Source organism: Magnetococcales bacterium, assembly GCA_015231925.1.
Taxonomy (GTDB): Bacteria; Pseudomonadota; Magnetococcia; order Magnetococcales; family JADGAQ01; genus JADGAQ01.
This window is the reverse complement of record JADGAQ010000004.1, coordinates 11,546-56,979: the sequence shown is the minus strand read 5'-3', so window position 1 is coordinate 56,979 and position 45,434 is coordinate 11,546. Positions and strand designations below refer to the sequence as shown.

General features: G+C 57.5%; 54 protein-coding genes. 1 reads left to right on the top strand and 53 read right to left on the bottom strand.

The features are described 5' to 3' along the window. Positions 1–116 precede the first annotated feature (116 nt). The 51 genes from HQL56_01230 to HQL56_00980 form a co-directional block, all read right to left on the bottom strand. Positions 117–1,082, bottom strand: a complete 966-nt coding sequence (locus HQL56_01230; protein ID MBF0308138.1) for a hypothetical protein — start codon at positions 1,080–1,082, stop codon at positions 117–119. Between the two features lie 648 nt (positions 1,083–1,730). Further along, positions 1,731–2,000 carry a hypothetical protein gene (locus HQL56_01225; protein MBF0308137.1) on the bottom strand — a complete coding sequence of 90 codons (270 nt, stop codon included), beginning with the start codon at positions 1,998–2,000 and terminating at the stop codon, positions 1,731–1,733. A 116-nt stretch (positions 2,001–2,116) separates the two neighbouring features. Continuing rightward, positions 2,117–2,842 carry a hypothetical protein gene (locus HQL56_01220; protein MBF0308136.1) on the bottom strand — a complete coding sequence of 242 codons (726 nt, stop codon included), beginning with the start codon at positions 2,840–2,842 and terminating at the stop codon, positions 2,117–2,119. Positions 2,843–3,014: 172 nt separating this feature from the next. Then, positions 3,015–3,377 carry a hypothetical protein gene (locus tag HQL56_01215; GenBank protein ID MBF0308135.1) on the bottom strand — a complete coding sequence of 121 codons (363 nt, stop codon included), beginning with the start codon at positions 3,375–3,377 and terminating at the stop codon, positions 3,015–3,017. Between the two features lie 621 nt (positions 3,378–3,998). Continuing rightward, the gene (locus tag HQL56_01210; GenBank protein ID MBF0308134.1) at positions 3,999–5,450 is read right to left on the bottom strand and encodes a hypothetical protein; all 1,452 of its coding nucleotides are present in this window, start codon (positions 5,448–5,450) and stop codon (positions 3,999–4,001) included. Beyond that, positions 5,447–5,824 carry a hypothetical protein gene (locus HQL56_01205; protein ID MBF0308133.1) on the bottom strand — a complete coding sequence of 126 codons (378 nt, stop codon included), beginning with the start codon at positions 5,822–5,824 and terminating at the stop codon, positions 5,447–5,449. Before HQL56_01205 ends, HQL56_01210 begins: the two co-directional genes overlap by 4 nt. A 6-nt stretch (positions 5,825–5,830) precedes the next feature. Further along, positions 5,831–7,969, bottom strand: a complete 2,139-nt coding sequence (locus HQL56_01200) for a hypothetical protein (protein ID MBF0308132.1) — start codon at positions 7,967–7,969, stop codon at positions 5,831–5,833. After that, positions 7,962–8,471: a hypothetical protein gene (locus HQL56_01195; GenBank protein ID MBF0308131.1), complete on the bottom strand. Its 510-nt coding sequence runs from the start codon at positions 8,469–8,471 to the stop codon at positions 7,962–7,964. Before HQL56_01195 ends, HQL56_01200 begins: the two co-directional genes overlap by 8 nt. Continuing rightward, a complete protein-coding gene (locus HQL56_01190; protein MBF0308130.1) occupies positions 8,468–8,827 on the bottom strand; it encodes a hypothetical protein in 360 nt (119 codons plus the stop codon). The genes HQL56_01195 and HQL56_01190 overlap by 4 nt, the downstream gene beginning before the upstream one ends. Positions 8,828–8,829: 2 nt before the next feature. Beyond that, a complete protein-coding gene (locus HQL56_01185; protein ID MBF0308129.1) occupies positions 8,830–11,538 on the bottom strand; it encodes a phage tail tape measure protein in 2,709 nt (902 codons plus the stop codon). Beyond that, on the bottom strand, positions 11,531–11,680 hold the full coding sequence (locus HQL56_01180; protein MBF0308128.1) for a hypothetical protein: 150 nt from the start codon (positions 11,678–11,680) through the stop codon (positions 11,531–11,533). The genes HQL56_01185 and HQL56_01180 overlap by 8 nt, the downstream gene beginning before the upstream one ends. Before the next feature lie 35 nt (positions 11,681–11,715). Beyond that, positions 11,716–12,171, bottom strand: coding sequence for a hypothetical protein (locus HQL56_01175; protein MBF0308127.1), 456 nt, complete (start codon positions 12,169–12,171; stop codon positions 11,716–11,718). A gap of 4 nt (positions 12,172–12,175) precedes the next feature. Further along, on the bottom strand, positions 12,176–13,204 hold the full coding sequence (locus HQL56_01170) for a hypothetical protein (GenBank protein MBF0308126.1): 1,029 nt from the start codon (positions 13,202–13,204) through the stop codon (positions 12,176–12,178). A gap of 14 nt (positions 13,205–13,218) precedes the next feature. Further along, a complete protein-coding gene (locus HQL56_01165) occupies positions 13,219–13,683 on the bottom strand; it encodes a hypothetical protein (GenBank protein MBF0308125.1) in 465 nt (154 codons plus the stop codon). Between the two features lies 1 nt (position 13,684). After that, on the bottom strand, positions 13,685–13,987 hold the full coding sequence (locus HQL56_01160; protein ID MBF0308124.1) for a hypothetical protein: 303 nt from the start codon (positions 13,985–13,987) through the stop codon (positions 13,685–13,687). 11 nt (positions 13,988–13,998) lie between these two features. Beyond that, complete coding sequence (locus HQL56_01155; GenBank protein MBF0308123.1) at positions 13,999–14,982, bottom strand: hypothetical protein; 984 nt, start codon at positions 14,980–14,982, stop codon at positions 13,999–14,001. 65 nt (positions 14,983–15,047) lie between these two features. Next, on the bottom strand, positions 15,048–15,998 hold the full coding sequence (locus HQL56_01150; protein ID MBF0308122.1) for a DUF2190 family protein: 951 nt from the start codon (positions 15,996–15,998) through the stop codon (positions 15,048–15,050). 5 nt (positions 15,999–16,003) lie between these two features. Beyond that, on the bottom strand, positions 16,004–17,131 hold the full coding sequence (locus HQL56_01145) for a Clp protease ClpP (GenBank protein ID MBF0308121.1): 1,128 nt from the start codon (positions 17,129–17,131) through the stop codon (positions 16,004–16,006). Continuing rightward, entirely contained in the window at positions 17,124–18,644 is a 1,521-nt protein-coding gene (locus HQL56_01140; protein ID MBF0308120.1) for a phage portal protein, read from the bottom strand. The genes HQL56_01145 and HQL56_01140 overlap by 8 nt, the downstream gene beginning before the upstream one ends. A 3-nt stretch (positions 18,645–18,647) precedes the next feature. Further along, complete coding sequence (locus HQL56_01135; protein ID MBF0308119.1) at positions 18,648–18,863, bottom strand: hypothetical protein; 216 nt, start codon at positions 18,861–18,863, stop codon at positions 18,648–18,650. After that, positions 18,863–20,749, bottom strand: coding sequence for a phage terminase large subunit family protein (locus HQL56_01130; protein MBF0308118.1), 1,887 nt, complete (start codon positions 20,747–20,749; stop codon positions 18,863–18,865). Before HQL56_01130 ends, HQL56_01135 begins: the two co-directional genes overlap by 1 nt. Before the next feature lie 18 nt (positions 20,750–20,767). Continuing rightward, positions 20,768–21,667 (bottom strand): phosphoadenosine phosphosulfate reductase family protein, encoded by a 900-nt coding sequence (locus tag HQL56_01125; protein ID MBF0308117.1) that lies wholly within the window; start codon positions 21,665–21,667, stop codon positions 20,768–20,770. A 2-nt stretch (positions 21,668–21,669) separates the two neighbouring features. After that, a complete protein-coding gene (locus HQL56_01120) occupies positions 21,670–22,251 on the bottom strand; it encodes a ParB N-terminal domain-containing protein (protein MBF0308116.1) in 582 nt (193 codons plus the stop codon). Continuing rightward, positions 22,241–22,738: a hypothetical protein gene (locus HQL56_01115; GenBank protein ID MBF0308115.1), complete on the bottom strand. Its 498-nt coding sequence runs from the start codon at positions 22,736–22,738 to the stop codon at positions 22,241–22,243. Before HQL56_01115 ends, HQL56_01120 begins: the two co-directional genes overlap by 11 nt. Positions 22,739–22,957: 219 nt before the next feature. Continuing rightward, positions 22,958–23,731, bottom strand: coding sequence for a hypothetical protein (locus HQL56_01110; protein MBF0308114.1), 774 nt, complete (start codon positions 23,729–23,731; stop codon positions 22,958–22,960). Further along, complete coding sequence (locus tag HQL56_01105) at positions 23,732–23,941, bottom strand: hypothetical protein (GenBank protein MBF0308113.1); 210 nt, start codon at positions 23,939–23,941, stop codon at positions 23,732–23,734. A 1-nt stretch (position 23,942) separates the two neighbouring features. Further along, complete coding sequence (locus HQL56_01100) at positions 23,943–24,416, bottom strand: DUF882 domain-containing protein (GenBank protein MBF0308112.1); 474 nt, start codon at positions 24,414–24,416, stop codon at positions 23,943–23,945. 350 nt (positions 24,417–24,766) lie between these two features. Then, the gene (locus HQL56_01095) at positions 24,767–25,255 is read right to left on the bottom strand and encodes a hypothetical protein (GenBank protein MBF0308111.1); all 489 of its coding nucleotides are present in this window, start codon (positions 25,253–25,255) and stop codon (positions 24,767–24,769) included. After that, positions 25,252–25,710 (bottom strand): hypothetical protein, encoded by a 459-nt coding sequence (locus HQL56_01090; protein MBF0308110.1) that lies wholly within the window; start codon positions 25,708–25,710, stop codon positions 25,252–25,254. The genes HQL56_01095 and HQL56_01090 overlap by 4 nt, the downstream gene beginning before the upstream one ends. After that, complete coding sequence (locus HQL56_01085; GenBank protein ID MBF0308109.1) at positions 25,707–27,041, bottom strand: DEAD/DEAH box helicase; 1,335 nt, start codon at positions 27,039–27,041, stop codon at positions 25,707–25,709. The genes HQL56_01090 and HQL56_01085 overlap by 4 nt, the downstream gene beginning before the upstream one ends. Before the next feature lie 33 nt (positions 27,042–27,074). Further along, positions 27,075–27,404: a hypothetical protein gene (locus HQL56_01080; protein MBF0308108.1), complete on the bottom strand. Its 330-nt coding sequence runs from the start codon at positions 27,402–27,404 to the stop codon at positions 27,075–27,077. Next, complete coding sequence (locus HQL56_01075) at positions 27,394–27,744, bottom strand: hypothetical protein (GenBank protein ID MBF0308107.1); 351 nt, start codon at positions 27,742–27,744, stop codon at positions 27,394–27,396. The genes HQL56_01080 and HQL56_01075 overlap by 11 nt, the downstream gene beginning before the upstream one ends. Continuing rightward, entirely contained in the window at positions 27,728–29,533 is a 1,806-nt protein-coding gene (locus tag HQL56_01070) for a toprim domain-containing protein (protein ID MBF0308106.1), read from the bottom strand. The genes HQL56_01075 and HQL56_01070 overlap by 17 nt, the downstream gene beginning before the upstream one ends. A gap of 3 nt (positions 29,534–29,536) precedes the next feature. Continuing rightward, entirely contained in the window at positions 29,537–30,289 is a 753-nt protein-coding gene (locus HQL56_01065) for a hypothetical protein (protein MBF0308105.1), read from the bottom strand. Between the two features lie 206 nt (positions 30,290–30,495). Then, entirely contained in the window at positions 30,496–31,098 is a 603-nt protein-coding gene (locus tag HQL56_01060) for a hypothetical protein (GenBank protein ID MBF0308104.1), read from the bottom strand. Positions 31,099–31,287: 189 nt separating this feature from the next. Next, entirely contained in the window at positions 31,288–32,058 is a 771-nt protein-coding gene (locus HQL56_01055; GenBank protein ID MBF0308103.1) for a radical SAM protein, read from the bottom strand. A 116-nt stretch (positions 32,059–32,174) separates the two neighbouring features. Then, positions 32,175–33,701 carry a DNA cytosine methyltransferase gene (locus HQL56_01050; protein MBF0308102.1) on the bottom strand — a complete coding sequence of 509 codons (1,527 nt, stop codon included), beginning with the start codon at positions 33,699–33,701 and terminating at the stop codon, positions 32,175–32,177. Further along, positions 33,698–34,507, bottom strand: coding sequence for a DUF3560 domain-containing protein (locus tag HQL56_01045; GenBank protein ID MBF0308101.1), 810 nt, complete (start codon positions 34,505–34,507; stop codon positions 33,698–33,700). Before HQL56_01045 ends, HQL56_01050 begins: the two co-directional genes overlap by 4 nt. Beyond that, positions 34,504–34,707 carry a hypothetical protein gene (locus HQL56_01040; protein ID MBF0308100.1) on the bottom strand — a complete coding sequence of 68 codons (204 nt, stop codon included), beginning with the start codon at positions 34,705–34,707 and terminating at the stop codon, positions 34,504–34,506. Before HQL56_01040 ends, HQL56_01045 begins: the two co-directional genes overlap by 4 nt. Positions 34,708–34,951: 244 nt before the next feature. Beyond that, a complete protein-coding gene (locus HQL56_01035) occupies positions 34,952–35,242 on the bottom strand; it encodes a hypothetical protein (GenBank protein ID MBF0308099.1) in 291 nt (96 codons plus the stop codon). 2 nt (positions 35,243–35,244) lie between these two features. Then, positions 35,245–35,634 (bottom strand): hypothetical protein, encoded by a 390-nt coding sequence (locus HQL56_01030; GenBank protein MBF0308098.1) that lies wholly within the window; start codon positions 35,632–35,634, stop codon positions 35,245–35,247. A gap of 1 nt (position 35,635) precedes the next feature. Next, a complete protein-coding gene (locus HQL56_01025) occupies positions 35,636–37,639 on the bottom strand; it encodes a hypothetical protein (protein ID MBF0308097.1) in 2,004 nt (667 codons plus the stop codon). A 12-nt stretch (positions 37,640–37,651) separates the two neighbouring features. Next, positions 37,652–38,950, bottom strand: a complete 1,299-nt coding sequence (locus HQL56_01020; protein MBF0308096.1) for an AAA family ATPase — start codon at positions 38,948–38,950, stop codon at positions 37,652–37,654. 3 nt (positions 38,951–38,953) lie between these two features. Then, positions 38,954–40,009 carry a PD-(D/E)XK nuclease-like domain-containing protein gene (locus HQL56_01015; GenBank protein ID MBF0308095.1) on the bottom strand — a complete coding sequence of 352 codons (1,056 nt, stop codon included), beginning with the start codon at positions 40,007–40,009 and terminating at the stop codon, positions 38,954–38,956. Positions 40,010–40,087: 78 nt separating this feature from the next. Next, positions 40,088–40,681: a hypothetical protein gene (locus tag HQL56_01010; GenBank protein ID MBF0308094.1), complete on the bottom strand. Its 594-nt coding sequence runs from the start codon at positions 40,679–40,681 to the stop codon at positions 40,088–40,090. A gap of 5 nt (positions 40,682–40,686) precedes the next feature. Next, entirely contained in the window at positions 40,687–40,947 is a 261-nt protein-coding gene (locus HQL56_01005; GenBank protein MBF0308093.1) for a hypothetical protein, read from the bottom strand. A gap of 106 nt (positions 40,948–41,053) precedes the next feature. Next, positions 41,054–41,224 carry a hypothetical protein gene (locus tag HQL56_01000; GenBank protein MBF0308092.1) on the bottom strand — a complete coding sequence of 57 codons (171 nt, stop codon included), beginning with the start codon at positions 41,222–41,224 and terminating at the stop codon, positions 41,054–41,056. Between the two features lie 614 nt (positions 41,225–41,838). Further along, a complete protein-coding gene (locus tag HQL56_00995; GenBank protein ID MBF0308091.1) occupies positions 41,839–42,117 on the bottom strand; it encodes a hypothetical protein in 279 nt (92 codons plus the stop codon). A 6-nt stretch (positions 42,118–42,123) separates the two neighbouring features. After that, a complete protein-coding gene (locus HQL56_00990) occupies positions 42,124–42,414 on the bottom strand; it encodes a helix-turn-helix domain-containing protein (protein ID MBF0308090.1) in 291 nt (96 codons plus the stop codon). A gap of 1 nt (position 42,415) precedes the next feature. Further along, complete coding sequence (locus HQL56_00985; protein MBF0308089.1) at positions 42,416–42,688, bottom strand: hypothetical protein; 273 nt, start codon at positions 42,686–42,688, stop codon at positions 42,416–42,418. Between the two features lie 13 nt (positions 42,689–42,701). Beyond that, positions 42,702–42,893, bottom strand: a complete 192-nt coding sequence (locus tag HQL56_00980; GenBank protein ID MBF0308088.1) for a helix-turn-helix domain-containing protein — start codon at positions 42,891–42,893, stop codon at positions 42,702–42,704. Positions 42,894–43,022: 129 nt separating this feature from the next. Here HQL56_00980 and HQL56_00975 point away from each other — a divergent pair, with 129 nt between their 5' ends. Further along, the gene (locus tag HQL56_00975; protein MBF0308087.1) at positions 43,023–43,688 is read left to right on the top strand and encodes a helix-turn-helix transcriptional regulator; all 666 of its coding nucleotides are present in this window, start codon (positions 43,023–43,025) and stop codon (positions 43,686–43,688) included. A 14-nt stretch (positions 43,689–43,702) separates the two neighbouring features. On the opposite strand, the gene HQL56_00970 is transcribed toward HQL56_00975, so the two are convergent. Both HQL56_00970 and HQL56_00965 read right to left on the bottom strand, forming a co-directional pair. Next, a complete protein-coding gene (locus tag HQL56_00970) occupies positions 43,703–44,242 on the bottom strand; it encodes a hypothetical protein (GenBank protein ID MBF0308086.1) in 540 nt (179 codons plus the stop codon). After that, positions 44,232–45,233, bottom strand: coding sequence for a sel1 repeat family protein (locus tag HQL56_00965; protein MBF0308085.1), 1,002 nt, complete (start codon positions 45,231–45,233; stop codon positions 44,232–44,234). Before HQL56_00965 ends, HQL56_00970 begins: the two co-directional genes overlap by 11 nt. Positions 45,234–45,434: the final 201 nt, after the last annotated feature.

Here is a 45,434-nt window from a genome sequence, read left to right as displayed (position 1 = left end):
CCCTTTTTTATTTCGGGGTTATGCGGGGTCTATTTTGGGCAAAAAAATAGCCCCGGAAAATCGGGGCTATGGGGGAGCGGAAATTTGCCAAATTTTTGCATTTGGGATGGTGCCACCTATTCCACCCCCACCATAATCAGCCAAAGCCACTTCAAAACCGCCCGGCGCGGTCCATCCTTTGGGCCTGTCCAGTATGTGTGCCAATGCGCCCGACGGACATGCGGTCGAGGTGCAGCGCGACCCTCGTGAGACTCTTTGTCCGTCTCATCGCGGGCCTTCCTGACCAGCTCCCCGGTTTTTTCGCCGACATCCCAAACCCTGACCTTTTCAGCCTCGAAAAGACGCCATCCCTTTTTGGTCTTCCGTGGTGCCGGTCTGCCAGGTTTTGACCCCGGTTGAAGACTGTCGTCAATCTCCGGCTCCTCGGAGCATAAGTACAGCACCAGAGACACCAGAGGCGTGATTGCGTCGGACAGCCCTTTGATATCCATCTTTTTGAAAGTCAATCCAACGCCGGCTGCTGCGGCAAGCCCACCTGCCGTATCGGCCATCATCTCAATCGCCGAAAAAACCGTCCAGTTGCCCAAATGCAGAGCGATAGGGAAAAGGGCATCGCTCGACAGATGCAACAACAGACGCAATTCTGCCCGGTCTGAATTGGTGTCCCATTCCAGATGCACCCAAAAACCTTGCAGTGCCCTCCCCAGCCAAGATAAATCAGGGGTCTCCAGATACAGCGACCACTCCGGAAGTCTGTAGATGACCTCTGCCGGGATCTCCCTGGTCAGCTCCGTCTTGATCAGGGCCTGATAGACCTCCGGATCAAACCGATAAACCCCCTTCGTCACCCGCCACCCGGCCATCGCGGCTATCATGGCCGACTCGACGACCTCGACCGGCGTGATCTTATCCCTCATCGTTTTGGTAATTTCGGCGGTGCCCGCCATCGGGCAAAAGCACCACATCGGCCAGGAGGGCAACCCTTTTTGGCCCTGGTCAGCCCGCATGCGGTCGATGATGCCCCATACACCAGGATAGGCGCGGGAGACATCCTCAAGATGTTGCTGTGGGGTCATCGTCATTTTTCACACTCCAAAAAATATAAAAATAGAAAAAGCCCTCATTTCTGAAGGCTTTTGATCCCCTATGAGCGGGGCGATGACGGATTTTTGCGGCTAATGGGGGGATTTTAACCCCATCAGAAGACACCGTCAAGCAGCGTCTTCGTATTGATCTGCCAGTGCTGACCATGTCGGGGCCTGGCTGGGGTAGACTCCCGCCCCCCAGGATGTCTCTCCAACGTGGGGGGTTTCCCATGGGGAATCGGGTACTTCCGACTCCATGGAGACCAACCAGGGTTCCCAGGCCCTGGATAGGCGCGTGACGAGGCACCCGTCACGGAAGGAGCGACGCCTGCCGTCAAATCTGACGGCAACGGTATCCTGGTCGATGACCAGGTGGTACCAAGACCCGCCACAGGTCTGGTACCGGTACTCACTCCCCCTCCGGAGGAACCAAGTCCCCTCCGGAAAGCCGGGGATTACCCGGCTATTCCACCCATCCCAAAGTCTGGATGGGTTGCTACTGGTGGCTGGACCTTGGGCCAGCCAGTTGCGGCGGAAGTCCGCCAAGATGGCTTTCGCCAGGTCGTGCTGGCGGGGGATAACGAATTCGACCTTCATTCTTTCCTCCTATTTTTTGCGGGGCTTTCGCCCCGCTAAAAAAGATTATCAATCTTGGCCGGAGAACATGGCCGCCATAGCGGCCCTATCGGTTGCGGTGGCCATCGAGTTTTGCAACTCGATGGCGAAGTTGTAAGCCTCCCAGGAGGCAGCGCGGGCTTTCGGGGAGTCCCAGTTATTTTCCCACTCTTCCCTGCCGGGACGCCACTGCGAGGCCTGCCCAAATTGGCGGCAGGCTTCCAGAAGCAGGCAGGATGCCCGGATCAAGCTATCTGCCAGGTCAGTGGTGGTCTTGGTGGCTTCGGTGGTGTTTTCCATTTTCTTCACTCCATCCCCTGAATTCCCCGAGGAGCGGGTGGGCTCGATCGCCCTTGTTGAATACAAATATAGCCGATTGTGACATGTCACGCAATGGAAAAAGTGACATGTCACGATTATTTTTTCCGAGGGGGAAGCAAATCCTCCAGGGGGATGTCGTCCTTCTTGGCCAGCTCCTCCAGGAGCCGCCTATTTTCTGCGGCTGCGATCTTATCAGTTGCCATCGCCATCCCATCCCCATGGCAGCGCAGGGCGGAATCGATTACCGTGCGCAGGCGGGTCATTTCGGAAGCCCTGCACCGGGACTTCCCGGCGCGGAGCATCGCTCCCAAGACATCCTGAGATGCGTGCTGGTCCATCCCCTGAACCAGGCGGCCAGGGGACCACAAGGACAGCATCGCCGCCCAGTCCCCGATGGCGGTGACCGCCTGAATGGTCTCGATGGCCAACGGTTCGACGCCGTTCGCCGCCACCCCTTGCGCGGCGGCTTTGGCCTGCTCGACCAGGGCTTCAGGGACGGCAATCTGCAAATATACCATCCCTTCTTCCTTCATCCGCTCCCGCCGAGCGACCTGGCGGGAAGCGTCCGGGGTTTTCCCCAGCGCCACTGCCCACGCGGCAGCGACTCGGGACTGGTCAACGGACCGGACCACTCCGGCGTTGACCTGGGAGAGGACTCCGGTCTGGTCAAACCGGACCAGCACCCCCTTTTCCCCTTCGGGGCGGGTGACGATCCCGATGACGGTCGCCCGCTCCGGGATCTGGTTGGGATGGCACAAAAAGTGCCACTGGTCAGTAACTTCAACCGCCCATTTGCGGCTGCGGTTGGGGTGATTTGTCATTTCTCGTTCTCCTCGCCCTTATTATGTTTTCGCTGCCCTATAACGAAACATGGAGTGCCTGCACCTTTAGCCCGAGGTGTAGGCACGCTCCGCCATCTCTTCCCCGCCGGCCAATCCGGCAGGGTCTAATCCACTCCCCAGGTGGCCCAAGCCGGGCCACCGTGACAGGGGACTATTCGTCTTCCGGATCCGTTTTGCCCGTCGCCGCCAAATAGGCGGCATAGGCCTCACTAGCCGAACAACCCCACTTGGGGTGTTTCCACTCCCCACCGCGGTAGACCATGAGGGCGCCGCCGTTGCGCTCCCACTCCCAATCCCGGAATTGCTTGCGGAGCTTTTTGGACTCCTTTTTCCCTATGCGCCCGTCCCACCCGGCGTCGGTCTCTCCTGATTCCAGCGCGGCGATGGCTTCGCCAGCATCTTTGGGGGTCATGTCGTAGGCATATCCATCCACGAACAGGAACAGTCCTCCACCGTTGTCGCCCCAGAGGGTGAACTTGGTGGTGGTCTTGGTGGCTTCGGTGGTGTTTTCCATTTTCTTCACTCCATCCCCTGATCCCCCGAGGAGCGGGTGGGCTCGATCGCCCTTGTTGAATACAAATTTAGCAAATCGTGACATGTCACGCAATGGAAAAAGTGACATGTCACGATTATTTTTTGAGAGGAAAAGGGGGTCTGGCGTGAAAGGGAAATTGCCTATAATGAGAAGTATTTCAGAAAGAGGGGAGTTGGGATAAGGGAAAGGGGACGGAAGAAAGACACATCTCCCGGATGACGCACGGGAGAAGTCTTCAGGTTGAGTAATGTCGACGAGGAGGTTAGGTTGGCGAGGGAATGTGTGGTCTCGATGGCGGCGTAGCATTGCCCTACGCTGGAACTGGGTTTTCATCCAGCGGTGGCGGAAGTGGGTCAGGCACCTCCGTCCATCTGGCTTGCTCGTCCTCGGTCAGGAGTAGCGTGGCGTCGAAGATCTCCCCATCATACCCGTCCGAGTGCCGAGGCACCTTGCCCAAGATGACAAGATGCCCGCTGTCGGCCTGCACCACCTCGGTGCATCGGAGGGTTGAGCCGTGCGGGTAGCCCATGGCCGCATCGATTCGGGCTGCCAGGGCAGAGGCTGCTTCTTCCTGGCTGAAAAGAACTCCTTGCATCGGCATCACCTCGCGTTAAAAAGCCTTTTGGTGTATTCGTGATACAGGTCAACTTGAGCTTCCGTGATGGTGTTCGCCGCTATGACAAGCTCATATATCATAACTTCGCCACCGCCCATGTTGAAAAATATCATTCCGATATTGTCAGCGTAATCCGTCCCCCAGCTGGCGTTCCAAACCATCTTTTCCGCGCCGCATTGCACAATGAAGCCCAGCGCCCCGGTCTTGAACGTCGTGCGGAGAAAAGTAGGCTCCGCCGGAAGCGGGGCGTGCAGAGTATTCAGTGCAGCGGAAGCCATATACGAACGGGCGGTATTTTTCGTGATGCCAAAGACGGTACGTCCCCAACTTGACCCTGACAAAATGAACATTTCCGTGTCAGCAGTCGTCGTCCTTTGGACGGCAGCCATTATAGTCCGGCTGCCCATCTGCACTGTCGTCCCTGCCTTCGGCGTCATGTACGCATAGACGCCCGCTGTGGTGTAGGAGTTGACAGGACGAAGGCCACTCTTGCCGTAGAAGCGCACCGTCCCCGAGCCATACAGCCCGAGTGACGGTTGGCGAACCGCATTTGTCTGCTCAAATGCGTGCCCATTGCCGGAGATATCGCGCCATTCGGCCACGGCGTCAGACCCATTCAGCGTCATGGACGACGGGTCCGTCACCGAAAGCAGCAGACTCGGAGATAGGTCCAAGGGGTGGAATTGTAACTGGCCGTCCAGGAACCACGAGTTCGGCGTCCCAGCAGAAATCAGACGGGCGACTGCTGCCGTGCCCTGGTCGGTCAGCCGGACAAGGGAATTCAGAGACGTGATAGTGTCGGAGCCCTCTTTGACCACCTTGACCATCCCGGTGCCGCCCTGGATCAGGACACACCAGAAGCCGGTCGCAAGGGCAGCCGTAGACTGCTGGGGCAACGTCACCGTAATCGGTGAAGCATTGGCCAGGACCACCACGGATGCGTGATCCGCTGCGGTCAACGTGTAGGCGGTCCCGGATTGGGCGTTGACCGTGATGGCTGCCATCTTGGCTGACGTGACAGCGGCAGCTGCCAGCATGGCGGACGTGACGCCACCAGAAGCGACAGCCACGGTGACGGCGTTCCCCGCCCCGCCATCCGTCACCGTGATGCCGCTCCCTTGCGTGAGGACACGCTCGTTCGACAAAGCATCAGACAGCCCCAGGGTGACGTAGGACGCTGTGACATCGGCATCTTGTCCTGGTGCCCCATCCGCACCATTCGCACCTGCTGCACCATCAGCCCCAGCCGGAATGGTGAAATTCAGCACGGCGACGGTCGGCGTGCCCACATTTTCCACCAGGGCATCCGTTCCCGGTGCGCCGGTGGAGACCGTGCCAACCTCGACCGTTGCGCCCTGGCCAGGGATGCCGACGGTGACGATCTGCCCGGTCTCGTTCGTTGTGACCAGGTTTGTTTCCGTCCGGATGACCGTCATCGGGTGACCCCCTTATCCAGCGTGATGACGCCTTTTGCCACCCGGTGTTTTGACCCGTCAGACAGAGTCACCACCAGGTCGTAGACGGCGTCGTCAAAATCCATTGCCGCTGTCTGCGTGTCGGTGATGGTCACGGTGATGGTCGCAGCGGCACCCCCCAGGGCGATACCGCCATTCACCCCCGTATCCAGCGTCAGAAGGGGCGTCGCGTCTTCCACCGTGGTCCGGATCTGCATCGATGCCGTGGCCCCGGTCAGGTCGACCTTGTTCGCACTCGCCTTGGCGGTATGGTACCAGGTCAGCACGATTACCCGGTCTGCGCCCTGTTCCATGGTGATGTTGATGATGTTGGCTTTTGCGGGTAGGTTTTCCATGTCGCCTCAGGTGTAGACGAAATATTCGTATTCGGTGGTATCCGGAAAAGCCGGAGAAACAGACGGTAAAAGCTCGCCGCAACCATCGCTTCCGGTCCAATACCTTCTTTTTTCGGCAGTGGCGATAGTGTCCCATGGAAGAGAGACAAGACCATCGCCAGGAGAAAAGCTGGTACTGGTAGAGGCTGTGGTGGTGCCGCATGGATTGGCCGGGAAGCTGATGGCGTTTGTTTGGCCATCGTTTCCATAAATTCTGCGAGTTCCTGGAACGTCTTCAATTTTTCCAAATGGGAAAAGATGAACAGAGCTTGTTCCGTTCTGTAGATCATACTTCTCGGATATCGTAGTACAGACTCCATTAATCTCACGATGTACAGACAATTCCTCTTTCGTTATCTGTTGGGCAATTTGTGTTTCGTATGTGACCTTACTTAGACTTTCTCCGCTAAATGTAAATCTATCGTATTTGGCATGTATAGTTATAATATCCTGCCCCCACAAACCACGCATGCCGTTTGGATCCTGATATCTCTGATGATTTATATGTAATATTGATTTAAATAGTGAGACACAATGCGCGATATTCGTTCCACCATCCGATACCTGCCCAAGAGAAACAGTCATCGATTGAGGCGGGTAACGTTTTATCAAGGTAATATCAGCATTAGACACTCCCGCTGTTGGTGCGCTTGCGCATTTGTTCTCAACGTCCTGCCATTCACCCCCGGCAACAATCGGATAGGTAAGCGTACGCTCTGCAGAATACATCACTGGAGTAGTGTCAAACTTGACGCAATACATGGTGGTGTCCGACGCATACCAGGCTAAATTGCCACGGATTGACCAAAAATTGTCCGCAGCCGGAAGACTCAATACAAGCTCATAAGCAATCGTTGCTTCCGTAAATGAGGTGATTCTGTAAAGCCCGCCCCGACAGAAGCAATATGTATTCGTCCCGAAGCCGGCCACCCCCAGAATATCGGAAGGCATGGAGTAAACCGCCCGACCTTGGTAGTAGAAATGCTTTGAAGCTCCGGTCCTGCTATAGGCGCTTTCAGATGGCCCCTTGTAAGTGATCTTGTGTGACCTTCCGGCAATAGTGATTGAGAAGGCGATAAGATAGCCACCCTCAAAGCGCGTTACCGGCTCCTTTTTTATGTTTGGAATCCAAATTTGGAAACCTGGAAATATCTGAGTATAATGGCCATCATCATAAATACCGTATGTGACGCCGCTGCCTTTTTCTCTGGCGAAATAGATATATTTCTTCTGAATTATTTTTCCTATCACCTTTGGATATGAGCGTGATTGATCTGTGTAGCCTACAACGCAATAATCGCCTACAGCAAAAGCTGCCGAATCCTCCGTCCCCCGGTAGTCCACCAGCACGTTGGCCAGGGTCCGGTCTTCCGGGGCATCGATCAGAAACGCCTGATTGGTGGTCCGGCAGTAGACCACGTCATCGTCCAGCTTGACCCGCATATGGTCCTGGTCGTTGATGGTCTCCACCGTCCCCCGGCGAAAGGTCGGATTGAATTTTGCCCAACCTGGAAAAATGGCCTCCCGCAAGAACCAGGCGACTGCGCTCTGCGAGGCGATTGACGGCTGATAGATCCCGTCAGAGGCCTGCCATGTCGGGGTGCCGGAGTATCCCGGTCGGATCAATACCAGGGTGTTGGTGTCCCCCGGTCGCGCCCCCTGGGGAATTTCGATGGTCCCCACGAAGGTGTTGATGGGAAGGGTGTCCGTGAAGTCGCAGCAGGTGCAGCTCCGGGTGGGCAGCGTGCGGTCGAAGCCCTGCAGATACTTCAACCGCGACTGCGCCGAGGCCTTGTTGAGCTTGAGCTGCTCCGTCTTGGAAGCCGCCGCCGAGTAGTTGGCCTCCAGCGTGACCAGCTCCTTGATGGCCTCCCGAATGGCCTCCTGATTCCCGGATTGCAGCGCGGTCTGTTTCAGGGCGATGCCGAGGTGATAGGCCACCCGCAGCACAGCCTCCTCGTTGGTCGCCTCGGTGATGCCGTAATCCAGGGCCACGATCCGATCTTGCAGGTAGGCGATATCCGCATCCAACCGGGTGAAGTCCATCTGGATCTCCACCTGGTACAATCCGCCGCCGCTGTTCGACAAAATCTTGCCCTTACCCATTGGCGGACTGTTGCACCTCCATGGTCAGCGATTCCGGGGATGCGGTGATGACCACCTCGTCGGCCACGAAGGAGTTACCTCCCCAGGTCACCGTGTCGCCGGGGTCGACCGTGGGGTCGTAGAGGCAGGTCAGATTTATGATGCCGTTTTCGGAACGCCACACCGATACCCCGGAAAGGGCCTTGGTCGTCGGACTGCTGTTGGTGGACTGCGAGTTGCCGGATATGGTGACCGACTTGGAATCCGCCCCTCTGGAATCGGACACCCGTTCCAGCGTCACCCGGCACAGCTCCGTGGCGCCGTCCATGATCCACAGCTCCGGGTCTTCCGCCCCCAGAGCGGCAAGAATGGCGTCGGCAAAATCGCTACCTTTGCTCGTGGCCTGAACGTAAGATGGGGTGCCGGAACGCTTCCGGATTTGGAAGTTGGTCAACCGGGCGGAAAGATCGGTCTCGGTCCATACGGCATCGATGGTCGCCCCGATCCAGCAGGAGAAGCTCATGCCGACACCTTCTCCGAGGTCAAGAAGGTGAGCGACACACCTCCCGAAATACCTGCCTTCAGGGTCTCGATTGCCCCCAGGAAAGCACCATCACGCGACATCAACAGCACCACGTCATAGCTTTTGACGAGATGCTGGATGCCTGCCACAATGGCCTGAGTCGGGTTGGAGATGGTCAACGAAAAGTCCTGGTCTTCCGCCACGAAGCCCTGGTCGAGCAGGTAGACCCCGCCATCGAGCGTCTTGGTTTTGTTGACCCGGCGGGAGAGGCTGCCCGTATCGGCGTCCTCTGCCATGAAAACAACCGATCCGTCCGGATCCGCTTCCGTCGCTGCCAGCGCCACCATGAATCCCATCGTCAAATCCCCAGGAGCTGTTGCACGCCCTGGCCATTGGCCTCGATTTGGGCGCGGACCAGAATGGTGTTCATCAGCTGACGCAGATCGGCCTCCATACCGTCTCCTTTGACGATGATGGTGGCTTTCCCTTCCTGCAGCATCTTGGCCTTCATGTTCAGCATTTTAACCTGGGCGTCCACGAGAGCGTTTTGCCGCATGGCTGCTTCGTTTTGGATGCGGAGATTGTTCAGGATTGCCAGCTGGAGCATGTTCACCGCAGCCGGGTTCGTAGCGTTGTTCAGTTCTCCGGCCATGGTGGCGATGGCGTCACCCACTCCGGTGATGGTGTTCCCCAGGCTTTCAAAAGCCGCGCTGGCCACCTGGGCGTCAGCCTCGATCTTGGCGACATCAACCTCTGCCTTTGCCTTGATCGTGACCTCCCGTTCCCGAGCGGCAATCTCCTCCAGCTTCAGATAGCCTTCCATCAGGGTTTTGAGGTTGGCCTTCAGATCCTCTGAGCTTTTCTTGAGATCCTGAGCTGTTCCTTTTCCGGACTTTCCAAGCTCTTCCGTGGAGCTGGCGGCTTTTCTGGCCACCTCGCCGAAGCCCAGGTAGGTGCGGCTGACCTCTTGTCCGGTCTCGTCAAGAACGGCAATCCAGTTCTCGCCAGCATGGGAGGCTTCTCCGAGCTTTTTGACCGCCTGTGCCGACTGGTCCACCTTTTTGGCCGTGTCCTCTCCCTGTTCCCCCAGAAACGCCATCAGCCCGGCAAAAGAGGTGATCGTCCCGGCGGCAGCCCCGGTTTTGTCAGCGGCTGACTTGGCCGAAACCCCAACTGCTTCCATGGCGTCACGAGTGATCTCGGATGCAGATTTCGTGGCTTTGCCCACCCTGTCAAACGCCGCCTGCAACTCTCCGACATCAGTCGCTGACTCTGCCGTTGCCGCCTTGATATAGGATCGCGCCTCGCCAATGTCCTGCTGGATCCGGTCATTGAACATCCCGAAGGTCAGGACATTGGTCAGTCCGTCGTACATGATGCGGGCCTTGTTGAGCAACAGCACCGTGCCGTCAACAATCAAATCCAACATGTTTTTGACGACCGCCATACTGCCCGCGAAGGCATCCCATGCCCCCTGACCATCCCGGACAACGCCACCAAGCGTGGTCATGACGGCTGTCGCTCCAAGGCCGAAATCGATAATCTGGGACATGAAGGAAGAAACCGTCCCGGCGGTTTTTGCAAACTGCGCATCGGACTGAACGAAACCCTCGATTGCGCCGCCGATCAGTTTGGAAATTTGGGAAAATCCATCCACGAACCCGGCCACATACTCCGTGAGGATGGCGATTCCGTTCACCGCCTTCTGAATCGCCCGCTCCAGCCCCTCCACGGATGTCAGATCCAGCTTGCCGAAGATCAGTTCGAATTGATGCCCCGCTGCCGCGCCCAGATCCCCGAACGCCCGCACCAGGCCGGAGAAGTCGACATTTTTGAACGCTTCGGGCAGATTTTTGGCCACCGCCCGGAACAGGTCTTCGACCCGCTTCAATTGCGGCGCCAGCGCATCGAACATGCCATCCATCGCGCCGGCTTCAACCGCCTTTCGAAAGGCGATTTCCATTTCCGTGGCCCCGTTGATCACCCCTTTCACCGGGTCACGGAATTCGGTGCCGATCACAACGGCCAGATTGTCCCAGGCCGTTTTGAATCGCTGCACCGCCACCTCGGATGTTTCCAGGCGGATGGCCACCTCTTTGGCAGCCGATCCGGCGGAATTCATGGCCGTGCCCAAGATGTCGTTGGACTTGGACAGGTTGGAGAAAACCTGCACCATTCTCGCCGCCTGATCGATGCCCACAAGCTGGGAGGTCAAGAAGAGTTGCTGGTTTTTGTCCACCCCCTGGAACGCCCGAGAAACGTCCATCAGGATATCGTAGGCGGAACGCATCTTGCCGTTGGCGTCAAATTGCGAGACGCCAATCGACTCCAGTGCCGCAGCCACCGGCTTGGAGTCGTCGATCAGCTTCAGCAGACCGGTCTTCAGGGCGTTGGCCGCCTCTGATCCGGATCCAAAGACCTCGATGATCGGCACCAGCAACGATTCGGTCTGTTCGAAGCTCATCCCGGCCAGCTTGGCCACACCGGAGATGTCCGCCAGGGCCGTGCCCAACTCTTTGACATTCGAGGCGTAATTGTTGGACACCTCGTTCAGGCTGTCCATGATGCGGGTGGACTCGGTGGCCTCCGCGCCGAAGCCCTTGAGGGTCGAGACGAGGATTCTCGACGCTTCATCAGCGCCAAGCCCGCCCGCAATGACCAAATCCATGGAATTCTTGGCCAACAGCATCGAATCCTTCAGGGAGAACCCGGCCTGCTTGAAATTGGCCGTCGACTGCAGGATCTCCGTCGAGGCCACGCCGTATTTGTCCGACAGGGCAAGCACCTCCCGCTGCACCTCCGGGAGTTGATTGGACTCCTGCTCACTCAACACCTTGTTCAGGTCGGCAGACGCCGACTCGAATTTGACCGCTGCGTTGAAGGCTTGCACCGCATAGGCGGTCGCCAAGGACAAAATCGCCGCCTCCAGGAGTAGCGCCTTTTTCCCGGCGTCTGCGGCCATTTCGGCGAAACGTTGCACCCCACTCGACGCACGGGTCATTGCGGGGGACAACTGCGTGTCGTCCCCCAGGATCACGATTCGCATGGTTTCTTCGAGGCTAGCCATTCATCTGCGCCTTCATCATTCGATTGCGTTCCTCGTGGAAACGTCCCCAGAGCGTTGCCTCGTCGTTCCCGAAAAGGGCATACGGGAAGAGATCCGGCAACACCTGGAACAAGAATCCCCCGTTGATGTTGCACAGCGCCATGGCATTCTGGACGCGGGGGTTATGCCACAGCGCATCTATTTTTTTTCGCAGATGGTCCCCAGGCCGGTCAGTTCGAGAATCTTGTGGGCGATGGCCATGAACTCCACCGGGAAGTTGGCGGCCAGCTTGACCGCCATTTCCCGAGGGCAGACCGGGGCGACCGATCCGTGCTGGACGTAAGAGAGATACAGGGCGTGATCGTCCGGGACACCATCCGACATCGTCTTGGACAGGACCGCCAGGGCTTGGACATGCTCCTCCGCGCCCTGGGCTTCTGCTCTGGCTCTGATTTGGCCCATGATGTCCCGAGCGGCTATCGCGTCCCTCCGGTCCTGCCGGCAGATGGCCATTTCCTCCCCGGTGAGTCCGCGCACCTTCCAGACCGGCGGGGATCCTTCTTGGAAAAATTCGGCCAGCCCCGAGCCGGACAGATCGATATCGGCTGTCCGCGCGACGAACCGTGCGGAACGAAACTGCTTGACGTTGAACATGGCGTTACCCGTTGAAACTCGCAGCGGCTTTTTCGGAGGAAACGGTGCAGTTGGCCTGAATCTGTCCGCCGGACGTGGGGAAGGTTCTCTGCACCCCCAATTTGCCCTGCATCAGGATGAAGGGAGAACGGTTTTTGTCCGGGTAGAACTTGACGGTGCAGGTGGAGTTGGCCTCCAGCAGGATGCCGTCATTGACGCCATTGTCCAGCAGCACCTGGAAGCTTCCCTGTGTCAGGGATTCGGTGGTGGAGGTCACCGTGCCGCCATAGAAGTTCTGCTGGCTATTGGAGTGTGAGGTGTCCGCCGGAACGAACTCGGCGCTGCGAGGCAAGTCGGCAAAAACCGGCTCATAATACTCGATGTAGACGCCCTTGGTGGCCGGGCCAGTGTGGGAGAGCGGCAGAGCGGAGTCAAACTTGAGGTGAGCCGTGGTCTGCGCCGACGCAGTGGCGCTGAGGCCTTGTCCGATGTTGTCCAATTGATAGGTTGGGAAATTGGCCATTTCGGAGTGCTGGCCGATCACCTGGAATACTTCCGACAAGGCGATGGTGGCGCCAGCGGAAGAGGCTACCCGGATTTGGGCGATTTCCACCGAGTCGGCGGGGATCAAAGGCGGGCCCCCAGCCGCCGCGCGGACCTCCGAGAAGGTGGCGCTGGCTCCATCGGTACCGACAACGACGGCAACGGCGCCACTACTGTTCATCGTCACCGAATTGACCTTGGCCAGAGCCCCCGCCGGGCGCGTGATGGCCACATCGGTGTCGGCAGCCACCGTGAACAGGGTGCCGGCAGAATTGGCGGTAAACGCTGCCACATCCACCTTGTCGTTTTCCCCGGAGGCCGCCGGCTTGACCAGGTTTTGCCCGGTGACAATGCCGTTGGGGCGCACCGTGGGGGCATACCCCTCCTTACCGGACAGCACCTGGGCAGAAGGAGTGAGGGTTGTACGGTCGCCAGAGTCGGTCATCTTCTCATAGGCGGTCTTGGTCCGCCCGGCTTCGTACTGGATTTTGGCTTGGTTAGCGGTTCCCATCGATGAGGCTCCTATCAGGGTTGGGTGGTGGGGTCACCAAAAATGGAGGACATGGTCACGTCGTAGGTCACCGCGACAGCGACTATTCCCGATCCATGCTCCGGCAACCCCCATGTGGCGTTCGAGAGCGCCAGGTCATCGGCAAGGCCGTCAATGGTGTGGTCGCCGGATTCGATGTTGTCGCGAAGGTCCGCAATCGCCCGATTGGCGATTTGCGAAGCGTTGCCACCATCGAGCGATACCAGCATCTCGACGGTGAGTTTCAGCGCGGTCTGCTGGTTGCCGTACTCTTTTTTCGATCCGACCTCGTCGCCGTCCCAGACGACACAGACCGGGAGGTCTTCCGGGCGATACGGACGCTCGGCCCGGAAGACCTTTTCAGGGGTGATGTCGAACCAATACCCCGCCTGCTTGGAGATGTGGGCCAGGGAGGCCATGATCTCCTGCAACAGCCGTTCACGGATGGATTCACGGGGCATATCACACCACCCACAAAATCGAGTCGAATGCGGTTTGGGCTTTGATCTCCTGCACCACATACCGCGCCCCGCCGATGATGCGAACGACATCCCCAGGCTTCGGGCTGTTGACGTAGGACCGGGCAACGGCCAGATACGTCTTCAGCTCCACAACGGAGGATTTGAACCCGTCCGGCTCCACCTCGGCCTCCTGGTGGTCAAAGACCATCACGGAGATCTCCTGCCCGGAGTCGGTGACGGTGTAAGTCGCCTCTTTTCCGTCCTGATAGATGCCGTCGTCGTCATCGGCGGGGTTGAAGGGCATGGTCAGAGCCTTTACGCGGTGATGTTGGAGAGGACGTAGAGTCCGCCGGTGTAGATCACCTTTTCGACACACTCTTCGCGGACTCGAACGACATCGCTTCGGGTTTGCTCTTCGCGGTAGGTCTCCACCAGGAATCTTTGGGGATTCCCTCCGGGGGGGATTTCACCGCTCCAGCAGATCCGGCGGCCAAATTGCGGAACCTCGATATCCTGGCTATTCACGACGCGCAGAAGAGAAACATACTCACTGCTCCAAAGGCGCTGATAATCGGCATCCTGTCCTTCGTTGGCCGCATCGAAAATGGGGCGAGCGATGATGATTTTTTCCACATCGAAATAGGTGGCCAGCGTCCGCACCTTTGCTTCCGTCGGCAACAGGTCGATGGAAGTCGTATACTGGGCGCTCGACTTGAACTCGGTGGACATGCAGACGTTGTTGAAAACCTTGTCAGTCATCACGATGGCGTTGGGAAGAAGGCCTCCGGCAGACAGCATGGATTCCTTGGCCGCCAACACATCGGCTTTGGGGCTCGACGTGGTCAAGCTCGACCATTCCGTTCCGACAGCAGCCGTGCCGCAACCCGCTGTCGTACTTTGCACCAAATCGCGAACCCGCACTTCTCGCTCGCGGTGAACGACCGACATCGCGCGTTTGACCGCAACCATGTCGGAGTTGAACATGTTCGCGTACAGCTTCCGCATGCGATCGTCGATCGTCTCCTCCCGGCCTTTTTCGCTGGTTGAAAAATCGTCCATCGTGAACGTTCCGGACCCGCGAGAGTAAACACCTCCCATCGCGCGAGCGACTTTCGCCCGCTTCAGAAAGGCCTCAGCCTTGAAGACGGGATATTGGCCTGCCTGTGTGGCGCTATCCCAGGGGGGCATACACTGATCAGCGATATACCCGGCCTCGATAGCATCCAGATCGAGTTGTGACGCGATGACTCCCATCGCGGGAAGAGGGGTGGTGGTGGTGGAAGAGGGACCGAATCCCATCTTGGTATCCTTTCATAAAAAAAGGGGCCGAAGCCCCGTTGATTGTCTATAAACGACCTCGTCGATTACGAGGTCATGATCTTCTTGGTGTACTCCAGCGAGAGGGCCGTCAGGTACAGCGCGTCGGTGGTGTGCGCTCCCGGCGTCAGCTCGCAGGTGAAGGTCTGCGCACCGCTGGGCACGTCGGAAGCACCCATGGTGATGGTGTACTCGACATAGCCGGTGCCGGTGACCGCCCCCGAGTTGGCCTCCACCTTGGTGTCGCCCTCGTTGCAGTACATGTCACCGGCGATGACCGGAGTGTCGGTGGCTCCCGCCATGGCTGCCCGGAAATGCACCACCAGAGAGGCGGCGTCATCGATGTCCGGAGGCAGCGGCACCTGGAAAATCACCGGGTCGGAGTTGCTCGCAGCCCAGGACACCCGCAACGCCGAGTCGGTGTCGCCATTTTTCAGGTCAAGAGTGGGCGTGGTGTTGGCCAGCAGCCGCCCGACGATGTTGGTGGCATCGGTTTCCAGCAGGTTGGTCAGAGGGACCGGGATGAATCCCTGGGCCGTCACCGCGTTCTGATAGAGTTCCTGCAGGGCCGCTTCCACCGTGGCCGTGTCCGTGAAACTGCCCGCATCGGCGATGGAGACCCCGCCAGCCGTGGTCGACATGGTGGTATAGGGAGCCCACTCGACGATATCGCCATCCGCTCCAGCCGCCGAAATGGCGACACCGATGGCGGACCCGGAAGAGGAATCGGAAAGTTTGCCGGCAGCCGCCCCGTACAGGACAGCCCCCACCGCAAACGAATCGGCGGCAACCCCGAAGTGGGTGCCGTTGTGATTGCGCATGCGCACCGCAACGTTGGCCCCGTCCGCAGCGTCGTATTCCACGACCCCGATATGCTGTTCACCGGCCCCGGCCACCTCCACCTGACGAGTGGAAGAGGCGGCGGTCGCTTTCACCCGCCGCCCACGGGTGAGCGCCCCGTTGGCGACGAAAGACCCTACACCTTCTTGATAGCTCATGACGATTACTCCTTCTTCCCGCTACGATGGATTTCGTAGGCTTTGGGGTTCTGGCGGGCCACCGCTTCCGTGGCCTCGGCCCGCGTCTTGTATTTTCCGGAAGCCACCGCCGCATCCACCAGAGCCACGAAATCCTGGGCTCCCGTGGTGGTATCAGCCGAAGCGGTGATATTCACGGCAGCCGCGTCGGCGCGCATGCTGGACAGGAAATTCACCCCCTGTTTCTGCTGCTCCCGGAGGATGGCGAGAGCGGCTTGGCCGGGAGTGGTCACGCCATCCGCCCGGAACGCGGCCATCAGCGACTCCATGCCCGGCACGGCGATGGCATTCAGCCCTTCCTGCCGAGCCAACTCTTCCTTCCGCCCGGCCTCTTTCCACTGGGCCACCCAATCCGGATGATCCTTTTCCACCATCTCCCGCGTCATCGCCTTGGGATCGGGGGGAGTGGGGGACGGAACGGCATTATTCACATTGTGTTGCATCGGCTGATCCTCTCGCGGTTGGTTGGAAAAAGCCGCCACGGGAGGGTGGCGGAACTGTGAAAGATCCCAATCGTTGCTGACCTTGACGGGTTTCCCCGCGTGCGTGGCAAAACCGAGCGCCACGGCATCATTCCCGGTCATCCAGGTTTCGGCGGCCATCAACGCCTTGATCTCCTCGATGGTTTTTCCAGAGTGTCGCTGGTAGGAGGCGACAATGCCCTCCGTGATTTTATCCAGGGAGTCCGCCATCTTGCGCATGTCGGATGCCCCGCCCCAGACCATGCCGGACGGGTCATGGATCATCATCAGCGCATTGGCGGGCATGTGGATTTCATCGCCTGCCATGGCAATCACCGAAGCGATGGAAGCAGCCAGCCCGTCGACGTGGGCTACCACCTTGGCAGGATGCCGCACCAGCATGTTGTGGATGGCAAACCCCGCGAAAACGCTACCGCCGGGGCTGTTGATGCGCAAATCGATCTGCTCGACATCTCCGAGGGCTTTCAATTCGGCAGCAAAATCGACCGGAGCAACCTCCTCGTCAGACCATTTTTCGTCCATAATCGGACCATAAATGGCGATTTCAGCCGTTTTTTTGCCGTTTTGAGCCGCTTTCGCGGCCATATTGAACCAATTTCGCTTTTCAGCCATTTCCGGTTCCTTGCTGGATGTCTGGAGCCACCAGAGGCATGACCAGGCCTGCTTCCTGCCTCATGCGCTCTTCCTTGGCTCGTTGGCGGTGGATTTGATCGAAATCGCCCCCCATTTGCGCCGCTTCCTGGTCAATCGAGGACAAACCGGCCCCGATGCGGACAACTGCGGCATTTGCTTCCTTCAGCGGGTCGAGCTGGCCGGGTGCAGGGCCAACCCACTGCGCCCCCTGGTACGCGGCGCGAATTCCAGGGTCGGAAAAATACCCCGGAGCCTGGATTCGCCCGAGGGCCACCGCCTCATCCATCCACGTTTGATAGACAGGGGTGCAGAGCGAATCGACGAGCCAGCCCCTTTTGGTCAAAAAAAGCTTCCACGCCTCCAACAGAGCGGCCCGACTGGCGGAATAGGAGGCTGAAAAGTGCATCCGAAGCAGCTCGACCGGGATCCCGAGTCCCACACCGATTTGCTCCTGCACCGCCTCGACGAATTGGGCAAACGCCTGGTTCGGTCTGCCGGGGGCCACGCTGGTGATGTCTTCACCGGGAGCAAGGTTGACCATGGTGCCGCCGGTCATCTTGAGATCTTCGTCCGCCGCAGTAGCTCCGGTTTCGCTCTGTTGCCCGGTCGGGTCGAAATCCTCCAGGGCGGGCGTTTTGACGAACACGGCGAACATGCCAGCGAGGACCGCCGCATTCATTTCAGCCTCGGTGTACCGGTCCAACTGCTTCAGAGCGGTGATGACCGGGGCGAGGACAGGAACGCCACGGCTCTGTCCAGGACGGGTACGGTGGAAGATGTGCAGCAGGTTGCGCCTTCCGCTTTGGCTGCCGAAGGCTGGAATTCTCTGCCAGGAACGGCCCCGTTCCACCTCGGATCCCGGATGAATGTCCCTGATGTGGTAGGCCAAAGGGGCTCCATAGGCATCCCGCTCGACGCCGCCGGCAATTTGCTTGGAATCGGCCTGCCCGTTCGGGTTGCTGACCCGGTCAGCCTCGATCAACTGGATCCGCAGAGAGAACGGGAGCGTGGGCGTCCCGGAACGCATGGGCAGAGCCACAAAAACATCTCCGCTCTCCAGCATCGACCGGAAAATCACATCCTGCAGTTGCCGGAAATTCTGAGTCCGAGTGATGTCGCATTCCGGAGATTCCGAAAAAAGCCGCCACTCTCGCTCGACCTTTCCCTCCCACTCGCCCGCCGCCTCATCTGTCAGTCGCAGCGCCTTCCGGTCGACACGGGACTGCAGAGCCAGCCCGGTTCCGACGACATTCATCGCCTGGGTGGAGACGGCTCCACCGGCCAGAGGGGCGTTCCGGACCAGATCCCGTGACCGCTGCCGGAGCTTCGGAAGGTCGGTGAGAGTGTCCGCGTCGGCATCCCCGGTGCGGGTGCGCCAGCCGGACATATCCCGCCGCACCACGGACCCGCCATGAAAAGCGCCGTGGTAGTTCGTTATTGCTCCTGGCTTGATGCCGGTGATCGATGTCAGCAGACGATGAAAGATTCCCATGTGTCATCCCACCGGGGTGATGCTGCGAATGCGAATCCCGGAGCGACGCGCCCGGGAAAGCTGGTTTTGCCAATAATCGATATTCTCCCGAATCTCTTTGGCGTCAGCGCGGGTGATTGTTCGGCCCGCGATTTGGTACGCCTGGTTCTTGGCTACCGCCAGATCGGCGGCGAGCCACTCATCCAGGTGGGTCTGGGCAATGGCTGCGGGCAAGGCCATTAAGTGATCCTCCGAATGATGCGGCGAGGCGCAGTATTCGCCGGCGGCGGCTTTGGCGCCGGCTGAGGTGTCGGTTGCGGCGTTACAGCGGGCGCACGCGGTTCTTCCTTCGGAACATCTTCCCGAAGGTCTATTTCCGTCATTTTGTCGGCCACTTGATTTAGTTTCAGTCCGAGGTGTTTCAATCCAGCAAGGGCAGCCATGGCGTAAACCCGGCAGTCCAGGGCTTCGTTTCTGGCGTGCTTCTCCTTGACCCAAACCCTTACCGGCGAGCCGCGATGCCATTCCGTCACGGCTTTTTCAGCGGTGAGCTGGTCGAAGTATTCCTTATCCCGGTCCATGGGGAAGTGCATGTAGCCGGGGCCGGAGGCTGTCATTTTCAGGCGGAAAGCGATGTCGTTCTTCGCCGCATCCACCCCCAGCATGTAGATCGGGGTCTTGTTCTTGGTGTTCCGGCTCGGCTTTCCCGGCCAGAGCGGTTTGCCTGGGACCGAATAGCCCTTGCCGGCCCAAATTCTTCTGCTTTGCCTAGGTCGAACGAAATCGTAAACCTGTGTGGTGTTGTGACCTGCGGAGTCGATCACGCAAGCCTGGATGTGGAGAACAACGCCTTTCCGGGAGTGCTGCCAGGACCGCAAAAGCTCCTGGTCCAGTGCTTCCCAGACCTCCTTCCCGGAACTGTCCCCCCACAACACCTTGTAAGCGATGGACCAGGATTCTTCCCCGGCGCCAAAGCCAACCACCTCCATCTCGATCCGGTCCGGCTGGACATCAAGCCCGGCAACCAGAACGGCGACCTGAGGAGGCAGAAACGGACCCCAAACTTCGCGTCGTTCGAGGAGCCCGGTCGGATCAACACCTTCCCCGGAATCGTCCCAAAGCTCTCCAAGGCTGGAGTTGGTCCAGACCTGTTTGAGTTCCTGACTGCCTTCGGCTGCGAGTTCCTGTACAGCCAAATCCCCCCAACTCACCCACGGGGAATAGAGCCCGGAAAGCCAAAAACCGGCAGTTTTTCCGCCCGGTTTCGCTGCAATCCAAACCCCTTCGGCCATCATGGCCGCCTTGTGATACTCCTGGATTACAGCCCGACAATGCTCGCACTCGTAGAACGCCTTCGAGCGGTCGTTTTCCGGGAACTTGACCTGCTTCCAGACCAACGTCTGGAGCTGCTTGCAAAACGGACAGGGGACGAAGAACTTCCGCTGGTCCGAATCCAGATAGGCTCTCTCGATCCTCGAAGAGCCTTTGATTTTCGGCGAGGAGGTCAGATAGATCTTCCTCTGCCCCCGAAAGGTGTTCGTTCTGGCCTCGGCGAGCCAAACGGGATCACCCTCGCCGCCAACGTTCCCAGGCCACCGCTCCACCTCGTCACCGGCCAGACGCTTGACCGCGATGGACATCAGACTGGCGGGAGAATTTGCCCCCTTCAGCCAGACGACTGCCCCGTTCCGGGCAACCTTCAGATTGGTCGAGTTCCCTGAATCCCTGGATTTCTGTTCAACCACCAGATCCTTCAGAATCTGGTTGTCGGCAATCATGGGATCAAGGCGTGTCTGGGACAGCGTCTTGGCGAGATCCATCGTCGCCGTGACGACAGCCATCGGTCCGGGCGAGTAGTGGATCGAGTACCCTATCCAGTTCAACAGGATCTCTGTTGCTCCCACCTGGGAAGGCTTGACGAACACCACCCTTTCGAACAGGCTGCCATCAGACAGGCAGTCCATGATCTCCTTGAGGTACGGGGTGCGGCTGGTGCGCCACCGCCCCGGCTCGCCGGCAACCTTCAGAATCCGATGCTTATCGGCCCATTCCGAGACCGTGATATCTGGCGGGGGGCGCAGAGCCGCCGCAGCCGCCTTTCGGACTACAAACGCTCCGGATGCCAATCATCGGTCCTCATGCCATTAAATATTGACCCGCAAGAACATCCTGGGATCCTTTTCAAGAGCCTCTTCGACCGTCAGATGGTATCCGTTTGCTGTCAGGAGTTGCTCCCCAAGACCCGACCTGATGGCTGCCAGGAAAGCGGGCTTGTCGCGCAGGAAAAGGCGCGAAAGTTGGTTGTCTGGGCGGGAGATATCGGTGCAGCAGCAGGCGCAGCCCGTTTCACCACGCTCAACCCAAGCCTCCCCGGGGAAGGTCTGTTCCAGGATTTTTCGAATATCGTCATCGAGAAAGAAGGCAAGCGGCTCGACGTTGAAAACTGGCCACTTTGCGCACGGTTTTTGAATGAACCCGTGATCAGCCAGAGCCAATTTCCTTCGGTTGCTGTCGTCGGCGCGGTTGCCCCATACCAGCACTTTGGCATCCATGGACTTCAATGCCTGTTTGGCCGGCACCTCTTTCAGGTGGTAGCAGCATTGCACCGGCGAGGATTTCAGCCCCGGACGCTTCTGCTTCCAGAAGGTGTGGCCCCGCTTGGGGCCGATCGGGAAATGGCCCCGAGAACGCCACATTTCGAAGGCCGTCACCCCTGGGCGAGTAATGGTCAGGGGGAGTTGCAACTTTCCGGCAATTCGCTCCACCTGGGCGGAAGATCCTGGCGTTCCCAGGCCTGTATCGTTGTAGAGGAGGGACACGTCAGGCCACAACCGTCTGGCGAGTAGAGCCGCGACGGTGGAATCTCGGCCACCCGAAAACATGACCACGCGCTTTCCAGGAGCTGCAAGCCTATCCACGTCACGCATGATGGTCATGGCGGCTGAAATTTTTTCCTGGAAAGACAGGTTCTGCATTCTGACAATATCGGCGAGGCGGTCTTTCAGTTCCTGCCCGCTGATCCGTGCATAGACTCCAACCGGCATCGCTACCCCCTAAAACTGACTTTGATTCCCCTGCCGTAATACTCAGCACGGAGCTTTTCAGCGTCTTCGGCTGTTACCGGACCCGAAAGGACAATTTCCGCAACCTGCAAAACGTCCCCCTTTGCCCGCGGCTGCTCTGTCGCCTTCGCGCTCCCCCATGACGGCAGTTCGGCGCTAACCTCCTCGGATAACAGGTCAAGCTCTCCAGGAGCAAAACCGGTCAATTCCAGGTCAAATCCGTCTTCCGAAAGAGCGATCAACGCTGCCTCAAGAAGTTCGCTATCCCACCCCGCATCCAGGGCCAGCTTGTTATCGGCCAGGATGTAGGCCCGGCGCTGGGCGTCGGACAGATGATCCAGGACGATGACCGGCACTTCGGCCAGCCCGAGCTTGCGGGCCGCCATCAGGCGGCAGTGTCCGGCGATGATGCCGTCCTTACCGTCCACCAGGATGGGCGAGGTGAAACCGAACTCCTTCATGCTCGCCGCCACCTTCCCCACCTGGGATTCAGAATGGGTGCGTGCGTTGCCGGCGAAAGGAATCAACCGATCAATCGGCCACTTCTCTACTTTTTCAGGCATCATCATTGACGATCTCGTCTGCGACGCCGTTCAGGGCATCATCAATCTCTTGCTTCAACAGACGAACGATTTCGCTCGCCTCCGTGGTGACAGCCAGGACAGGGCCCAACCGAAACGGAATGGCTCTCATGCGGTCCCTGACCAGTCCAAAAGACCTGGCAGTTGCCTGTCTTACCTCATCAGCTTTTACCAGTTCCCTGGCTCTTTTTTGGTACTCCTGCTGTGCGAGCTTGGCCTGAAAAGCCTCTTTGATAGCTCTTGCTTTTTGATAATCCGGCCCCTGTTCGGACGGGTTTCCAGCGATGGAACCCTGATCGGGAGGTTTCCGGGTCTGAGCCTGATTTGTGTTGGCGGCCCATGCGGCGTCGCATTTGTCAGGATCAAGGGTTCCGTCAGGCTCCGCAGTGATCCTTCCGCTGCTCAACGCCTTACGCACGGCGGTATGCGACACGCCGCGACGTATGGCGTAAGCACGGATTGACATTCCCATCACGGTTCCCTCAAAATGGTGCCCTCCCTGGAACCTGGAAACCCGTTTTCCGCCGGCACACTACAAATATGTTGGGGTTCGAACGGACCCTCGGGATTCGCCGTCCGGAAGTACCTACCCTTATGTGGTTATGAGGCGGGGAAGGGGGTCGAACGAGCCTCGTCCCAGCAGCCCCCAGGCCCAGCCCAGACCCACCTGCATTTCCACGGGTGGTCGCCATCAGCCGAACCTGGCAAGCAGCCCACGAGACGGACGCATGTTGCCGCCATGTCTGGCAGCATACCGGGCGATTGACCGCCTGATCTCGGACTGCAACAGACCGGGCAGGATCTCGTGAGCCTTGTGTTCGCCGACCTCGTAGAACTTGAACCGTTTAGGGTATTTCGGTTTGACGAAGTAGTAGACCAGCCTGCCGTTGAAGCGGATGCCGTAGGGGTTTCCCCTCTGATCTTTGGCAACCGACACCTCGCGGCGTACCCGGTTGCGCCTCCGGGAGCGAGCCGTCGCGTTCTGCTGGGCGTTTATCTCCAGGAAAGCCTGCAACCCGGACAGAATCTGTTGAATCTGCCCCTTGTTCGGGTTGCCCGCCGAATCGTATTTCGTCGCCGGCGTCGGCACCCACTGCTGATTGATGGGCAGGACGCCCTTTATCTTCAGCAGCCGCTCGCTGGCCTTGTCACGTCTCGGTCCGCCGAACACCTGGGGTTCGAGATAGTGGCTCTTCCGCTCCGCTCCGGAGTCGGCGGGCTTTTTGAACCAGTCAGATGCTTCCATTCCGTTTTGAGAGGATGCGGTCTGGACCTTCAGGCTGTTCAGGGTGTAACGAATCGGGCGGTCGAAAACGCGCTGCATCTCCGCCCTTTCAGCGCTTCTGACCTCGTAGGCGGTTTTGTTGATGGCCACCTTCGTCCCGAACTGAACCGCTGACCCCATGCCGCTCAGAATCGCCCGGATCTGCTCGACATCGCTTTGATCAATCTGGATGACAGCCATTCAGTTTGTCGTTTTGAAAATGTAATGCACCGCAGTTGCGGCGACTCCACCGCCGGCGGCTCCCCATGCGGCGGCCTTGATTTCCACCGCCCGCAATCGGTCATCGAGCTTGGAAATCCATTTTGTAAGCTCCTCCTGCCGGGTCAGGATGGTCTCGATTTTCCCAATCAACTCCCCGAGACGGAGCAGAATGTCCTGCTGAACATCCATGTCAGTACTTCCAGGAGTTGGGCCGGACGCGCCATTTCGGGCCATCTGCCACGGTCAGGTTGTCGATGTGCAGAAAGCCGTGTTCGTTCCCGAAGCCTGTGCAGCCGAGACTTTTGGCTACTTTTTGGATTTGCTCCTGACGCTTTCCGGAGCATGCAATATCGACCGCGCGCCCTGTGGTGTGCGCCCCGTCCCGCCCACTGGTGCTGGCACGCTCGTTGTGGTCCGGGCAGCGATAACCGGAATTGATCGTCATCGGCAAGTCGCCGCACTCGAAGCGCAACCGCTCCAACAGGTCCATAAAATCCGGGTCCATGTCGGCGCATCCGCACCCACATTTGCAGGTCATCTCACCACGGGAGAAGTGCGTCCAGGGCCATTCGGCGGTCGTGGGGGGCATGTTGTCACCTTTAAACCAGGAGTTGCGCAAACCGGAAAAGAGCCCGACGGTGAATCTACTCAGCCCGATTGCCACCGGTTTTACCCTCAGGCATGAAAATCGCTGCAAAAGCAGAGATCAAGGAAAGTGTGTCCGCAATAGCCTTGACCTTTTCGGGAGACCCCCCGAAAGACAAAACAATTGGGGGAGCAAACTGAACCACCACAGACGATAGTCCAGCCCAAGTGGACGGTTCTTTCAGGCGATCAAAGATCGTGTTCACACTGTCAGTCTCCGGAAAAAAGAAACCCGCCAAGGTTTCCCGTGGCGGGCTGGAGGAGGCCATTCAATTTGTGCGGTCCGCAGGGCGTGCGTTCCGCAATCATAGTGTTCACTCTGTCAAATTTTGTCTCGTTTGTCTCACCGGAAATTTTTACCGGGAACTTTTATGGATGAAACTGAACTATCCTTCCGATAGCATATTTCCAACGTCTGTTTGCTGTCGCCCTTGAAATTCCAAAGCATCTGCAGATCTTCTTCCATGGGATTTCATCCGCCACCATCCACACCAGTCTTGTATGATTTTTATCAAGACAGCACAGCCAGTTGATTGCCTCGTCCATTTGGGTGATAGCTGCCGCTGTCGGAGGGTCTTCCCGGTAGGACGAATCGTCGTATCCGTAGGCCTCGGCTGCATCATGGACCACGTCGGGCCAGTTGGACCTGTACCCCGGCGGTTTGAGATCCTTCATGGGCAGTTGGCGAAGAGTGAGGACTGCCTCCTTCAGCCTTTTGGCAACGTCTTTCGGAGTCAATGCGATTTGGCTATTATTGGCCTCTAATTCGCGTTTTTCATTACGACCGCTACTCTGCCATTCCTTTTCCGAAATAACGCGAATTTGCCGGGCTACGTGCGTCGCGTTGGCGTGTTTCATTGCGCATCCTGCTCCATTGCCCAGTAAAGGATGGCCAGCGCGTCCGCCTCGTTGTCGTCGCCCGGAGCATGGCCCTTCGCCTGCATGGCTTCGATCATCAGGTCCTTGCCCGCATTACCTTTCCCGGTGGCGTGGAGCTTGATGGTGCCAACCGGGACACCCTGGTACGGGATCCCCCTCTCCTCGCACCACGCCGAAAGCGTTGCGAGGAAGCCCCCATAGACGTGGGCCGCCGTGGTGCCGATGTGGCGCCGCACCTCCTCGAAGGTCACCCGGTCGATTTTCCCGGCCTCGGCCACACCGTTCAGCCAAGCCCGAAACCGCAGGAAAGACATACCGCCTCCCTCGAATCGACCGGGAGCGAACTTGTTGGTCCCGCTGACGATGGACCCATCCGAGTGACGGATGGCCCAGCCGGTGTTTGTTCCAAGGTCCAACGCCAAAATCGCCATCATCCCCTCCAGTTGGTCACCCGCCATTTCTGGCTGTTGTAGACGACACGCCGTTTCCGGAACGCCCCGTAAGCAAACGGGTGGTCGTCGAGAAAATCGATTGTCAGTCCATCTTTTTTCCCTGGAGCTGGCCGGATCACCCGTCCAACTGCCTGCCGTAGCGGGGTTTCCCCGGACATGGGACAAGCCATCGCCAGACAGGACCAAACCGAGCAGTCCACCCCCTCACCAAGGAGCCCTTTGGTCCCCACCGTAATCTGGGCTTCCAGCATGGCGGACATGGCAGCGGCACGTTTCGCTGCCGGAAGTTTGCCATGAACCAGCACGGCCCCCGGAAGAAGCCTGGCCAACTCCTCGGCATGCTCCACCCTGTCAGTCAAGATCAGGGTCCGCCGGTTGGCGACTTTCCGAACCGTCGCGGCGATGAGCCTGTTCCGCTCCGCATCGGCGGTGATGGCTGAGACAAACTCGCTCCATCCGTGTTTTGCCGGGTCAATGCCTTTGGCCTGGATCCCAGTCGGCACCACCTGGATGATGGCCGGGACGATACCCCCGATATCCAACACTTCCCCGGCTTCGACGGTGGCCACCACATCGCCAAGCAAGCGGTGGATGATGTCGCCAAGCCCGTCACCACGGTCCGGGGTCGCCGTGAAGCCGTACCGGTACCGGGCAGGGAACAGGCCGATCACCTCAGCAAACGTTTCAGCGGGGATGTGGTGGCACTCGTCCACCAACACCAAACCGACAGATCGCGCCAGTCGTGTGGTTGCCTCCGGCCTCGATGCCAGTGTCTGGATGGTGGCCACGGTGATTTGTTGCCCAATGAGCCATTGCCCATCGCCGATCATGCCGGGTTCGACGCCAAGTCGCGCCCGAATCACCTCGCGCCATTGCCTGGCCAGTTCCCGGGCGTGGACCAGCACGACCGCTTTTTGCCCCCGACGCCGGATCAGCTCCAGAGCCGTGATGGTTTTCCCCGACGCGGTGGGGGACACGATCACCCCCTGGGTGTCGATAAGCGACTCCCTGACCGCCCTCTCCTGGTAGTCTCGCAACGAGACCTCGCGGAGACGCGCCGGGAAAGTAGCCGGAGATTCCACCCGGCAATCGAGCCATTCCGGCACGATGCCCATGCTTCCGGCCATGGCATGGAGCCGTTTGCCGAATCCGCGCGGAATGTGCAACCACCCGTCAATCTCCCTCAGCGTGGTGACGGTGGGGGACACGTAACTGCGTCGTCCGGAGGAGAGTTGGCGGACATACTCCGGGTTGGCGAAGGTGTTGGCCTTGCGCACAGCCGCCAGCAGTCCCTGTGGGACCGGTGTGCGCACCTCGATTTTCCCCGTGATGTAGATTTCCATCGCTCAAAACGGGATATCGTCGCTGACTTGGGGTTGCTGGGATGCAGACTGCCGACTCTGCTGCTGATACCCTCCACCGCTGTTCTGCTGGCTCCCGTGCTGCGGTCCGGAAGAATTTCCTCCCTGGTCGTTGTGTGGGGTCTTTTCGGCCAGAAGGAGGTAATGGGTCGGTGAATTTTCACCGGTGCGGTTGTTGTTCGGGAGGATCATCAACTTCAAAAATCCGAGGGAGCCATCCAGGTATTTTCTTCCGTTCTTGCTGGTCTTCTCCCACAGACCGGTTACCCGGTGAAGGTTGGTGCATGGTTGAAATTGTCCATTGTTATCGCTCACTGTTTTTCTCCAGTTGATGTTGCGCCAAATAATCCAGCCTCGCTTTTTCTGCGAGAAATCCCCCGCCGCGAAGCCTCATAACCCGCTCCTGCTTTTTCGCAAACTCCAGGTAGTCCTTGGTGATCTTGACCAGATCGAACCCGTGCATCACCAGCCAAAGCACGCCCGGAACCTGCTCCCAGGTTTCGGCTTTGGCGGGTTCAAGTCCGCCACTAACCGTAGCCCGGTCCCATCCACCGTCGACCAGCGCCTGGCCGCAAGCCCTTTTGAAGGCGCAGAAGACGACATCCACGGCTGTTTTTTCGTCATCGGTCAGTGGGGTGTCAGAAGTCTTGGACATGGCCGGACCACTCGAACATCGGGGTTGGTTTGTGGGCCCATCCCTCCAGGTACTGTTGGGAGGCTGAATCGAACCAGAGACGAACTTGGCCAGTCCAGGTGCCATTTCGCTGCTTTTGCACCACGAGGCCGCCGTCATGTTCTTCCTGGATCGACTCCGGAGTAGCACCTCCAGCCAATTTCTTCTCCTTTGCGAAGTTCCTGGTGACCTCGATGACGTTGAAGGCGTTGTCGCCAATTGCTGACGACCCCTTGATCTGGGCCCCTGGTGACGGGATCCCTTCCATCCGGTTTTTCCGGGAATGCGCCACCAGGTGGATGTGGACGTTGCGGCTCACGGCGAACGAAACCATCTCCAGCATGGCCGCCTCCTGTCCGGTGTAGTCCTCGGTGGACACTCCCAGGCGCATCAGGGAGTCGATCACGAAAATCTCCACCCCGTACCGGCGACGGGCGTAATCGCAGACCTGCAGCAACTCCTTCACCTCGGCCTTGCCCACCAGGTCGTAAATCCACAACCCTTCCGACAGCCGGTCCATGGCGGCCTCGATGTACGGCTTTGGCGGATACGCCATCCCCGTCATCTGCCGAACCATCCGTTCGAGACTGCGAGCAGAGCGCATTTCGAGACTTGCCAGCAGGCAACGACCACCGCGCATCACCCACTGGACGATGCTTTGGCCCAGGGCCTGGGACTTGCCGCACCCGGTGTTGCCGGTCCATACGGTGAGTTCGCCCGGTCGAAACCGGAGTCTGTTCCCGATCTTGTTCCAGGCGGTTGGCATGCCCGGCTCGACGCCGCCCGGTGGGTAGAACAGATCCAACACCTCCGCCAGAAAATCGTCCGCATTGCGCAACGTGGGTGGATCGATGGAGCGGGCTGCGACGAAAGCAGCGGCGAAGTCGGAGAAGGTGCCCCCACGAAGGTGCCACTCGTTGGGATCCTTGGCCGGAAGGTCCACCACCCGGCAGCGATGGCGCCCCAGACGCTCCACCAGTTCGACGACAGCTTTCTGCCCGGTCTCATCCTGGTCGAAGCAGAGGTAGATGGTTTCGAACCGCTCCAGGTGCGGGTATTCGGTTTCGACCCATGCATGCTTCGCCCCGGTGCCGCCGCCAAACGGGACCGACAGGGCGGGGAAGCCCTTGCCGTAGAGGGTCAGAGCATCGATTTCCCCCTCGCAGATGGTGACCGAGCGGGCGTTGTCGGAAATGGCCTGCCAGCCGAACAGGCATGGCTCGCAGTTTGCCTCCACGGAGACGACCTTTTTGCCTTCCGGGGTGCGGTCGATGCCGATCCGCTTGACGAAAATCAGCTCTCCGTTCCGGTACGACGGGAAGACCATGTTCCGGTCCTGGAATCCGACGCGATAGGCATCGATGGCTTCCGGGGAGATTTTTCGCTGTTTTGTCAGATAGTCGTCAACCGGGGTGTCCTGGCGAACAGGCGTTCCGGGCGTCTTCGGCCTGGAATACTGCCGGGGCCGATTGACCAACTCCGGCTCCTTCATGCCCAGCCATTTCCGGATGTCTGCCAGGGATTGAGTCAGGGTTTCGTTTTTCACCGCCTGCCAGAGGTCGATCAGATCCCCTTTCTGCCCGGTTTGAAAGTCCATCCACAGCCCCGCCTTGCTGCCGGTGAGGTGGACCTTCAGGGATTTGCCAGGCTCTCCGGAGATGGAGCCCACCTCCCATTCGTGGCCTTCGCGTTTTCCCTGGGGGAGCAGATATTCCGCCACCCGCTGAACGCTGGATGCCAGCGCCCGTTTGATGTCAGTGATGTCGTTCATTTTTCAAAGGGCTCCTGCCCAAGAGTCGTCATCGGGTTCGCTTCGGCGTTTCGTGGCGGCTGCCGGCGGCGATGTCTGCCGTCTGGTGATCTCGTCCTGCAGCCAGAGACGGAAGGCTGCGAGCCAGTTTTCCTTCTGCGCCCCTTTGGCCAGGTAGTGATCCCGGAACCTGGGGAACTCCCTGTCAGGGTCGGGCCAGCCTTTGGCTTTGGCTTCGGCGCGGAGGTCTGCCGTCAATATGGCGTCTGGTGATGCCGGGCAGGGGGTTTTGATTTGGCGACCATCGGCCCGCGCTTGCGCGGAATTGTGTGTGTTGTTTTTATTTACTTCCACTTCCACTTCCACACGTGCTTGCACGTGCTTGCACGTGCTTTCATGTGACGGCACGTGCTTGCACGTGCAAGCATATGCATTACATGTTTTGCAGAGTTCCGGAGGAGGGGGAATGACCGATTCCGGCTCTTTGAGATTGCAGTGCTGATGCTCCTTGAAGGTGGGGATGAACCCGTATTTTTTTCCCAAAACCTCGTAGAGGACAACCATGCCTCGACTGACCATTTCCTCCAGGAGCTGGTTGATTTCGCAGTTGTCCCCCGGCAGCAGCCGAAGCTTGAAGGCCATGGGTCGCCACTCCAGCCTCCCTTCCCGGTCGGCCTCCATCCACAGCCCGATAAAGAGCAGTCGCGCCAACGGGGAGAGACTGACGATGTCCTCGCTGGTAAAAAAGTCCCGTTTTATGGTGCGGATGTTGGCCATGGTCAATTCCTACTGTTCTTCACTATTTTTCCTATCCATTTTCTCTCGCCTCCATTCCGCATGAAGGGCTCTCCAGTGATCGTTTCGGCGTCTTTCCCGTTCTTTCATCCACTCAATCCATACCTTCCTGGTAAGCTCTTTTTGGTCGAAAAACTTCATGTGAAGAGTGAAAATATAGACCAGCATAAGCAACATGATAGAGGACATTATTCCACCCTCCTGAATTCCACTCGCCAAACCCAAGGATTGTCTTCCCAAGGGTAGCCGCGCTTGGCGTTGATTGAGTCCCAGTATTCAGCAAAACATTGTTTAGCTGGATCCATAAAAGCATTATTGTTCTTTGGTAACGGAATAGCCTCTTTACAAAATTCCTCCAGCGTTAATTCGTGCAACCTTTCCGCCCACACATCCACCACGTCTAGGATGATGCGGGAAACCGAACGAGGCATAAAGAGAGGAGATTTCCAGCCATCTTCTATGTGACCGGCAGCGTCATCCGTCCGATACAAAACGCGGTCCTGACAGCACTCCATAGGCATCCATGCTTCTTTGACCCAAAGTCGGTCTCCGCGCTCGCCGTAAGGAGACCGCCAGAACCGCAAGCTCCCGTTTTTTGTCGAATTCTGCGGGCCAAAGAACCATTCACAACAAGACCTGCCTTGTCGCAACGACCAGGACGGGAGTCGATAATCAGGGTTGCGTTTATCCTTGATCGGTTGCGGCTTTATCACTCTCCTGGTAACAGTCTTCCGGCCATCCAAAATGGCCCGAATGGATTCAGCGTTAAAGATGATCGGGCGTTCTTTCATCTCTTAAAACCCCATCCCCTATAGGACAAACAGCAGAAGGATAATCATGGGCTTGACACTCATCCGGTCTTTCATCGTAAATTGAACACGATGTTTTTCCGTCATCATCATCAATAAGATGTTCGCACGGTGCCTCAAGGGGAGGCGGTGGCATCGTCTTACAGCAATGTCCACAACGTAGGCACTGCATTAGACCGCCCCCACCGAAACCGCTGCCGGCATCTCCATCGAGTATTCCTCCCACGTAACAGATTTAAAAATTGCCTTGTGGTTGACCCATCTAGCGAAGGCTGCCGCCATTTCTGAAGGTTTATTGGTGCCATCTAAATACGGTTGCGCGAATGGGTCAAGATCCATTCCTTTAAGGAACATCACTCTCTCCAATGCGTCACTGACATCGTCCACAAGTACATATACTGAATACCTCCGTGGGGTGACATTGTGCCACCTAAGGAGTGTTACAGCTTTTTGCAATGTTCTTATCTGGCTTGAATGGTCACAAGCCAGCCTTAACGGCTTGAGCCATTTTACTCTTGACAATAATTTTGCAATATTATTATCAATCAAGCGAGCGTCTAGACCTTGATTGATATCGATTCTGAGTCCAAGCTTGGCAATCTTTTCTATTTCCCTGAGCCCGTGTTCATGGGCCAATATGTTATTATCAAGCAATACCAAGTCTTTATGAGCTAAAAACTCCTCTATTTCAGCATGCGCTGAAATTTCTCCTTCCTTGGATGGAACTACACACCAAGTACAGTTCCTAATACAGCCTCTAGTGGCGAACCCCATGGAATAGTTAATTCCGTATAGAGCATAGTCAGGCATAGAGTGTTCTATTTCTTCAGGGAGCGTTTCCGCGCTCCCATACCCTGTCCCGCCTAACAACGCGCCTTTAGGTAGGTAGGGGTCATTATCCGTGAAACTGAATATCTTTGATGAATACACGGACTCATACAGTGCTTTATTAAGTGAATTATACCACTCACATTCCAATCCCAGAGATTGAAAATATCTACTGATCTTCATAAGTGCCAAATTAGGCCAGCCGGTACGATCGGCATCGTGCAGGCCGATCATTGCGATAACCCCACGCAAGCCGCCATCTGCCGCACCCATATGGGTGTCGACCCAAGGACAAACGTCTCCCCAGCCCGCGCGAGCAGGATGGCCCGACCAATCACCTCCGCTACGGCTCGCGCTGCGGGCGGGGGGACGGCGTTGCCAATGGCCATCCGCCACCTGGTGTCCGAGGTGCCGTCAAGCGGCTCCGTCAGATCGAAACCTTGGAGCGCCGCCAGCTCCAGCGTGGTCAGGGGCCGGTGCCATGCGCCGCCGTGCAGGGCGCGAATGACGAAAACTCCACGATCTTCCGGGGTGGGAAAAAGTCTGGGATCGGCGATGGACCACCACCCGTTACGGTGGGTCGCGGTGCCGGTGACGGCGTGGGCCGGTTGATCCATGTCCGCCACCCCATAATGGCCGTGGCTTTTATCGCCCAGCGCCACCCGTGGATCCGCAATAGACCACGGGCCGTTGTCGTGGCAGGCGGATCCCGTCACCGATCCCGCCGCGCCATCCCAGGGGCAGATGCCGAAATTGCCGCCGGTCTGGTAAGACGCCTTGCCATCACTCCAGACGCGGGGGTCGGCGATGGAAAAAGCTCCATTGGTCGTCCCGGATTTGCCGGTGACGGTGCCGATGGTGTCATCCATCCGATTGACCCCAAGATGGTCATCCCTGGGGGTGGCCAGGATGGCGTAATCCCGCAACACCCCATCCTCCACCCGGAGATCACGCAGGGAGCGCCAATCCCCACCGGGCGGAATCATGGCCAGCCGGACCCAGGTGCGCCACGACAGCGCCGGCACCCTGTGCATGGGGTTGGCCTGGGGTCCGATGGGTACCGGCAGCGAGCCAATCACCTCGCCGATGGTCCGCAGCGGTTTGCGGACTGGCTGATAGAGGTAAGCCGGCACCTTCTCCAGGTGGCGGGCAACCAGGAGGAACCGCTTCCGCGATTGAGCAAGCCCGCCAAGGTGGCCGCAATCGTGGACGGTCTCCGCTGCGGCGAAGCCGTAGTGCCGGAGCAGCCCGACGATTTGGTCAAGCAGGTGGTGGCCCCGGGTCGCGATGCGGGGCACATTTTCGAGGATGACGAAGGCGGGTGGATCGTCGGCAAAAGCCTCCAGGGTAAGCCAGATCCCGCGCAGGGCCAGCCGATTCATGGCCTGGTATTTCGCCGTTTTGCTGGACTTTTCCGGCAGCAACCCCGAATACCCCTTACACGGCGGCGATGTAAAAACCACGTCCGGGTACTCTCCACCGGCAGCCCGAAGGACATCCGCCGGTGTCGCCTCGCGCCATCCGGCAGGCGGCTCGTGGCCGTGCCAATCGGTGTACTGCTCCCGGTCGAACAGGTCCATCACCGTGCCGGGGGTGCCGGTCAGGCGGGAGAAGTCCCTGATGCAGGCCGGATCGGAGTCGATCCCGCCCAGGCAGCGGTATTGCCCCTGCACTCCTGGAATGCGCGGGGAGGCCTGCTGGAAGCCCATGGCTCCACCGCCGATCCCACAGAAGAGGTGGAAGTGGGTGAGAGTCATGACGCACCACCATGCCGCTCGACAAGCTCACACCCCTGCTCAAAAGCTGCCCTGCAGCGCATCTTTTGCCATGCAGATTCCGATGGAGACCATCGCCATCCGTTACTCTTCAGCTTCTGACGAAATTCGAAGTCAGGCTTTTCTGTCAGAAATATCTGAATACGGTTTAAATTCTTGCTGTCCACAACACGGGCACCCCCAAACTGCCGCTCGCCATAGTCGGCGGCATCGATTATCTTCATCCTGCTGATGCGCTCCTTGAGTCTGCGCATCTCGGCACTGTTGTTCGACAGCTCGAACGACTCGAACGGTCTCCCTCCAGACCAGTCCGGACGATACGAGCGAATCATCTGCTTGGTTTCGTCGGATAATTCAGCGGTATCGAGGGATGTCGGATCGTTCAGAAACCGTCGGTAAGCCGCATTCACCGCCAGCATGTGGGTGTGTTTCTCCTCAAGCCCATCAAGCCTCTTCTCAAGCTTCTGAACAGCATCCGGATCGTCGGCGGAAATTGCAGTGTTGGATTTGGCTGCTTCAACCTTGGCGGCCAACTCGTCGGCTTTCTCATCAGCCTCGATACTTTTCCGCATAAGGTTATGCATCCGTTCCTGGTCTCGCCTAGCGGACCGTTCCGAATGATGTCCGACGAGAATCGGTTGTCCTCCATAAAACCTCTCGCCGATCTGCGCATTGCGGTCGAAAGCGGCGGCAGACTCCCGCCTCTTTCTTTCTTCCGCATCTTCGAGGTTGCGGATTCTTACGTTTCTTCGCTCTTCGAAATCGCGCCTGCCTCGTGTGTCGCTCATCGGTAACCCTTCGGCCCTTTACGGGCTTTTCTGTTTTGCGGAACGCTGTTGTATCCCCAGTTACTGCAAATTCCGACGAACACCACCGCCTGTTTCAGAGTTTTGCCGCGACGCTCGGAGCCTGACTTGATACTCCGCAGCACATCTATCCCGATAGCGATAGCCTGGGGAGGCAGCATGACAACTTCGCCTTCTTTCATTTCTCTTCTCCAACATAATCAAAGCACGAGGTAAAGCCTGAGAGGCACATATCATTCACAGATCCGTTATCGCACAAGAGATACTCTTCGCCGCCAGCACATCTCACCACTGCTCTGCTGCAAGATCCTTTCGGCAACTCAAAATCCGGACAAATCCCGTTGCCGACACAAAACGACACATCAAAGATTTCGCAATCATGAGCGTGGCATCTACTGCCATTTTCGATAAAGAACCGGCAGTTGCTCATCGCTTCTTCCGATCTCTTTTCCGATTGATTTCCATTTTTTCTTGAATGGCTTGAAGGGGGGCAATCCCGTACCGACAAGCGAGGGAGATAAGGACAATCATGCAATTCGCTATCTCTCCAGGTATGTCATGTTTTCGCTCTGTGCCATAGGGTATAGTCGCGTTTTCTGCAACAGCAAAAGTAAGTTCCGTCACCTCTTCCGAAAGTTTCTTCATCATTTTAAGAGGCGTCGTACCGGGAAAGGTTGCCTTGTGCCACGTAAAGATGCTTTCTGCGGTTTCTTCCATTTTTAGGCTCCTGGATACCCACCCATCAAGATTACATTTACCCGTCTTGCCGATAAGCCAACTCTCCGCGCAATCTCCACGGAACTTGCCCCTGCAATGGCAAGGTCGAATATCTGTTTGTTCCTTAAAATCCTGAAAGCGTTATCCCGCTTTGGGATTGCCAACCATGTGCCGGCAAAACGTTCCCGAAGTTTCTGGAGTGCGATAGGATCAAGAAAGGCGAAATTCTTCTTATTTCTTGATGTGGCGCCAATATAAATTTTCTTTCCTCCCTGCCGCATCAATAACTCATCCACGCCTCCAATCCCGACGATATCAACAAGCTCTTGCAACTTTTTAGAAAGAAGCGGAACAATCTCGTCCTCCGTAAAGCCACCGATATCGACTGGCATCTTATTGTTCCTTCGCAGTCTTGATGCTGGCCACGGTGCCGTCCTGCACCCAATAGCATGCATCGAAATACCGTGACACCGTTTCGGCGTAGTCGCGTTTAGCGGTCATGGCGATAATGAAGGCCGTGGTCTCCGGCAGCTTCGCAAGCATCCCCAGAAGTCCCATTCTGCCTTTGGAATCCAGGATGTCGGCACCGTCGAACATCAGAAGTTGGGAGCCGTCCAGTATCGCGAGTGCGGCCTGCATGGTGGCTTGGCAGCGGTATTTGGCTGACTCGGAAAGAAGGAAAAACGGATGTCCACCGAAGGCCAAATCCATGCCTGGAAGGAGAGTGACCGGCCCCCATTCCGCTGCCACCGACAGACTGGCCAGTAGGCCGTTGACCTGCTGCAAGACGGAGCGGAGCTTTTTCGCTCGCAGACCCTCCTGAGTCAGAACCTCCTTCGCCAGCGCCAGTCGTGCAGCTCGACCGGCATACCCGGTTGCTTCCGTCCAGGCCTGGAAGGCGAGGCAATCGTTTCGCGCCTTGCCTTCCAGCCCGGCCAGACGCAGAACCTCTTCAGCCGAGACGGCGGTGGACGCTTTTTCCTCCGCGACTTCAACCTCTTTTTTGGCGCGGCTGATTTCCTGGTTTCCGAACAGGGCGAGAGTGATGTTGCTGGACTCCGTCTGCAATTCGTCCCGCTTTGCTGACAACTTTTGTTGTTTTGTTTTGATCTCTTTCTGGCGGGTCTCGCGGGCCTGTTTGACCACCGCCTCGATTTGCTTTTCAAGGTCAGCTTTTTCGACCTCCAGCTTTTCGATTTCCTGGTTGAGGGTTTCGATCGCTGAGCTGATGCCGCAATTGTGCTTTTCCGTCTCCTCCAGCTTCTTCCGGGCTTCTGCGATTTCGGCGTTGATCTCGTCCTCCGTCCGGACCGTTGCCAGTTCGACGACACCAAAGTCCACGAACAGTTCGACGCCGCACGCCGGGCACTTTCCGTTGGCGTTTGACCTTTCGGTTGCGTCCGCAGTGATTTCCGGCTCGGACCAACCCTCGCCTTCGAGGGTCTCGATCTCCCGCTGTTTCTCGGAAATCGCCTCGGTCTTCAGCTTCAGTTGGGCGATAAGATCCTTCGCCCCTTCCTGATCATCCTTGACGGCCAGAGCTGCAATCTCCTCGTCGAGGGCTTGGATCTCCAGCTTCAGCCGGCTTATTTTTTCCTGAGTTGGTCTGGTTTCGAGGGTGGGCTCTTTGGCCTTCAACCGCAGCTTCTCCAGGTTTTCGCCATCCACAGCCTGACGGGCGATGCCGTCTTTGTAGTTCTCGGAGGCTGAGGTCAGTGCTTCCTGCAACCGCTCTGCGGTTTCGTTCCGCAGCTCCTCGCGCCACCCTTTCGGCGTCCAGGTCTTCGCCTTTTCGGCTCCGTAGGCCTCTTTGGTCACGGCCCGCCATGCGCCGGTGGCCTCGGACCACATGCTGGAGATCTTGGCGAGAGTGCCCTCCCAGCCTTTTTCCTGGATCGAGACCCAAAGGAACTCGACGTATTTGGTATCGGTCAGCCCAACGGCACCCAGCTCGCTGACCAGGTCTTCACGGGTCGGCTCCGTCGATATCCCACCCTTCGCCAGCGCAGCGGACAGCAGCTTCATGCGTGTCGCCTGGGGCATCGACATCCATTCGACCTGGCTAGCCGACATGGGGGTCAAGGAGATCGGAGGCTTGCCCGAAACGCTGTTGGCAGGCCATGAGATGGTGATGGCGGTATCCGGCCCGGTCATGGTAACCGTGGCTTTTTTCTGCCCGTCATGCACCATGATCGCCGACTTGCCGCGAGGCACCAGTTCCTTGCCTTCACCGTCCATCACCGGGATCACCTGCCCGGTCCCGCAGGCGGATATGGCTCGGAAGAGGGAGCTTTTCCCGGCGCCGTTCGGCCCAGCCACCAGTGTGAAGCCGTTCTGGATGGTCAGTGTGGCGCTGGAAAGGCGCAGAAAGTTTGAGGCGTGCAACATCACCTTCATGGCAGTTTTCCTTTAGAAAGGATTTTCGTCCGGGCTGATGCGTTTTGCGGTGGGCTGCACCTTCGGCATGGCCCGTTCGGACTCCTCCTTCATGATCTGAATGAATTCGGCGTTGCCCTTGGCCATCGCATCGAGACGGGCATGGTTCGCTTTCCCCGCCCGGAAGGCGCGGGCGTCATCGGAGTGTTCCCATGTCCAATCGTGTTCGCGGCACAGCTTGCGGAACTCATCCGCAGTCATGCCGGACTCTTCCTTTTTGGGCTCCGGGGTAGGGGTAGGGGCCGCCGTCACCTCTGGGGCAGGGGTAGAGGTGGCAACGGGCTGCTCCGTCTGCACGACATCAGGCTGCCCGGAAGGCTGGAACGGAAGCTCCTGCTCCGGTTGAGCCTGGGGAGCCTCCTGTTCCAGCTGTTCCTGTGCAGCCTTCTCGTCAGCGGCTTTTGAGATGGCGGACAGTTCAGGGATGTGGCTCTGAAGACTGGCCCGGTCGGTTTGGGTGATAGTCTTCCACCACCCCCGGAAGGCTTCAGTTCCTCTTGCGGCAACGCGCTTGGCTTCGTCCCCGACATCCCTCTGAACACCGGCGGCCCACTGACGAATCGCTTCTCCGGTTGCCTCCGAAAGAAATTCCCCCGGCTTGATAGCGTGCAGTATTTCCTGCGGGGCTTTTATCTTCGGGATGTTCGAGTTGCACCAGCAGTCCGGTTTATCCTGAAACATGGGCTTATGATCATGCCCAAGCAGAATAGACACCGTCATTTCGTAAATGATGTTGTTCCTGTTGTCCGTCACCGGCTCCAGGCCTGAATCATAAGGAGTGCCGCCACTTTTCTGCTTTATTCCAGACTTGGCCCGTAGAAGAAAAATGACATGCATCGGGCTTCGAAGAATAATATTCATCATCCGTTTGTGGTCGGTTTTGGGCCTTTTCCACTTGGATAACCCCTTTTCAGTGCTGGATTCCGCCTGATCCAGGACACCGCCCTCACCCTCCCAGACGTGAGAGGCGGAATCGATGATGATGCAGTTGTATCCCCCGGCGTTCTCAAAGGCTTGGAACGCACCCAGATAGTTCTCAGGCGTGAAAGGAGGTTGCAAATCAATATGTTCAAACTTGCCGCCGACAATGCCCGCATAGTCCAGGGCGCGGCGATTTTCGGTGTCAATGAAGCCGATTTTCCCGTGCGGACCGACGAGACCGCGTGCGAGTCGTAGCGCCGAATGGGTCTTCCCGGAGTAAGAAGGCCCCCATATTGCTATTCTTGCAGGCCGCTCTGTTCTGACAGCGGGCTTAATTTCATACACACGCATCAATCAATCCTCCTCCAGCAGGGCATAGGCTGGGAACTCGTGATCCTTCAGGACGGTATATTTCGTGGTATCCACCCACGGAGCGGCACCAAACCTGGAAGAACAGTCCATGAACGTTTTGACCCCCTTTTTGTACAGACCCTGTCCGGTGGAGAAAATCAGCCCCTGGCTTGGAATCTCCTTAATAACCAGGTTGTTGGCTTCCCCGCTCTCGATGAAGAGAAAGAAGAATCGGGGCGGCTCCTGCATCCGATTGACGAGACCGGTGCAGAGCGCGTGATTCGGCTGACCGAAAACAGCGCCCTGCCGTATCAGTCCTTTCGCAGCCTGCACCGCGTCGAAATAGACGGCGGCTTGGATGTGGTACTTCCGGTTGGCGATGGCCCGAATGACCGCCTGGTTGGTATCGACCTCCATCACGTTGGAGAAGGTCTTGATATCCACCGTTTCTTTTTCGCGGAGGTAGTCGACGCGGGCCTTCATGCGGCACCCAGTCTCTTCATGAATCCAAAAAATGGAGACTTCCGGCGACCCGTACTGGAAGACCTGACGCCCCATGGGGTGGGCCTCGATCATTCCGGCCATGGCTTCAATCTGGTCGGCGGTCTCGCTCTTGATTACCTTTCCGCCGGGAGGCAGATTGGCGTGGAAATCGCGCAGAATGATCGGCCAGAGTTGGGCACCCGGGTCGTTCTCGATGATCCGTTCGGCCATCTCCAGAAGAGTCCCGGACTTTTTCAACCCAAACCATCCACACCGCTCCCGTAGGGCCTCCACCCCGTCGAGCAGGTTCGGAAAATCCTCCTTCGCCGGAAGAGCCCGATGCAGGCGGCAGAAGTCCTCGTAGCCGAAGAGAACCCGGTGGTGGAAGAGGTGGCCAAACTCCTTGGCCGGGGTCGAGTTGTCCACCCGCTTGGGGTTCATGCCCGACCTGACCCAATAGGTCAGCGGAGAAATCAGCAGGTGTTTTATGCCCGAGTACGACAGGGCAGGATCGTTGACGTACTCCTCGAACGGCATGCCGAAGTAGACCCCCGGCTCGTGTTGTTGTGTCTCCATCAAAGCCTCCATCCAAAGAACAGCAGCGCCAGCACGCGACCGGCAACAAAGCCAAGCAATGCGCCCACGGAGATCTCCTTACAGGGGGCAGGGCGTCTCTTCGCTCACGGGAAGGAGATCTTCCTGGAAGTCGCCTTCACCATCGAACGGCAACGCCAACTGTTCCGGAGCGGTTTTGACCTGTATCCCATCCGGGTCGAGGAAACCTTCGGCGTCGAGCAGAAGGAAGGCGACCTGCCCGCCGCCGGCGGACATGCCAAAAGCAGAGCAGGCTTCCGGGGATTTGGGGGCATCAATGATGATCCTGACGCAATCCTTGATGGTCGCCTGATTCAGGGTTCCGGTGACCACCCGGCGACCTTTTGCCGCCATAGCCAAGGCCGCCTGGGAAATGAACTCCTGACCGCGCTTGGTGATGGTGGCAACCAAGTCGTCGCGTTTTTCCGGGGGCATGTTGTCCCAGGCGGTTTTGTGTTCCTTGAAGATTTCCACCACCAGGACGACGAAAGCCCCCAGCATGCGGCCATTGGCCTCACCAAGCTCCTCGAAGGTGATTTCCTCGTCGACCACCGCCGAAGGCTGGACAATCACCTCGTCCTGCCGGTCGAGAACCGAGCCTTGCGCTTCGGGTTCCAATTCATCCGCTTCCTTTTTCACTGTTTTTCTGGCCATTTTGTTTACCTTTGCGTTGAGGTTTTTCGAGGTTTTCTTGCCCAGACGCTTTTGTTTCCTTCGCCTGGTACGAGTCGCATTTGCTTGTCAACCTTGCCCATCTCCTCCAGATCGGTCAGCGCGATGAAGACGTCACCCGCATCCATGTGAACCTTCGCGTTAACTCGCGTCTGGATTCTCCAGAGGTCTTCGAAGATGTAGCGCAGGCTTCTGAAGACAACCCTCCGACGCCACCACCTTTTCAATTTTTCAAAGGCTCCGAACATTTTGAAACGCCTCCATTCGTCATTGTTCTGGTATATAATTATATAAAGAATATTATTGTTGAAGGTTGGCCCGTAACGTGGGCCAGTCGTTCACCCGACTGAGGTGCTACTCGTTCCCTTCGTCGTCCTCCAGATCCTCGTCGAGCCCGTTGTTATCACCCAGGGCCCAGTTCAAGGTCTTCATGATGGTCTCGTTGCGTTCGGTCGCGTTGGCATCCCAGGCTTCCCCGGCACGATTGGCCAGGCTCTGAATTTCCTCTTCACTACGCAGCGGCATTTTTGAATCTCCTGACAGTTGATGTTTTCCGAAAAAGAAGACTTCCATTTTCCCTTTTTCGAGGTGTGCCGGTGTTACCCGGCTCTAACCGATCAGACGGCGTTTCACCGTCCTCGCCTCCACCCAAAGGTTGCCCTCTGGTTCCAGCGGCGCGCTCTCTCTGAGTCCTATCTCGGCTCCCGTCTTTCCAGGCTGTCAGCCAGCGTCGCCCCTGTACCCTGACCCAACAGTGCGGTAGGCGACTTTACCCCTTCTGACCCAGCGCCGCGTCAGAGGCAGAGTCCTTGTATTCCAGACCAGGCCGTGCAAGTTCCTGGCTTCCGGCGCCAACTCGGAATTTGTAAATGTTAATCGCCCCATCCGGACATGATCCGGAACCGGCCCCGCCATGGTCGGGGGAGTGCGCTTACACCATGGGGCGGTAGGATGCTTTCCCACCTTCTACCGATCCTCATGCGGGGGATGGATCGGCAGGTGGGCTTCGGCCTGCATCTGCTCTATCCGGAAAATCCCCGAGGGAGACAGGGCGCACCGCCGGAACGTGCTGTATAGGATGCCGGGCATGAGTCGGCTTGACTGCTCCTACGGACAGAGGGGATGCTTCGACTTCACCTTCAGCCTTTGGGGCACCACAGATAACCATCCAGTTCAGCCACTTTTTTCCCGCAACAGGGGCAGAATTCCGGCTTGCTGCTAACCCGGCCACGAACCTGACCCTCCTGGGGGTCCGCCTTGATCACCCCGCCGTTTTTGATCAAATGCACCTCGTCGCCAACGCGGATGTCGTTCGTGACCACCTGTCTCCATGACGCCAACAGGGTCAGTCCGGTCCCCTTGATGCTGGCCAGAACCATTCCGCTCTTTTCGATGGGTTCAACCTTCAGCACACGCATTTCGCTTCACCTTTTCGCCCTTCCTTTTGGCACCGCCGGAAGGTCCAAGGTCTCTTCCAGGCCCTGGACGTGTAGCGGTTGTTGTTGGACGACCATCACCTTGACTGACCGCTCCAGCCAGGAGGCGATATCGTCAGGGTGGAACCAGACTTTCCCGGCATCACACCATGGTGTGATGTAGTGGGCCGGGGCCTCGCCATTCTTGAGCATCTTGCTCAAGGCGCTGACCTTCGCCCCGATGAAGGCGGCTGCCTCATCCAAGGTCAGATGGTTGACGAAGGCATCAGGCTTTTCCATTTCAGGCCTCGCTGCGAGTCCTGGTGGTCGTCCGGCGTACCGGCTTCGCGGCTTTGGCCATCTCCTCCTTGGTGGGGATGATCTCCCGGAAATCGTCCATGGGGATGCCGGTGCATTTCTCGATGGTGTTGACCGTCGCGAGGTTCAAGGCTTCCGGGTCGACTCCCGGAAATCTCGACAGCCAATCGCTGACAACCTTGATGGCCCAAACCTTGTCGCTGGCAGATGGTCCTCTGGTCGCCTTCGTGGCGGGGGTGGTGGGGGTGGTTTCCATCGTTACTCCTCCTTTAGTTTGTGTTCTGGTTTTTTTGTGCATTTTTCCAAGCCTCTACCACCTCGCGGCGGTAGAGGGGCTTCCGGGCGTGAACCTCGTAGGCCGGTCCAAGCCCAGCCTTCCGCCAGCGCCGAACGGTGCTGTAACTGCGGCCAAGCAGCTCTGCGGCTGCGGTGGTGTCAATCAGTTCGTCCTGGTTATTCATTCTTTCCTCACTCTCAGCCTGGCACCATACTTGCTTAAATGGTGTCAACGTGTTCATGGGGAGGATTATTGCGAGAAATTGCAATCACCGTCAACGTTTTTCTGCAAGAGGTTGCAATATTTTTGACAAATGGTAAATATATCAAAGAAAATCAATGAGTTATCAGGAGATATTTCCCCAGCAGAGCTTGCAAGAAGATGCAACTTCGCCCATAACTCTGCGAAGAAGTACCTCGCCGGTGGTACCCCAAGCGTGGAAGCTGCCATTGCCATTGCTGATGAATTTGGAGTCAGTTTGGATTGGCTTTTGACCGGAAAAGGGGAAATGCGTCCCCAAAATCATTTTCCAAGCATTCTTGATGAGGAGTTCGTTTTTGTCCCGAACCCGAGATCAGTCAGAGGTTCCGCCGGGCATGGAGAGGAAGTCCTGGATGAAAGCGATGTGCGGCGCATTGCCTTTCGGCGCGATTGGGTGGAGCGGGAGATGAGATTGGATCCGAAGCGGTTGCAGTTGATTTCGGTGGTGGGCGATTCGATGGAGCCCACACTGCGAGACGGTGAGCTGATTTTGGTTGACCTTCGGGAAGAGTTTCGCATCCGTCATGATGCCATCTATGTGCTTGACCATAACGGCGTTGGACTTCGAATCAAGCGACTGGCCCGGATGTCTGATGGAGATTTGGTGATCAAAAGCGACAATCAGAACTATCCGCCGGAAAGAATCCCAGCGGATAGGTTGTCAGATATTGAGCTTCGGGTTGTAGGGAGGGTTGTTTGGGGAGGGAGAAGGATGTAGTGCCCGGTATTCTTTTAATCCAAGTTCCACTTGCTACGTAAAATGTACGGAGAGCCGATAGCACTATAGCAATCCGCCTTTTCTTTTTCTGAGGTTGTGTTTGAGCATATGCGCATTGCTCTCACTTTTGAATCTGCGGTGCATCGCTCCCACTTCGCAAAATCATCGCTAATCATGCAATTGCTGCCGATATGGTACTCCTTCTCCAGTCCAGTATAAATTTCCAATTTTCTTTTTTTGTCAATATCTTCGCGCTCTTTTGCAATTCTTTTGTTTGTCTCCTCAAGAAGATTGCTTGGACCCATATCAGGCAGCAATACTTGCGCATTTCCAATATTGGGAGCAATTGTTTTTTGGGTTTCAGTTGTCGATTCTGATGCTCTGCATGGTCGATTCCTGGCAATTGTTTTACCGTTTTCATTGCAATAGTAAATATCGGAATAAGAGGATACAGGAATGGTAAAAATTATTGCAAACATGAAAGTCGGTATTATTTTTGAACTGATTGCTATCATGTCTGTATCCCCCCTTGCACTGGCAGAGTTATCGAACATTTTCATCATCCTCGTCGTCTTCATACTGCTCATCGTCATCTTCTTCATGTTCAGTTCTGCGAACACGCCTTCTCGGAGGGTTTTCTCCCTCCTTTATCCATCCTTTTCTTCGATATCCACTAACAAGAATGCTTCTTGACACCAAAGAATACAATATCGCCGACATCCCAAACGAAGGAGTGAAAAGTAGAAAGCTGATAAGGGCATGTCCCCAATAGCCTTTTATCACAAAAAATATAGGAGCAAATAATAACGTCCACAGCCAAGTAAACCTAGATATCTTCTCTTTGTACCCGTTTGCCGGATTTATAAACGTAACCTCACTATTCCAGAACATTACAAGCATTACAGATAAAAACACCATCATAAAATTGAATATGCTTCCTGATATGGTGGTTATAATATTTTCACTATTTTGTTTTTCTTTGGTTACTTCGGGCGCTTTAGATGCTTTGGCTGTGGGAGATGTTTCTTTCTTTATTTGTGCTTCTTGTGTAACTCGTTGCTTTTCTTCCTTCTCTTTCTTCTCCCGATACGCCTTCGACCTAAACGCCCCCTCCTGGTCCCTCTGCGCCGCTGCCCTCTGATACCACTTCTGCGCCTCGTCTTCATTCTTCTCAACCCCGATCCCCAGGTCGTATGCTTCCCCCATCATCCGCTGGCCAACCACATTCCCCTGTTCCGCCGACAGCCGGTACCATTTCGCCGCCTCGTTGAAGTCGGTCGCGACGCCGACGCCCTTGTTGTACATCACCCCCAGCGCCAGTTGCCCGGATGCGTTTCCCTTGGCGGCTGCCTTCGACATCCAGCCAAACGCCTGGTGGGGATCCTGGGGCACCCCGTCTCCGGAGAGGTAGAGCTTCCCCAGCTCCACCTGGGCCTCGGAGTCTCCCCCGGCAGCTTTCGCGGTGAGGCTGGCCACGTCCGCCCCGTCAGCAAGAACGTGACAGGAGAACAAGACGACGAAAAGAAGCCGGATCATGGTGTGCATGGCGATTCCCAGGCGGACGTTGACGGATACCGAAACCATCTGGAAAACGATACCATTTCCGTGGCGTCACGAAAAAGGGTATCTACTTCCTTTCTATCACCTCATCATCGAACTTATCATCAAAATCAGCACGTTATAACCATTACACGCAACATCCGTGACATCCGCAACGCAACATCCGTGACATCCGCAACGCAACAT

Bases quoted from the DNA above. Each gene is read 5' to 3' on its own strand.
- HQL56_01230 (MBF0308138.1), bottom strand. From the start codon at position 1,082: ATGACGATGACCCCACAGCAACATCTTGAGGATGTCTCCCGCGCCTAT.
- HQL56_01225 (MBF0308137.1), bottom strand. From the start codon at position 2,000: ATGGAAAACACCACCGAAGCCACCAAGACCACCACTGACCTGGCAGAT.
- HQL56_01220 (MBF0308136.1), bottom strand. From the start codon at position 2,842: ATGACAAATCACCCCAACCGCAGCCGCAAATGGGCGGTTGAAGTTACT.
- HQL56_01215 (MBF0308135.1), bottom strand. From the start codon at position 3,377: ATGGAAAACACCACCGAAGCCACCAAGACCACCACCAAGTTCACCCTC.
- HQL56_01210 (MBF0308134.1), bottom strand. From the start codon at position 5,450: ATGACGGTCATCCGGACGGAAACAAACCTGGTCACAACGAACGAGACC.
- HQL56_01205 (MBF0308133.1), bottom strand. From the start codon at position 5,824: ATGGAAAACCTACCCGCAAAAGCCAACATCATCAACATCACCATGGAA.
- HQL56_01200 (MBF0308132.1), bottom strand. From the start codon at position 7,969: ATGGGTAAGGGCAAGATTTTGTCGAACAGCGGCGGCGGATTGTACCAG.
- HQL56_01195 (MBF0308131.1), bottom strand. From the start codon at position 8,471: ATGAGCTTCTCCTGCTGGATCGGGGCGACCATCGATGCCGTATGGACC.
- HQL56_01190 (MBF0308130.1), bottom strand. From the start codon at position 8,827: ATGGGATTCATGGTGGCGCTGGCAGCGACGGAAGCGGATCCGGACGGA.
- HQL56_01185 (MBF0308129.1), bottom strand. From the start codon at position 11,538: ATGGCTAGCCTCGAAGAAACCATGCGAATCGTGATCCTGGGGGACGAC.
- HQL56_01180 (MBF0308128.1), bottom strand. From the start codon at position 11,680: ATGGCGCTGTGCAACATCAACGGGGGATTCTTGTTCCAGGTGTTGCCG.
- HQL56_01175 (MBF0308127.1), bottom strand. From the start codon at position 12,171: ATGTTCAACGTCAAGCAGTTTCGTTCCGCACGGTTCGTCGCGCGGACA.
- HQL56_01170 (MBF0308126.1), bottom strand. From the start codon at position 13,204: ATGGGAACCGCTAACCAAGCCAAAATCCAGTACGAAGCCGGGCGGACC.
- HQL56_01165 (MBF0308125.1), bottom strand. From the start codon at position 13,683: ATGCCCCGTGAATCCATCCGTGAACGGCTGTTGCAGGAGATCATGGCC.
- HQL56_01160 (MBF0308124.1), bottom strand. From the start codon at position 13,987: ATGCCCTTCAACCCCGCCGATGACGACGACGGCATCTATCAGGACGGA.
- HQL56_01155 (MBF0308123.1), bottom strand. From the start codon at position 14,982: ATGGGATTCGGTCCCTCTTCCACCACCACCACCCCTCTTCCCGCGATG.
- HQL56_01150 (MBF0308122.1), bottom strand. From the start codon at position 15,998: ATGAGCTATCAAGAAGGTGTAGGGTCTTTCGTCGCCAACGGGGCGCTC.
- HQL56_01145 (MBF0308121.1), bottom strand. From the start codon at position 17,131: ATGGCTGAAAAGCGAAATTGGTTCAATATGGCCGCGAAAGCGGCTCAA.
- HQL56_01140 (MBF0308120.1), bottom strand. From the start codon at position 18,644: ATGGGAATCTTTCATCGTCTGCTGACATCGATCACCGGCATCAAGCCA.
- HQL56_01135 (MBF0308119.1), bottom strand. From the start codon at position 18,863: ATGGCCTTGCCCGCAGCCATTGCCCAGACCCACCTGGATGAGTGGCTC.
- HQL56_01125 (MBF0308117.1), bottom strand. From the start codon at position 21,667: ATGCCGGTTGGAGTCTATGCACGGATCAGCGGGCAGGAACTGAAAGAC.
- HQL56_01120 (MBF0308116.1), bottom strand. From the start codon at position 22,251: ATGATGCCTGAAAAAGTAGAGAAGTGGCCGATTGATCGGTTGATTCCT.
- HQL56_01115 (MBF0308115.1), bottom strand. From the start codon at position 22,738: ATGGGAATGTCAATCCGTGCTTACGCCATACGTCGCGGCGTGTCGCAT.
- HQL56_01110 (MBF0308114.1), bottom strand. From the start codon at position 23,731: ATGGCTGTCATCCAGATTGATCAAAGCGATGTCGAGCAGATCCGGGCG.
- HQL56_01105 (MBF0308113.1), bottom strand. From the start codon at position 23,941: ATGGATGTTCAGCAGGACATTCTGCTCCGTCTCGGGGAGTTGATTGGG.
- HQL56_01095 (MBF0308111.1), bottom strand. From the start codon at position 25,255: ATGAAACACGCCAACGCGACGCACGTAGCCCGGCAAATTCGCGTTATT.
- HQL56_01090 (MBF0308110.1), bottom strand. From the start codon at position 25,710: ATGATGGCGATTTTGGCGTTGGACCTTGGAACAAACACCGGCTGGGCC.
- HQL56_01075 (MBF0308107.1), bottom strand. From the start codon at position 27,744: ATGTCCAAGACTTCTGACACCCCACTGACCGATGACGAAAAAACAGCC.
- HQL56_01070 (MBF0308106.1), bottom strand. From the start codon at position 29,533: ATGAACGACATCACTGACATCAAACGGGCGCTGGCATCCAGCGTTCAG.
- HQL56_01065 (MBF0308105.1), bottom strand. From the start codon at position 30,289: ATGGCCAACATCCGCACCATAAAACGGGACTTTTTTACCAGCGAGGAC.
- HQL56_01060 (MBF0308104.1), bottom strand. From the start codon at position 31,098: ATGAAAGAACGCCCGATCATCTTTAACGCTGAATCCATTCGGGCCATT.
- HQL56_01050 (MBF0308102.1), bottom strand. From the start codon at position 33,701: ATGACTCTCACCCACTTCCACCTCTTCTGTGGGATCGGCGGTGGAGCC.
- HQL56_01045 (MBF0308101.1), bottom strand. From the start codon at position 34,507: ATGAGCGACACACGAGGCAGGCGCGATTTCGAAGAGCGAAGAAACGTA.
- HQL56_01040 (MBF0308100.1), bottom strand. From the start codon at position 34,707: ATGAAAGAAGGCGAAGTTGTCATGCTGCCTCCCCAGGCTATCGCTATC.
- HQL56_01035 (MBF0308099.1), bottom strand. From the start codon at position 35,242: ATGGAAGAAACCGCAGAAAGCATCTTTACGTGGCACAAGGCAACCTTT.
- HQL56_01030 (MBF0308098.1), bottom strand. From the start codon at position 35,634: ATGCCAGTCGATATCGGTGGCTTTACGGAGGACGAGATTGTTCCGCTT.
- HQL56_01025 (MBF0308097.1), bottom strand. From the start codon at position 37,639: ATGAAGGTGATGTTGCACGCCTCAAACTTTCTGCGCCTTTCCAGCGCC.
- HQL56_01020 (MBF0308096.1), bottom strand. From the start codon at position 38,950: ATGCGTGTGTATGAAATTAAGCCCGCTGTCAGAACAGAGCGGCCTGCA.
- HQL56_01015 (MBF0308095.1), bottom strand. From the start codon at position 40,009: ATGGAGACACAACAACACGAGCCGGGGGTCTACTTCGGCATGCCGTTC.
- HQL56_01010 (MBF0308094.1), bottom strand. From the start codon at position 40,681: ATGGCCAGAAAAACAGTGAAAAAGGAAGCGGATGAATTGGAACCCGAA.
- HQL56_01005 (MBF0308093.1), bottom strand. From the start codon at position 40,947: ATGTTCGGAGCCTTTGAAAAATTGAAAAGGTGGTGGCGTCGGAGGGTT.
- HQL56_01000 (MBF0308092.1), bottom strand. From the start codon at position 41,224: ATGCCGCTGCGTAGTGAAGAGGAAATTCAGAGCCTGGCCAATCGTGCC.
- HQL56_00995 (MBF0308091.1), bottom strand. From the start codon at position 42,117: ATGCGTGTGCTGAAGGTTGAACCCATCGAAAAGAGCGGAATGGTTCTG.
- HQL56_00990 (MBF0308090.1), bottom strand. From the start codon at position 42,414: ATGGAAAAGCCTGATGCCTTCGTCAACCATCTGACCTTGGATGAGGCA.
- HQL56_00985 (MBF0308089.1), bottom strand. From the start codon at position 42,688: ATGGAAACCACCCCCACCACCCCCGCCACGAAGGCGACCAGAGGACCA.
- HQL56_00980 (MBF0308088.1), bottom strand. From the start codon at position 42,893: ATGAATAACCAGGACGAACTGATTGACACCACCGCAGCCGCAGAGCTG.
- HQL56_00975 (MBF0308087.1), top strand. From the start codon at position 43,023: ATGGTAAATATATCAAAGAAAATCAATGAGTTATCAGGAGATATTTCC.
- HQL56_00970 (MBF0308086.1), bottom strand. From the start codon at position 44,242: ATGTTCGATAACTCTGCCAGTGCAAGGGGGGATACAGACATGATAGCA.
- HQL56_00965 (MBF0308085.1), bottom strand. From the start codon at position 45,233: ATGCACACCATGATCCGGCTTCTTTTCGTCGTCTTGTTCTCCTGTCAC.